The organism is Bacillus cereus group sp. BfR-BA-01311, assembly GCF_022664295.1.
GTDB lineage: Bacteria > Bacillota > Bacilli > Bacillales > Bacillaceae_G > Bacillus_A > Bacillus_A cereus.
The window spans coordinates 173,015-229,796 of the sequence record NZ_JAKUHC010000004.1 but is presented as its reverse complement, the minus strand read 5'-3'; the positions used below and the strand labels follow the sequence as shown (position 1 = coordinate 229,796).

Sequence of the window (56,782 nt, the reverse complement as noted above, 5' to 3'; positions counted from 1 at the left end):
TATTAATCAGTTTTATAACATATTAAAAAAAGATACTGTTGGCAAATGGTTGGCTAAATCAAGAGGAATGTCGAAGGAAGAAACAAATGATTATATTGGGCAACTTATCTTACATTGGGAACAGTATGACTTCGGGGTATGGTTGTTATTTAATAGTGAAACAGGAAAGCTTTTAGGACATTGTGGTTTAAGAAAGGTAGATGAAACAGGTGCAATAGAAATTATGTATCTCCTTGACCCAGAACATTGGAGGAATGGGTATGCATTAGAAGCAGCAGAGGCTTCCATTAAATATGCAATAGAGACTTTGAATGTAACAAGAATAATTGCTAGAGTTAAAGTAGCAAATGAGAGCTCGAAAAAACTTTTACGAAAGCTCGGGTTTATATATACTCATGAAGTTAATCATAGCGGGCGTTTATTATCATATTTTGAACTTCATACATCATCCGAAGAATTCTAGACATTTCATATGTTTTTTTATTGTTAAAAAATAAAATTATTACTAAAATTCCAGTGTGAAATTTATGTAGAATCTTGTATAATTAACATGTTTCTATGGAAACATTTTCTTGCGCTATTTATATAGGGCTTAATAGAACAAGGAAGGAAATACATACATGTATATAATAGATAAATAGAATGGAACATGTATAGAGACAAAGGAGAGAAAAGATGACGTGTCAAAAACAAGGGTTACAATTTAATAACGATAGGAAGAGGGACAGAAGATGAAAATGAAGCATGCTTTTGGTCCTATAATTTTAGCATGTGTGCTTTTTTTCATTATCATTCTAATCCCATCGAAAAGTTTAGTATCGCTTATTAGTGATAAGAAGGTAGAAGATGCGGCAACTTCTTTACAAAAAGAGAAATTACAAAGTGTTTTCTTACAGCAAAAAATGTTAGAGAATTCACAGTATTTACCGATGTACGGTTCATCAGAATTTTTACGAATGGATGCATATCATCCGTCTAATTATTTCAAAGTAAATCCAGCTGGTTTTACACCGTTTTTAATTGGAACTGGCGGTACACAAAGTTTAGCTCATATTTTAAATATGACATCTACTATGGATGAATTAGAAGGTAAAAAAGTAGTCTTTGTTCTTTCACCACAATGGTTTACAAAGACTGGTGTCTCACAAGGGGATTTCACTAATAATTTCTCCAAACAACAAGCATATCATTTTATTTTTAATGATAAGATAAATCCAGAAATGAAAAAGCAAATCGCGAAACGGCTATTAGATTATAAAGTTGTTCAAGAAGATGATATATTAAAAAATTCATTAGAAGGTATTGTATATAATGATACGAAACATAACATAAAAGCAGGTTTAGTTAAACCACTTGCTTATATGCATCGAAATATTTTAGATCATAGAGATATATTTAACTCTTTATTTAAAATCGAACCGATGAAGGAGAAAACAAATATCGGACTTCGTTCAATTTCTTGGGAAGACGCACGTAAACACGCAGAACAAGAAGGGAAAGCTGAGTCTACTACAAATACATTCGGAATTGAAAATCCGTATTATCATAAGAATAATCTGAAGAAAAAACTAAAAGGTTTAAAAAACTTTAGAGCAAATGAAACATATGATGAATCACCAGAATACGATGATTTACAAATTATTTTAGAGTTATTTAAAGAGAAAAATGTCAAACCACTCTTTATTTCTGTACCTGTAAATGGGCCTTGGTATGATTATACTGGCTTCCCGAAAGAACGCCGTGAAGTGTATTATAAAAAAGTTCGAGAACAGGTTGAGAAAGCAGGATATCCAGTAATTGATTTCTCTGGTCATGAATATGATAAGTATTTCTTAAAAGATACGATTCATTTGGGCTGGAAAGGTTGGATTTATTTTGATGAAGCAGTGCAGAAATTTTATTCTGAGAAATAAAGTATAGAAATCGGAATGGCTATGAGCCGTTCCGATTTTTTTAGTATAGAGGATTTTGGTGAGGACAATTTGGGAATGCATGTATATCTTGAATCTGTCTATAATCATAATGTATCATTGCAAACTGAGCTTGATAAAGGTATTCATACACATATAATTGACCATCATGCGCTGAACATAATACACCAGAAGTTCCTTGCCCATTTATGAAGGAAATGCCGATAGGGCGTCCGATTAAGTACGGTATTTTTTGCTGCCAATGCATAGGGGAATCACTCCTTTTTGAGATAATATACGAAAGAAATGATCAAATGGTTGCTTATCCATGTAAATGTAGATGGAAAGGTATTATATAATTCCTGAAGATTAATTCATATATAAATAAAAAACCGCTATAATTCCGAATGAATTTATAGCGGTTTTTATTATATTCTTAATCGAGATTTTTACGCTTTTTTGTCCATTTTTTTATAACGAAGTATAAAAGTATAAGTACGACGCCACCAATTGCGAATGATTTCACATACGGACCAGCAATATCATTTATATTCTCCCAATTTTCACCTAGTTTTTCACCTAAATAAATGAAAATAATAGACCAAGGGATAATCGCAAGTGCTGTTAATGTAGTGAAACGTAGTAATGGCATTTTTGTAATACCAGCAGGAATTGAAATCGCATGACGCACTACTGGAATGAAGCGTGCTGTAAAAATGACGCCAGTTCCGTAACGATTAAACCAATCTTCTGCAGCATCTATTTGTTTTTTATGTATGAAAATATATTTTCCGTAACGTTCTAATATAGGGCGTCCGCCGTATCGTCCAAGCCAATAAATAAAGATTTGAGCAATAACACCGCCAATTGTACCGAATACAACAGCGCCTATAAATGAGATACTTCCATTGAATACTAAGTATCCTGCATAAGCAAGGACAATTTCACTTGGGATAATTTCAATCATAAGTCCAAGCATAATGCCCCAATAACCTAATCCTTCAAAAAACGTTAATACTGAATGAATAAAACTACTTAACATTGTTGCACCTTCTAGTTTATGAATTTTTGAGTATAAGAACCTTTTATTTAATGATGTAAAAGGTTCACTATATGTAGATTATACCTTATTTACATAGGGGATTGCTATTTCAATTCTTTTATGTCTCTCATAATTATTATAGTAAAAGATATAAGCCACCTTTTCATGAAGGGTTAATGAAAAGATTATTAAAAATTTCTCATAAAAAATAGAAGCATTTCTGCTCCTATTTTTTAAGGCTTCACATCTAAGTTCTGTAAAAATAAAGTTGCTGTTACGTAACGTTTTGCTAACATTTGTACATATGCGGTATGTACAGAAAGGGTCGCAATAATAATAGCGTTACGAATTGCTTCGCGTTGTTCGTTATTAATTTGATCGAACTTGCTTGCGATTTTATCAGCTTTTTCTTTTACGATGTTTTCAATTGTATGAACGGTATCTGTTGCATTTAATTGTAAGCAATTCCCTTGATTGAGTTCTTCAAATAGAGAAGAGTATGCTACATATAAATGAACAGGATTGATTAAATCATCACTTCGATCGGCTGGGTCATTTACAATAAGGCGTAATAGCTTACGAATGGATTCAAAATCAAGTGCTGTTTTTAAATCTTCGACAATAAATAGTAAGGCTGCTTGTTCAATTGAATATTTTTTCCCCTTTTGAGGAGAGCCAATCATTTCTTTTATATCTCGTTTCACCCAGTTTTGCATAGCAGTTACAGAGAAACTTGTGTTTTCAATCTGATTGCCAAGCGCAACTATTTCATTTAAAGAAAAACCGACATCAGTATCGTCAATTTTAATCAGCTTTTCAAAAATAGGTGAAAGTGCGGTAGTAATAAAAGCTGTAACGCTTTGTCCGCTTTCAATATCTTTTTTATGTGACTTTGCCCAAGCTTCTTGTAAAATACCGAGAGGCTTTTTCGTATTCCATCCTCTTAGTGATAGAAGAAGGGTAGCCATTTCGTTTCGTGTGAGATGAAATGTTTCCATCTTTTCACCTCCAAAATAATAAAAAGTTCTTATGAACTTATAATATGTTTTGTTTCATTTAAAGTCAATTCTGTTTTGCTTAATTTTTCCTTTGTCACCAAACTGTCGGAAGTAAATAATACTTGCATATTTCGACAAAAGTTCATATAATAAGTTCATAAGAACCTTTAAAATGTTCTTAAAAACAAATCTATCATTCTGAATTTACTAGAAAGATAGATTTCACATATATCTATATAAAAGGAGAATGGATATAATATGTTGAAAAAACTTGTAGCAGTAATGACAGCATTCATGGTTATCTTTGGGGCTAGCAGCTTTATGTTCGTAGATCATGCGGCAGCGAAAAGTTACAAATCTGGTAAAAAATCATTTACACCAAGTTCAGGTCAAAAGTCAAAAGTTGATTTAAACAAAAAAGACTCAAATGTAAATTCTCAAAAAACGACTCCAGATTCAAAAACGAAAGCAACAAATACAGCACCAAAAAGTAATAAAGGAAGCTTTATGAAAGGTTTATTACTAGGTGGTCTTGGTGGTTTACTAATGGGTAGCTTATTTGCAAATATGGGAGCTCTTGGTTCTGTATTAGCGTTTATGGTAAATATGTTAGTAATGGCTGGTATCGTAATGTTAGCAGTTCGTGCATTTAAATACTTCAAAGACCAACGTAAGAAGAAGGCAGATGAAGTAGCATGGAAACAATAAAGATTTCTGAACAAGAGCTTATAAATGCGCTTTGTATATATATCGCTGAAAAAAGACAAGTGGGTCCAGAAGAAGTATTAGTTGAACTTATGTATGATGATGACTACGGTTTCTCTGCGGAAGTAGAGGTAAATGGTCGCCAGCAAATTTTAATTCAAGCAAACTTAATCGAAGCTTTACGCTTATTGCTTGACAGAGAATATAATGTCAATCCATTCGCAGCGAGATTGCAACTTGAATTAGATGATGAAGAAGGAATTTACGCATTAGCGAAATTTAATAACTCAGATGAGTAGAGAAAAGAGCTGTTGAGAATAATCTCAGCAGCTCTTTTTAGTATGTGCATATGTAGAAGAATAATCACGCCAAATTTCATTCATTTTTCGTCTACCGATATCTACCATCGGATTAAACTGAATTGCAGCTTTCTGACGAACAAAGTGAACGTTTTGCATGGCGTGAGATAATTGTTGGTCGACTATATCACGTTTTTTACTTGCATATTTTGCGATAGATAGACCTGCAACTGTTCCTTGCGCCATCGCAATTTTTCCGCTTTCAATGCCTGTAATATTGCCAGCTACAAATAAACCAGGAAGAGGAGTTTCCATTGTTTCGGAATGGAGAGGAACGTGTCCGCCTAATTCTGAAATGTAATGGAAGGGACAACCGGCTACAGCTGCAAGTTCGGCAAGTGGGTATAATCCCCCAGCAATACAAACAAAATCTGCTTCATATATTTTCTCTGTTCCATTAATAACATTTCCTTTAGAGTCAATATTAGCAACACGTACACCTTCAACTTGATCTGTTCCGATAATTTCAAGAGCTGCTTTCCGAAGGTGAAGTGGCGTTCCGTTTATTTTCATTCCGCTGTTTGGATAGAATGTTAATCCAGCTTTTCGAATCCAATCAAATTTCATAAAGTGGCTACCTATACGCAAAATAGCAGAAGGAGCGAGATGTGCTGCATTTAAAAGAGAGTTTAAAACTTCTTCAGGTTCACCAGCTTTTTGACTTAACTCGCTTTTTTCAGGGAGTATAATATGATCTACTTTAATTCCCGCTAATTGCAATTCACTTAAAATGGCGAAAGACAAAATGTTAGCACCAATAATAATTCCTTTTTTTCCAACTTGCACGCGATGAACATTTGTCATAACTTGAGCTGCTCCAATTGACATCACTCCTGGAAGTGTCCAGCCAGGAAGGGGAATAGAATATTCCGCAGCTCCAGTAGCAAGTAGTACGAAAGGTGCTTCTAACGTACCGATATTAGTATGTACAAACCAATTGTTTTCATCTCTATCTAAATTATAGACCGAAACACCGCACCTGATATGTACTGAAAGTGATTCTGCTTCTTCATGAAGTCGCTTCGATTCTTCTATTCCGTTCCACCATTCTCCAGTAGGCTCTTGATGCAACTGTCCTAACAATCTCCCGCCCGGCTTCATAAATTCATCAATAACGAGCACTTTTAGTCCGAAACGAGCACAAGAGATAGAAGCAGATAATCCCGCTGGCCCTGCACCTATAATAATTACATCACTCATCGCTTTTTCACCATCTCTCTCACGATATTCGGATGCTGTTTCCCGCTTTCAACAACCATGTTTTCTTCTACAACAGTTAAGCATGCGCGTACATTTGTTTGATTATTTACTGTCACGCGGCATTCGGAACAGTGCCCGATATTACAATAAATACCTCGCGGTGTTCCGCTATCTTCATGAACTCTTAATGTCCGTATTCCATTTGCTAACAGGGCAGCAGCTATCGTTTCATGTTCATATGCTTCGTATTGATGACCGTTAAATTGAAAGGTAATACGCTCACTACTTTGTAAAGTACCTAAAATAGGGTGATGTGTAATTCTACTCATTTACTTTCACCTACTGATCCAAAAGTAACTGCACGTATTGGTGGTTGATATTTTAACGGTAGTTCATTAAGAGTTACGTCAGGATTCGCATTTTCAATCATTCGATCTATCATTATTCTGCATGTGCGCCCACCGCAAAATCCCATGCCAGCACGTGTTCTTAGTTTTAATTCTCTTGCCGAGCAGTTATATTCAGCAATTGTCGATTGAAGTTGCCCATATGTAACCTCTTCACAACGACAAACGATTAAGTTGTTTTTATTTGTCATGTGTATTCCTCCTCTAGTTCGATTTTCACAAATTATATATGCAAAAATCATGCCAATATAGAGAGGAGATGGCTACCTGTAAACGCCTGATTGGTGCATAATGATTCTTTATTGAAGTCCAAGTTTCTTTAAACGGTTATATAAAGTAGCCCTTGTTACGCCAAGTTGTTTTGCGCATTCTAATTTATTCCCATTTAAAATTCGTAAAGCCCTTTCAATAACTTTTTTCTCATGCTCATCCATCTCTTCTTGTAAAGAAAGGATTGTATTATTGTTGCTGAGTAATAGGGAATGAGCTGTATGGTTGTCTAAAGTTTCAGTCGTATGAAATGGTAAATATTCTTGTTTTATAATTCCGTCTGTTGCGAATACCACAAGCCGTTCAACAACGTTTCGAAGTTCGCGAATATTACCTGGCCAATTGTAATGAAGCAGTTCATGCATAATGCTTGAAGGTAGGTCACGAATTGGTCGGTTATAGTTGATTGAAAAATCATTTAAGAAAGAATAAGTTAATTCAATAATATCCTCGCGTCTTTCGCGCAGCGGTGGAATATGCAAGCTAACTACATTTAAGCGGTAATATAAATCTTCTCGGAAAGTTCCTTTTCTCATTTCTTCTTGTAAATCACGATTTGTAGCAGCGATAATGCGGAAATCAATATTAATTTCTTTTTCACCACCAACTCGGTAATACTTTCGCTCTTGCAGTACACGTAACAGTTTTACTTGCATATCAAGTGGCATTTCACCTATTTCATCAAGAAATAAAGTACCGCCTTGCGCGAGTTCAATTTTCCCTTTTTTTCCTTTACTATTTGCTCCAGAAAACGCCCCACGCTCGTAACCAAATAATTCACTTTCAAATAACGCTTCTGGAATTGCCCCGCAGTTAATCGAAATGAAAGGCGCCTTCGCTGCCTCACTTGCTTCATGAATTGCTTTCGCAAATACTTCTTTTCCAACTCCGCTTTCCCCAAGTATTAAAACAGTTGATTTTACCGAACAAACTTTTCTAGCTAATTGTATCGTTCTTTGTATAACAGGACTTTTCCCATTCATCGCAAGGAATGGATCGGATTCATCTTTATACTTTGCCACTTCTTGTTCTAAACGGTGCATTTCATGTGACATATTAAATAGTTTTTCATTTAAAGCGACTTGATTTGTAACATCTGTTTCTGAAACGACTGCTCCTATAATTTCATCATTACAATAAACTGGATTTGAATTAATTAATACGAATAAATCGGGACGAGGCTGATGGAACTGAGCGACTATGCTTTTTCCATCATGTAAAGATTGTAAAATTTCCAAGTCTTTATAATCAAAAAAACGAGTAATCGGTTGCCCAATAATCTCATTATGATTGACTGAAAATATTTTTTCAGCGCCATCTGTCCAAGTTCGAACGTATTCTTTACTATCAATGACTGTAACAGAAGAGTCAGTTGTTTGTATTACAGTGTCATAAAATGACTGTAGTTCATTGTAGGACTTATAAAGAAATGGAATCATTTGCTGAGAAGTTATACAGCATAGCGGCTCATTGTTTTCGTTAAGGATGATAACAGCTAATTCATAAGAAAAAGCGTCAATTAATGCAGTGAATGAGTCATCTACATAAATAATTGCGCAATTATATTCTTCTGTAGTAGAAGGGAGATAATAAAACCTTTCGTTTATTTTCTTAATGCGATCAAGGCTACATGTATGATTGATTAAAGTGCTTTCCAAAAATTCTTGTATAGTCGGAAATGAAAATGCCATAATGTCCTCCTGTTATGTATAAAAATTTTGACAGTGATAAAAAAATAATACACCTATTTACTATAAATTTAAAATATTTTTACAAATAAAAATATTATTTATAAAAAATTGTATATGTACAGAATTGGCACGTCAATTGCATAAAAGAAAGTGAGAGGTTTAGGGAAAGGAGGAGTATAGTGTGAGGCATTGCGACGTTTTAATTATAGGTGGTGGAATAATAGGGTGTTCTATCGCTTATTACACTTCAAAATACGGAAGAGACGTAACAATCATTGAAAAAGGAGAATTTGTCAGCGGGACGTCTTCACGGTGTGATGGGAATATTTTGGCCATTGATAAAGACCCAGGGTTTGATAGTCAAATGTCTTTAGTAAGTCAAAAATTAGTAACTGATTTAAGTGAAGAATTAGAGCATTCATTTGAATATAGGGCACCAGGAAGTATTCTCGTATGTGAGTCAGACGAAGAGATGGAAGCTGCGCAGCAATGGGTAAATCGGCAAAAAGAAGCTGGATTACCGTTTCGAATGCTTGATAGGCAAGATATAAGAGAAGAGTCGCCTTTTTTTGCTGATGATTTATTAGGCGGTTTAGAATGTGCGACGGATTCAACTGTGAATCCATATCTCCTTGCATTCTCGCTTCTGTCAAAGGCACAAAAGTTTGGCACAAAAGCCTTTAAACAGACCGAAGTAAAGAGTATAAACATAGATACGAATGGTTCATTTGTTGTAGAAACTACGAATGGAACTTTTACAGCACAACAAGTTGTAAATGCAGCGGGTGTGTGGGCTCCTAAGATTGGTCAGATGTTAAATGTAAATATACCAATTGAACCGAGAAAAGGGCATATTATTGTAGCATCAAGACAACAACACGTAGGGTGCCGTAAAGTAATGGAATTCGGTTATTTAATTTCTAAATTTGGCGGAAAACGAAAAGTAGATGCTTTAACTGAAAAATACGGGGTTGCGCTCGTATTTGAGCCTACTGAAAGTCAAAATTTCTTAATTGGAAGTAGCCGTGAATTTGTAGGGTTTCATACGAGAATAAACAATGAAGTCATTAAATGTATTGCAAATAGAGCGATTCGCTTTTATCCGAAAATGGCAGATATGATGGTAATTCGTTCTTACGCTGGTTTACGTCCGTGGACAGAAGATCATTTACCGATTATTTCACGAGTGGAACATATTCCAAATTATTTCATTGCCGCTGGGCATGAAGGGGATGGGATTAGTCTTGCAGCAGTTACTGGGAAAGTAATTGAAGAGTTATTAAATGAAAAAGAGACAATTATTCCTATTGAACCACTTCGTTTGAGTCGTTTTACAGAAAGGGTGTTAAACGGATGAAGTCACAAAGAGTCTTTACGACAATTGATACACATACGGGTGGGAATCCAACGAGGACATTAATTAGTGGACTTCCAAAGTTGATTGGAGAGACGATGGCAGAGAAGATGTTACATATGAAAAAGGAGTATGATTGGATTCGAAAATTGTTAATGAATGAACCGCGTGGTCATGACGTAATGTCAGGGGCATTATTAACAGACCCGTGTCATCCTGAGGCTGATATAGGTGTTATATACATAGAGACAGGTGGATATTTACCGATGTGTGGTCACGATACAATCGGTGTATGTACAGCGTTAGTTGAATCAGGTTTAATTCCGGTAGTTGAACCAATTACTTCTTTAAAACTAGATACACCGGCTGGCTTAGTTGAAGTAGATATTGCTGTTCAAGATGGAAAAGCAAAAGAAGTATCTTTCTGTAACATACCAGCTTTTTTATTAAAAAATATTACTGTACAAGTGAAAGACATTGGAACTATAGAAGCTGATATTGCGTATGGAGGGAATTTTTATGCCATTATTGATGCGAAATCAGTAGATCTAGAATTAGTACCAGAAAATGCATCTACAATCATCGATAAGGCGATTCATATAAGAAACACAATTAATGAGAAGTTTGAAATCACTCATCCAGAGTATTCGTTTATAAGAGGATTAACACATGTTGAATTTTATACAGATCCTACTCATGAATGTGCGCATGTGAAAAATACAGTTGTTGTACCACCAGGCGGAATAGATCGATCTCCATGCGGTACAGGAACATCTGCGAAGCTAGCTGTATTATACGCTCAGAAAGAAATCGAAATTGGTGAAGAGTTCATTCATGAGAGTATCGTTGGTTCTTTATTTAAAGGATATGTCATGAATACGACACATGTTGAAAATATTGAAGCTGTCATAACGAAAATTACGGGATCAGCTTGGCTTATGGGTATGCATAAATTTTTTTACAATGAAATGGATCCACTTAAAGAAGGATTTTTGCTAATTCCGCCGATGGAACATGAAACGGAGGATATAAAATGAACATTCAAAAAATGTATACAGCAGTAGACGTACATGTAAATGGCGAGGCATTTCGTGTAATGAAAGACGTACCATGCAAATACTACTACAGTTTGGAGCAATTAAATGAACAATTTTCGGGTGAATTAGCAGAAGAGATGAAGCTTTTATTAAATGAACCACGTGGTTTTATCGGTTTGAACGGGTGTATTGTCGTTCCATCTATCCATAATGAAGTGGATGCAGCTGTATTATTTTTTAATCATGACGGTTCGATTCCGCTTCATTATGGAGGCATTGTTGCAGTAATAACGATGTTACTCGAAAGTGGGTATTTAAAAAAGAGAGAGTCCAATCAATACAAAATTGAAACGTTATCTGGAATATTTTTAGTTCATGCGTATGTAGAGAATGATGAAGTTATATCGGTTTCGTTTGAAAGCAAACTATGCTATTTGATTGAGGAAAATTTACAGGTTGGTAATGTAAGTTATTCTCTCATACAAGCAGATAAAGTATATGCAGTTGTAGAAAAAGGTGCGTATTCGCCAGAAATTCGTGTTGAAAACATTTCAGAATTGAAAAGATGGGGAGAAGCTACACTGCAGGCTATACAAAAACAGTCGCTAATAAAAAGGCTTATTTTAGTAGATCCTTCGCAAAAAGAAAAGAACCATATAAAGTCGATTACATTTCATGAAGATAACTTTATCGTACGTTCGCCAGGTTTTGTTTCTACTATCGTTTCCTATGTTCATGCGTTATTTAAAAATGATTATATGGCGGATAAACCTTTTAAAAATGAAAGTATATTTAATAGTTTTATAACTGTGGAAAAAGTGAAGAAGGAGGAACTAGGATACATTTTCCGTTTTGAAAGTAGAGGATTTATTACAGGAATGCAGACGTTTCTATTAGACCCTACGGATCCATTTCCGGCAGGTTTCTTATTAAAATAAAATGTGATAAGGAGAGATAAATATGCAAAAAATTAAAGGGGCATTTCCAGTATTAATAACACCGATGGATGAATTTCAGGAAATTAATTGGGATGGGGTAAAACAAAATGTAAATTACTTTATCGAACAAAAGGTTGCAGGTGTCATCATTAATGGAAGTACAGGAGAGTTTGTAAGTTTATCAAAAGAAGAACGATTTAAAATGGTAGAAACCGTGTTGAAAGAAATTGATGGCCGTATTCCAGTCATTGTTGGAACTGCAGCAGAGACGACGAAAGAAACAATTGAATATACGAAACATGCAGAAGCGCACGGAGCGGATTGTGCATTAATTATAAACTCTTACTATTGTAAACCGAAGGAAGAGGAGATTTATTTTCATTTTAAAGAAATCTCAAATTCTGTAAATATACCAATTATGCTATACAATAACCCATTTACTTCTGGTGTTGATATGAGTACAAAGCTAATGCTCCGTATTGGAAAAGAGTGTGAAAATGTTACACATATTAAAGAATCTAGCGGAGATATTCGAAAAGCGAGAGATTTAGTAAGACAAAGTGAAGGGGCTTTCCAAGTCTTCTGTGGTTCTGAAGATTTAGTTATGGAATCATATTTAGTTGGTGCTTCGGGATGGGTTTCAGTAGCAGGAAATATCGTTCCCGGTCTCGTTACAAAAATGTATGAGCATTTTCAAAATGGTGAATTAGAAAAGGCGTGGGAAATAAACGATGCTATTTTACCACTTTGCGAGTTTCTTGAAGGATCAGGGAAATATGTTCAAATCGTTAAACGTTCCATGGAATTACATGGGCAAGCGGGAGGACCTTCTCGCTATCCAATACTAGGATTAACTGTTGACGAAGATCAAAAGCTTCAAACGATTTTATCAAATATTGCAGCTCATGTAGCTGTTTAAATAAGGAGGAGAACATAATGTTAAAGACAAATATTGAGCTGAAACCAAAAGTGGAAGCGTTTTTAAATGAAGAAATTAAAATGTTTATTAATGGCGAATTTGTTGCTGCTATTGGGGGAAAGACGTTTGAAACGTATAATCCAGCTACAGAAGATGTTCTAGCTGTCGTATGTGAAGCGCAAGAAGAGGATATTGATGCTGCAGTAAAAGCGGCAAGATCTGCATTTGAATCCGGTCCGTGGGCAGAAATGACTACTGCTGAAAGAGCGCATCTTATTTATAAATTAGCAGATTTAATTGAAGAACATAGAGAAGAATTGGCGCAACTAGAAGCTTTAGATAATGGAAAGCCATATCAAGTAGCACTTGATGATGATATTTCAGCAACTGTAGAAAATTATCGTTATTACGCAGGATGGGCTACAAAAATTATTGGGCAAACAATCCCAATTTCAAAAGATTACTTAAATTACACGAGACATGAACCTGTAGGTGTTGTAGGTCAGATTATTCCGTGGAATTTTCCGCTCGTTATGTCTTCTTGGAAAATGGGAGCTGCACTGGCGACAGGTTGTACGATCGTATTAAAGCCAGCAGAGCAAACGCCTTTATCTTTACTATATACAGCAAAACTTTTTAAAGAGGCTGGATTTCCAAACGGTGTTGTAAACTTTGTACCAGGCTTTGGTCCTGAAGCAGGAGCAGCAATTGTAAATCATCATGACATTGATAAAGTTGCTTTTACAGGATCTACTGTTACAGGAAAGTATATTATGCGTCAGTCTGCAGAAATGATTAAGCATGTAACGTTAGAGCTTGGCGGCAAATCACCAAATATCATTTTAGAAGATGCGGACTTGGAAGAAGCAATTAATGGTGCATTCCAAGGTATTATGTATAATCACGGTCAAAATTGTAGCGCAGGATCACGTGTATTTGTTCATCGTAAACATTATGAAACTGTAGTAGATGCACTTGTGAAAATGGCGAACAACGTAAAACTTGGAGCAGGTATGGAGAAAGGAACGGAAATGGGTCCACTTGTATCTAAGAAACAACAAGAGCGTGTGTTACATTACATTGAGCAAGGGAAGAAAGAAGGCGCTACAGTTGCGGCTGGTGGTGAACGTGCACTTGAAAAGGGTTATTTCGTTAAGCCAACTGTATTCACAGATGTTACAGACGATATGACAATCGTTAAGGAAGAAATATTTGGACCAGTTGTTGTTGTTCTGCCATTTGATTCGACAGAAGAAGTAATTGAAAGAGCGAACAACTCATCCTATGGCCTTGCTGCGGGTGTATGGACGCAAAATATCAAAACGGGTCATCAAGTGGCAAATAAATTAAAAGCAGGAACAGTGTGGATCAATGATTATAACTTAGAAAATGCAGCTGCACCATTTGGTGGATACAAACAATCTGGTATTGGCCGCGAATTAGGTTCATATGCGCTTGATAATTATACAGAAGTGAAAAGTGTTTGGGTAAATATAAAGTAATAGGGTGTTTTACTGACAAAAATTGAGGGATGAAATAATGAAAGATGCGGACAACTAGAAAGTTTGATAATAGTTGTCCGTTTTCTTATATATAAAATTGCTTTTCCAAAGAATGATAAGGGGGATTTGGATGGAGAATTTAGTAGAATGGTTAGTAGGGCAAGTGTGGAGTATCGGTTTAGTTGTTTTTGCATTAGGGGCAGGCGTATATTTCACGATTGCAACACGTTTTTTGCAAATTCGTTATTTTAAAGAGATGATTAAACTATTATTTGAAGGAAAGAGTTCCGAGACGGGAATATCATCTTTTCAGGCATTTTGTTTAGCCTTATCAGGAAGAGTTGGAATTGGTAATATTGCAGGGGTAGCGACAGCGATCGCTTTCGGCGGGCCTGGAGCTGTATTTTGGATGTGGGTAATGGCTTTGTTAGGGGCAGCGAGTGCGTTTGTTGAATCAACATTATCTCAAGTATACAAAAGTAAAGTAGGGAATGAATATCGCGGCGGTACTCCATATTTCATTGAGAAAGGTTTAAAAATGAAATGGTTTGCAGTCATTGTAGCGGTAGTTGTAACACTTTCATATGGCATGTTGTTACCAGGTATTCAATCTAGTAGTATCGCAGTTGGATTCGAAAACTCTAATGGTATTAACAAATATATAACTGGTATATTTTTAGTCGTGTTACTAGCGGCAATTATTTTTGGTGGTGTAAAGAGAATTGCTGGCGTTTCTCAAATGCTTGTGCCATTTATGGCAATTGGTTATGTAATTGTTACATGTATCATATTAATTGCGAATGTAACGGAGATTCCAAGTATGTTTGCTTTAATTCTCTCTAGCGCATTTGGTGTAAATGAAATGTTTGGTGGAATTGTTGGTGCAGCTATTGCATGGGGCGTAAAACGCGCTGTATTTTCAAACGTTGCTGGTGTCGGAGAAGCGACGTATAGTTCGGCTGCTGCTGAAGTATCGCATCCTGCAAAACAAGGGTTAGTTCAAGCGTTTTCCGTATATATCGATACAATTGTCGTATGTACAGCGACAGCTCTTATGATATTAATTACAGGTATGTATAATGTTATACCTGAAGGGAAAAGCGCTATTGTAAAAAACATAGGAAATGTGGAAGCAGGTCCAATTTATACGCAACAAGCAGTTGAAACTGTGATGACAGGGTTTGGTCCAATATTTATTTCAATTGCAATTTTCTTTTTTGCATTTACAACGTTACTCGCTTATTACTATATCGCTGAAACGACACTTACTTATTTAGATCGTCAATTGAAGTATGGCTGGTTAAAACCAGTTTTAAAATTTGGATTTTTAATTATGGTTTACATTGGTAGTGTTGAATCAGCGTCGCTTTTATGGAATCTTGGAGATTTAGGAATTGGTAGTATGGCATGGTTAAACTTAATCGCAATCTTACTTTTAAGTAAAACCGCATTAAAAGTGTTAAAAGACTATGAAAGGCAGAAAAAAGAAGGGAAAGATCCAGTATTTAATCCTAAAAATGTGGGGATTGAAGGATTAACATTTTGGGAAGAAAGAAGTAAAGAGGTTGAAAGAAAAAGTTCTAGAGAAAAAGTTATTGTAGATGATAATTTAAAATTATAACATAAATTAACTGAAAATTCTTAATTTAAAAGAAGGTATATTGCCTCCATTTCATCACATACTACAATAGGTATGGATAATATGACTGGAGGGAATAAGATGGAACATGAGCAACATAGTTCGATAAATGATATTCTACATCATTATAAAGAAGGTATAGGTAGTTTTACAAATCAAATTCCTGAAATCGCTGAGACATATAATGCGTTCACGCAAGCTTGTTTTCAAGAGGGTGCTTTAACAAAAAGAGAAAAGCAACTTATTGCATTAGGAATTAGTTTAGCAACGCAAGATGAGTATTGTACAATTTATCATACAAAAGGTTGTCTTGATCAAGGATGTTCAGATAAAGAGATTCTGGAAGCATGTGGTGTTTCAGCAGCATTTGCTGGCGGAGCTGCGATGAGTCAAGCGGTAACTTTAGTGCAAGAGTGTTTAACAGAACTGAAAAATCAAAAGCATTGAATAAAAAACGTTTTAAACTTTATGTTTAAAACGTTTTTTATTTGAAATTAAATTTGTATTCAATTTAATATTCTATATCTTCATAAATAGATTTTTCTACATCAGGAAGAACTGTGTATATACTCTTACCGATTAAAGCTTCTAATTCTTTCTTAATCGCATAAAACCCTTTCCAATGTAAAGATGTATGAGATGTTGTACCATGACGCAAACCAACAGAAATTAATCTTCTTTCCAGCGTAGTAAAGCCACCCGCATCAGCAAGAGCGTCACAAAGAGTAATTACTTTATTGTATAAGTCGTAGTTACAATGTTCATTTAATATTTCAACTAACCGGCTTCTCATATGGTCAGGAACGAGACTCCATTCCGCTGCGATATCTATATGTTCATTTTTGCATGGGAATGAGTGTGTCACACAAATAACAGCGTTTCCTGTATACCCTAAATCATTCATATATATATAACCATCATAGGAATGAATGACCGATTTGGTAAAACCTTTGTATCTTCCGATATCATGCAAAAGGGCAGCGTTATATGCTATGTCAGCATCTAGGTTATACCCATTTTTAATAAGTTCTATAATTATGTTTTCAGTTGCATGAGCAACATGTAGTGAATGTTCAAACCAAGGACCCGGGTTTTTTTCATATGCCCATTCGAGTAATTCTTTTGCGTACGTTCTATCTAATATATATTTCATATCGTTATCCTTTCACAAAAAGTCATATCTTTCTATAAATTCATCTTATTATTTCATTATTCCTTCTTTAAAAATTGTTACAATGAAACAAAAGGGGGAAAATTAATGCGAAATTTAGTAATTGAAGAAATAAAGCAACTAGAAAATGATATGGAAGAACTTTCGAAACTTTTGAAAATGGTTGTAAATGATGGGGCATCAATTGGTTTTTTGCCTCCACTGGAACAAAAAGACGCAACAAAGTATTGGCAAACAGTATTAGCGCCAGAAGTGATATTGTATGTGGCTAAAATAAACAACGAAGTAGCAGGGAGTATTCAATTACAATTAGTTACTAAGCCTAACGGAATTCATAGAGCCGAGATTTGCAAATTAATGACTCATCCAAACTTTAGACGTAACGGTATTGGACGATCGCTTATGCAAAAAGCAGAGGAACGAGCAAAGCAAGAAAACAGGTCTCTTTTAGTATTAGATACTAGAGAAGGAGATCCTTCCAATAAACTGTACAAATCACTAGACTACCAAGAAGTTGGAACAATACCAGGGTATGCAATTTCTCCGAATGGTAAGTTAGATGCTACGATTATTTATTATAAAAACATTTAAGGTATAATCAAACGGGGAGAGTGCTTAATTATTAGTAAGTGAATAATAAACGACTATTTTTAACACCATCTATATTTTTCTGGCGGTGTTAAAATAGTTAATTATAATCTAATTAACGCACTAAATGAATTTGAGAAAGTTTTTAGAGGGTTCTTTTAGTAATGATTCTCGTCTTATAATAAATGTAGAGAAGATGACTAGCCAACTATAGTTATTTTCGCTTTATTATCGGAAGGGGATGAAAGTATGAAAAAGAATAGTTTACAAAAGATGAAGAAAGTTATTTTAAGTGGTGGAGTATTACTTACGGGATTATTAACATTTGGATTTTCAGAAAAGGCTTCAGCTCATGGATATGTAGAATCACCAGCGAGCCGATCTTATTTATGTAAGCAAGGGGTAAATGTAAATTGTGGACCGATTCAATATGAACCACAAAGCGTAGAAGGGATAGGTGGATTTCCGCAACTAGGACCTTCTGATGGACAAATTGCAGGGGCTGGTCATTTTCCCGCTTTAGATGTTCAAACTGTAGATAGGTGGAAGAAAGTTACGTTAAATGGCGGGACGAATACATTCAAGTGGAAACTAACGGCTCCTCATAGTACAAAAGAGTGGAAATATTATATTACGAAAAAAGGTTGGAATCCAAATAAACCTTTAACGCGATCAGATTTAGATTTAGTGCCATTCTATGTGAAAAATGACGGTGGAGCTAGACCAGGGACAACAGTAACGCACGAAGCAAATGTACCAACTGACCGTAGTGGATACCATCTTATTTTAGCTGTTTGGGAAATTGCAGACACTGGAAATGCGTTTTATCAAGTTATAGATGTAAACCTTTTGAATAATGGCTTATCCTCAAATTTCGCTTTTAACAATGTAGTGCAAGCTCCTACACTATTTTAATTGAAACATACATTTCGATCATCTAATTCATTTTAGATGATTTTTTTTATGAAAATGATGAAAAATATAGAAGAAAGTGCAATTATTTATAAAAAAATATGCTTTAAATATTGTCATATTTGCTTCTTTAAGATATCCTTTTCATGAAGAGGTGGAAAACATGGAAAAAGTACTAGTTTTCGGGCATAAAAACCCAGATACAGATGCAATTTGTTCTGCAATTGCTTATGCAGAATTGAAAAAAGAATTAGGAATGAATGCTGAGCCTGTACGTTTAGGCGAAATCAGCGGTGAAACTCAATTTGCGTTAGACTATTTTAAAGTAGAAGGACCGCGTTTTGTTGAGACAGTAGCAAGCGAAGTGGACAACGTTATTTTAGTTGACCATAACGAGCGTCAACAAAGTGCTAACGATATCGAATCAGTTCGTGTGTTAGAAGTTATTGACCATCACCGTATTGCTAACTTTGAAACAAGCGATCCTATATACTATCGTTGTGAGCCAGTTGGCTGTACAGCTACAATCTTAAACAAAATGTACAAAGAAAATGGCGTAACAATTCGTAAAGAAGTTGCAGGTTTAATGTTATCTGCAATCATTTCAGATTCTTTACTATTCAAATCTCCAACTTGCACAGAACAAGACGTAGCAGCTGCTCGTGAATTAGCGCAAATCGCTGGTGTAGATGCAGATAACTACGGCTTAGAAATGTTAAAAGCTGGTGCTGACTTAAGCGGAAAAACAATGGAGCAATTAATCTCTCTTGACGCTAAAGAATTCCAAATGGGTAATGCGAAAGTTGAAATCGCACAAGTAAACGCTGTTGATACAAACGACGTTCTTGTACACCAAGCGGAACTTGAAAAAGTAATCTCTGCAGTAGTAGAAGAAAAAGGTTTAGACCTATTCTTATTCGTTGTAACTGATATCTTAACTAATGATTCTGTCGGTCTTGCGATCGGTAAAGCAGCAAACGTTGTTGAGAAAGCATACAACGTATCACTAGAAAACAACACAGCTACTTTAAAAGGTGTTGTATCTCGTAAAAAACAAATCGTACCAGTATTAACAGAAGCATTCCAAGCTTAATCGTATTGCGTACAGATGAACAGTAAGGACAAGTAGTCAGATTGGCTACTTGTCTTTTTTTATCTCTAAAAAACAGAAAATTAAAAACGGGAGGATTGTGTATGTTTAATGATTTGGAGAGTAAATTACAGTCACTTTTAGAACGAAATATTACGTCGGTTTCAGAATTAGAGAGCTGGCTCTCGGAGGAGCTACGTTTAAACGCTGAAATACAGAAGTTGCGTTTGACTTTTTAGAAGAAAGGATATAAAGTACTGTAAGGGTCATTCTAAATTTGATTAACGAATTAAAATAAGGATAGCGTTAGCTATCCTTATAATCGTTTATTCGTAAGATTTTTTCTTGTTTATATAAAATGTGATTATCGTAGTAATGAAGAAAATAGGTATCGCATACACTTGCCCAACAAATAACTTCCAGCCGACATAATTATAGCCTTCAGATGCTGGGATGATAACGGAAATAACGCAAACGATAAAATAGACTAATAGTGCAGGGATAATATTTTTCATTTTTATGAACCTCCTTTACTGTTTTATTTATACATACTTTTATTATAATTTAGTTTCGTTATTTTGAAGAAAAAATGAAAAATTTTTTATGGTATTATAATATTTGCAATGAGAGTAATCTATAGTACGCATATGGTAAAATGTGTAATTTTAACTTTCAGAATTATTATATAGTATTTTGAGAGAAAAATGTACAAAATAACGAATTTTATTTACCAAAGTAAAGGGAGTAGAAATATATATGAAAAGGATATGTATAATTCCATGTGGAAAAAAGAAAATTTGGGATAAACATTCAGACTACGGACCGATGGAAGCAAAAGATGTGTATATTAGTCCGTTCGGAAAAGCATGTCAGGCGTACGCAACTATGTTTTTCGAAAACTGGGTTATATTATCAGCGAAACATGGATTTTTAAGACCAAGTGATATTGTATTAGAAAACTATGATCTTGCATTTGATTCAAAAAGCGATGAGGTAATAAGTATAGAGCAATTACAAAAACAGATGGTAGATAAAAGTTTACTACAGTTTGACGAAATCGTCTTACTAGCAGGGAAGAAGCATAAAAAAGTAGTGACAAAGTTATATCCAGAAGAAATGATTACATATCCGCTAGAGGGGTGTAAAGGAATTGGATATATGTTGCAAAGGTTGAAAGAAGCTGTGAAGGAAGGGGAGGAAATATAGGTGTAGTTTCAGTGATTTTAAACTCTATTTATTTAGGGAGCTGAAAAGTAAAATAGAGTTTTTATGCATCGCCGAAAGGGTGATGCTTTTTTGTTCGTGTCGTCATTCATGTAAAAGTAATTTAGAGAATAAATCATTCGATTTATGAAGCGATAGCTTTTTTATATCGAAAACAAATTGCGTCACTTTTAGAAAATATAGGACGTATGGGCACAGTTAAGATTGTAAGTGGGAATAGCAATAAGACAAGTTTTGAATAGGATATTAAGAAAGGAGATGTTGATAAATAATGGCTAGATATAGTTTGCACGGAGGACACAATAGTATTGTTCAAGGTGCTAATTTCGGGAATCGGAAAGAACACGTTCTAGATAGGCAAGTTAAAGATGCCGTGGCGGCTAAGTTAAGAGCCCTAGGACACACGGTTTATGACGATACGGACGAGGTAGGGGCAACTCAATCACAAAATTTAAATAATATCATTCGGAATAGCAATTCCCATGCTGTGGATTTAGTTATTTCTTTTCATCTTAATGCAAGTGATGGAAATGGACAGGGTGTTGAGGTTTTATATTATGATCAGAAAGATTTGGCGGCTAAAATCTCAGCTCAACTAGCAAAAGATATTGGATGGCGTGATCGAGGTGCGAAACAGCGTACAGATTTAGCGGTATTAAATGGGACGAAAGCACCTGCTATTCTTATAGAATTAGGATTTATTGACAATGAATCTGATATGGCAAAATGGAATGTTGATAAAATCGCTAATTCTATTGTATTTGCTCTTACAGGACAAACTGGAGGAGGTGCAGCGAATTTGCTCAAAGTAAAAACTGGTGGTGTAGCATTTAGTAATTTACAAGCTTTGGCTCAGGCTATGGTTGATGCGGGTATTGATGGACAAATTGTCGTTCAAAAAGATGGCATTGGTTATGCTATAACGAATGGTTATCCGTCCGGGAATATTGATAAATTTACAGCTTGGTTAGATGCACGTAAATGGTACTATGAGTACGTGAGATAAAACGAAAATTGGTTTGATTAAAAACTAAAAATTGTCTTATTTTTAGTTAACAAGTATATTAAGTAACCAATAATTATGTAACTATAAAAATATGAACAATGTATATGTAAATTAGTAAACAAAACCACCTGTCAGAAAGGTGGTTTTGTTTATCTAGCTATTTTTAGGCAGTAAAATTCTTATCTCAAAATTCGGATGAAGCTAAGAAATTAAGTGGGAATTTCACTGCTCGTAGCCTCCTACTAATTATAGTTTCACTTTATATAGTTTAGAGTTTTGTAAACCTTTACTTATTCAACCCGTAATAATATTTTGTTTTCTCAATACATAAGCCGAATTTTAAATTATTACCCAATAATATAATACCTCTCATACTATTTATTAGTTGATAATAGCAAAAAAACAAGCTTTGAATATAATAATGAAAAAGGAGATGTTAAATAATGGGTTATATTGTAGATATTTCGAAATGGAATGGCGACATTAACTGGGATATCGCAGCACCACAATTAGATTTTGTAATTGCACGTGTGCAAGATGGTTCAAATTATGTAGATCCTTTATATAAAAATTATGTACAAGCAATGAAAGCAAGAAATATTCCGTTTGGTAATTATGCGTTCTGTCGTTTCGTTTCAGTAGAGGATGCACGGATAGAAGCAAGAGACTTTTGGAACCGTGGTGATAAAAATGCAACAGTTTGGGTAGCTGACGTAGAAGTAAGAACAATGAACGATATGAGAGCGGGTACACAAGCTTTTATTGATGAATTACGCAGATTAGGAGCTAAGAAGGCTGGTTTATATATTGCTCATCATATGTATGCTCCATTTGGAATGGCAAATGTCAATTCTGATTTTGTATGGATTCCTCGTTATGGTGGTAACAAACCGGCGTATTCATGTGATATTTGGCAATACACAGAAACAGGGAATGTGGCTGGTATCGGCAAGTGTGATTTAAATAAGCTGATTGGAAATAAGCCGTTAGCTTGGTTTACAAATCCAATTGTTGAGCCGATAAAAAAACAAGAAGGGGTTGGAATTATAGTGAATAAATATAACAAAGTAGTTACTTATGAATTTGGTGTAAATTTAGTTCCTGACATGATTCAAATGATGGATAAGCTTGGATATACTTCTAAAATAATATCTCGTGGAGATAACCAAGGGCTTGTGTATTTCGAAACAGATTATCGTCAAGGGAACGAACTGGACAAAGCAACTGCTTGGTTAGATACGAAAGGAATTAAATATTTTTATGTAATCTTTTAACTCTACTTATAATATGGAGAAAATAGACTAATAAACAAGCCTTTGTATACTTTTAAACATAGAATATGATGAATTCTATTAAGGAGGAAGCAGATTCATGGGGAATACTTGTCATTGTGGGCATTCCCGAAATTGTAATACATTTTGGGATAATTTAATGTTTGGGAGATGTAGATGTAAACGCAATGATTTTCACGAATGTTGTTGCAAAGAGAAACCGAAATGTGAGTGTGAAAAATGTCATTGTAAAACAAAACCGAAATGCCATTGTATTCATGAAGAGGAAGGGTATTAATAATAAAAAAGAGTACGATACGTACTCTTTTTTTGGGTGATTATATTCCATCTTGAACAGATTTCTTTACAATTACCCATGTGTCTTTCTTTTTAACCGTTATAGCTACATTAGTTCCATTAGATTCCTTATAAAAGATATATCCATTGTTTGAGTTTACATATGTTACTGGTTCGCCTATGCAATCTCGCGAGCAGGATTTGTTGACCAGTTCAATTAGGGATAGTTCACTTGGATCGGTTTTGCTTGCTTCTATAACAGCATCAAGGCTTGTTTTTCGATAACCTTGCAAGTTTATATGAAAAAGCTGCTCTATTTCTCCTGTAATGCTAGTGTTCATTACTTCTACTGAATTCTTTTTTTCTTGAAGAAAGCCGTTTTCATAAAGTAATTTTGTATAGCCAATCCATGCTATTAACACTAGCATGAAAAACATACCCGTCATTTTAAGTATTCGAAGTCGTTTGCTTATAATTGTTTCTGAGTATTTCATTCACTCTAATCCTCCAATGTTTTTAATTTAAAATATGCTTGGATACATACTTTTAGAAGAGGATGAAAGTTAATGAGTTTTCAATAAAAAAGAAAACATCCAGAGTTAGATGCTTTCTTTTTTTGTATTTTTGGCTATCTGTTCGTTACTTGTTTCATAAGTGGTCTTATTTCTTTAACTGGTGGTTTCTTATCATAGGCATCAACGTAAGAAAAGTAGTAGTTTAAGTTTCTTAGAAGACCTTTTCCTATTTTTGCACTTAAGAAAGGAAATACTTGTCCGGTATAATCATCGAGAGATTTACAGTAATATTTTTCATCTAAATATATACTGTATTTACATGTTAGTTCTACTAAAGGATTCCCTTCATCATCAAATACTTCTTTAGAATCAATAATATCTATTAGTGCAAATTTTTCATTTAAGTAAACTTTCTTTTTTTTCTCGTGTTTATTTGTAAGTATAAAAACGAGACCAATCGCGTTAATCAAACTATTTCCTCCTATAAAAAACGGATATTAATAAAATATATCGATATAAGCTAAATGTAAAGAGGAGAGGTGAAATATCATGGAGAGAAAACTAAATAAGCCGATTTATGTTTGGAAACCGACTTATTTTTATCAAGTATTACTTAGTAGTAATACCTACTCTGATTAAAGTTTCACTTTATTGAAATACTTGCGGGAATTGTTTTACGATTGCGTTTGTTATCATGTCGGCCATTTCTAATGCTTCTTTTTCAATTTTATCGTAAAGTTTTACTCCTGCTTCATAATCTTTATTTAGGAAGGCAAGTGCTTCTGCTTTCGTTAGTGCTAAATGTTCATAAAACATTTTTCTAAATTCTTCTTTATCTATATATGGGTTGATACTGTTAAGAAATTCAATAATTTCATCACCATTAGCGTACCATTTTTTCTCTATAGCGGCCGCTGCATTTTGATTACCAGCTTTTGCGGCTTTAACAAGATCCGCTGCAATTACTAAGTGATCTTTAATTAATGCACTATATTTTTTCACTGCATCCTCACCGTAAAATGGTTCAAGTGATAGTCCCATATGTGTTGCGTTTTGTAGAAGTCGTCCAACAGTAACGTTAACATCTGGTAAATTAAAGACTATACTTATAATAGCCAATCTCGTCCAAGCGACGTGTTGTTCCCATAAAGAACGCATATACCCTTTTAAAAAATTCTCATTTTTACTAATTCGGTAGTTCCGTACGGATAAATCATAGTTTACATAAGGGTTATGGTAGGGGGAGTAATACGATTGCCAATAAGAATACATAAATAGTAACACTCCTTTGAACATGTATAACTCAAAGTATGATGAAGATTTATTTTTAGTTACGTGTCCTAGATTATTTTTAGGGAATTTGAAATGGAGAAATTCAATGAATGACGTTGTGGTATATATGAATAAATTGAATATAAAGTAAAAGAGGGTCTGCAAGGGAAGTTGCAGACCCTCAAAAGGGTATTGCCGAGATGTCGGACTCGACTACGTAATGTTATCATAAAATTCTTTTGAAAAACCCTGGTAAATGTGTCCAAATGAAATTAGGACCTTCATACAGTCAAAGGGACCTGCTTCCCGCGGCAGGCCCCAATAACTAGATAATGTCGATGAGCAAAAAACTCATCTGGAGTACTTTTATAGTAACAAGTAAAATGTCTTTTGTGTATTGAGAAAGAAGAATTGCATAATTATATGTGAACAATTTAACTCCCAACAATTCATGATTATCATGAATTGTTGGGAGTTAAATATGGTTATAAAATGGAGAAAAGACTTGGAAGTGAGATCGAGGTACACAGAAGTATGTAATCATGAAAAAGACCTGCTAATATAAGCAGGTCAACTTAAGGGGTTTATCCAACAGATTATTATATATGGTAACAACTGAATTGTAGTAAGTCTATACATTTAATATTGAGAAAAATTCTGTGAATGATATATTTTTTGCGCATATATTAACGTCTAAAAAGTTGAGAAAGAAAATTAAAAAGCTTTTTATAAGAGAATAATGGCTGATACTTATAGTATGATTCATATTTCCACGCATCATTATTAGAGAATTGGAGTTTTTGTGTTTTCGTTTTCGCTGTGATGGAACTCATATTACAATGCTTCATATAGTAACCTCCTGAATTTATATGTATACGATTAGTAGTATTCAAGAAAGGGAAATAAAATGAACATTTAAATTGAAACTCTTTCTTCTTGTGTACTGGATTTACGTTATAAATGTTGTAAAACATATATAACACGGATGCTAATTCATATTAAATATAGAATAATGAAAAAACAATAAGCGTTTATCCATCCCTTTCAAGTCGCATAAGTGATTGATATAATAGAAGTAGATGAAAGATAAAGAAAAGCAGGTGACTCTTTTTTGTTTACTAAAGCACAAGAACTTTTAGCGTCCTACTTTGGTTATTCTTCGTTTCGAAGAGGACAAGATGAAACAATTAAAAATGTACTAGATGGGAAAGATACAGTTTGTATTATGCCAACGGGTGGCGGTAAGTCAATTTGTTATCAAATTCCGGCATTAGTATTTGAAGGCACGACGTTGGTTATATCTCCTTTAATATCACTTATGAAGGATCAAGTAGATACATTGGTACAGAATGGCATTTCAGCTACATATATTAATAGTTCTATTTCTATTGCTGAAGCAAATCAGCGAATTCAATTAGCGAAACAAGGACATTACAAATTACTTTATGTCGCGCCTGAGCGTCTTGATTCGATGGAGTTTGTTGACCAACTTATCGATATGAAAATCCCTATGATTGCGATTGATGAAGCACACTGTATTTCACAGTGGGGACATGATTTCCGTCCAAGTTATTTACATATACATCGCATATTAGATTATCTTCCAGAAAAGCCGCTCGTATTAGCATTAACAGCAACAGCAACACCGCAAGTACGTGATGATATTTGTAATACACTTGAAATTAATAAAGAAAATACAATTATGACAACGTTTGAGCGTGAGAACTTATCGTTTTCTGTTATTAAAGGGCAAGATCGAAATGAATATTTGGCGGATTATATTCGTCAAAATCAAAAGGAATCTGGGATTATATATGCAGCTACTAGAAAAGTAGTCGATCAGTTATATGAAGATTTAATGAAGGCAGGAGTTTCTGTATCAAAATATCACGCTGGTATGAGTGATATTGATCGCAATGAGCAACAAGAACTCTTTTTACGAGATGAAGTAAGTGTAATGGTAGCAACATCTGCATTCGGGATGGGTATTGATAAATCGAATATTCGTTACGTAATTCATTATCAGCTTCCAAAAAATATGGAAAGTTACTATCAAGAAGCAGGACGTGCTGGTCGTGACGGATTAGATAGTACATGTATATTGTTATATTCTTCTCAAGATGTACAAGTACAGCGTTTTTTAATTGATCAATCAACTGGAGAATCACGTTTTTCAAATGAACTTGAAAAATTGCAAAATATGACCGATTACTGTCATACAGAACAATGTTTACAATCATTCATTTTGCAATACTTTGGAGAAGAACCGAAAGAAGATTGTGGACGCTGTGGTAATTGTACAGACAATCGCGAGAGCATCGATGTGACAAGGGAATCACAAATGGTTTTATCATGCATGATTAGAACGAACCAACGCTTTGGAAAGCAAATGATAGCGCAAGTATTAACTGGGTCGAAGAATAAGAAAGTTATTGAATTTAATTTTCATACTTTACCAACGTATGGGCTTTTATCGAACCGTAGTGTAAAAGAGGTCAGTGAGTTTATTGAGTTTTTAATTTCAGACGAGTTAATTGCAGTTGAGCATGGCACTTATCCGACGTTAAAAGTAACTGAAAAAGGGAAAGAAGTATTACTTGGTAAAGAGAATGTTTTACGAAAAGAACGAGTAGAGACAAGACAAATTGTTCAAGACCATCCTTTATTTGAAGTGCTTCGTGAAGTACGTAAAGAAATTGCACAAGGAGAAGGTGTACCTCCGTTCGTTATTTTCTCTGACCAAACATTAAAAGATATGTGTGTAAAAATGCCGCAAAGTGATTCCGAATTGTTGACGGTAAAAGGTATCGGAGAACACAAACTTGTGAAATATGGCTCGCACTTCTTACAAGCAGTTCAGCATTTTATTGAGGAAAATCCAAATTATGCTGAAACGATTAAGACAGAAGTAGTTTCAGAGCGTAAAAAGTCAGGAAAAGCGTCCGCAAATTCTCATTTAGAAACGTATGAAATGTATAAACAAGGTATTGATTTGAATGAGATTGCAAAAGAACGTAACTTATCAAGACAAACAATCGAGAACCATTTAATTCGCTGCTATGAGGATGGAATGGAAGTAGATTGGAAAAGCTTTGTTCCAGCAGAGTATGAATCTCTTATTGAAACTGCCGTTCAAAATGCAGATGGTGGTCTGAAATCTATTAAAGAACAGCTTCCGAATGAAGTGAGTTACTTTATGATTCGTGCTTATTTACAAATAAGAAAGTAGAGGCATATAAAGGGGATAAGAATTTATGTATCATGTTTTCGTTTATGGCACGTTAAGAAGAGGACAAACGAATGCTCATTATATGCTAGGTGCAACATGCATCGCAGACAGAGCTTGGACATATGGCAAATTATTTGATACGAACGAAGGATATCCGGCCATGACTTATTCGATTGAAGAACAGGTGTATGGAGAAGTTTATGTAGTAAATGATGAGATATTGTGTAAGTTAGATGAACTAGAAGAATATACAGGTAATGCGGAGACTGATTTATATGATCGAATCACGCAAACAGTATATGTTGCTGATAGGGAAATTGAGGCATATGTGTATATCGCTCAAGATAAAAAGATGTTAAAGAAAGTGATAGACTCTGGTGACTGGCTTATGTATCAAAAAATATAATAAGGTAGTTTTAAAAATTGGAAAGCAGATAATGACGAATTCATTATCTGCTTTTTATTGTGTGAATAATTGTCGTTCTCTTTTTATTCTTATAGTTCTTAGTACGATTCCAATTCCGAGAAATAAAACAGTAGCAGCGACCCCGCTAATAGGATTTAACCAAAAATCACTACTGTTTGTAAGGGTAATAATCCCTGTTATGGTAACTAAAACAGTAGGAACAGCATCCTCAATCGCATGCATGATAACGCATGGCCAGACGGATTTTGTAAGTCTATATATTTCAACATACATAATGGACCAACAAACCATAAGGATACAGCCAGATAAAAGCATATTTAATCTTGAGATAGATTCAAAATATTCATTTGGCAAAAAGACTATATAATATGCAGCATGCCAAAGTGCCCAAATGAAACCAGAAATAATATAAATGTACCAATCGTTTAGATTTAGTTCAATCAACTTTGGAGTTAAATAACCGCGCCAAGAAAACTCTTCAAAAATGTTTTTAATAAAGTTACCAATAGAAGACATGACTATGAGTGACAATAACGTGGATATATCAAAACTAGAAATATGAGCTACTCTAAAAATGAGCGATATGCTTATCGTTATTACTGTAACGAATGGATAAATAAGTAGTGCAGTGAAATACCATATAAAGTTTCCTTTCAAATTTGGTTTGATGCCAAAATCATTCCAATCTTGGCTAATAACTCTAAGTAAAATGCTTACGAGGAAAGGTAATATTAGCCATAATCCCATACCTAAAGTGTTTCCTTCAGGTTGATTTGTTAGAAGAGAATCTAGAAATACCCCAATCCATCCACTGGCCAAAACAGTGAATACAAAAATAAGTAAATATAACTTTAGTGATTTCTTTTTCGCGACATTCATTTGAAGAACCTCCTTTACTTTTGTTTATCCTACTATTTATGGGCAGTAAAACGCCCATTGATTAAAGTCTTTAATTTTTACAATGTTTTTTAATAGATAAATTAAATAGGAGACAAATAGAAAGTAATATCTTTTGCATGCATCATTATACTATATGTGTATTTGTGTGATTTAGATGTTGCATATTCTTTTTAAATTAGAAAGATGAAAAGTAAGTTTTTTCGGAAAATTTAAATGGAAACTATTGACTTTATGATTGGATTTTTAATACAATGATACTTCGACTGAAAAATTAGAACGGACAGGAGGGAATCGTCGAAATGAGCAACATATTTGAAGATGAGTTACAAAAAATGAAGGATACTTTACATACGATGGATGAGCAATTGGATAAGCTTGAAAAAATCCCAGTTTATTATGGAGAAGATTTTAAAGAGCAAATTCTTGAAAGTATGAGGGAGTCTAATAGACAAAACTTACGTATTGGTGTGCAAGAGCCGTACTTTGGAAGGTTAGATTTTCAGGAAGATGGAAAAGAAGAAGTTATGCCGATTTATATCGGAAAAGTAGGGGTTTCGGATATGGACACGATGAAGCCAATCATTATCGATTGGCGGGCACCTGTCGCAAGTATGTTTTATTCATTTACCGGTGGAGACGAATTAGCATTTTATCAATCACCAGATGGGTTAGTAGAAGGTGATGTGTATTTAAAACGAAACATTTCCATTCGAAAAAGAGAACTTGAACGTGTTGTTGATACATATGTAAAAGGAAATGAAGATGTATCGCATGCCGATGATTTTCTTCTATATCGATTAGGTGAGAATAAAGATAATAAGCTAAAGGATATTGTTTCAACGATTCAATCGGAACAAAATGATATTATTCGAGCGGAAAGAAATTTACCATTACTTATTCAAGGGGTTGCAGGGAGTGGAAAGACAACAATTGCTTTACATCGCCTTGCTTTTTTAATTTATGAATATCGTGAACAACTAGAAGCAGAAAGAATGATCGTATTTGCGCCGAATAGTCTGTTTTTAGACTATATTTCGAGTGTACTTCCTGAATTAGGTGTAGGGAATATTAATCAAACAACGTTTCCGGATTGGGCATTACGTACGTTAGATGATTCAGTGAAACTAAAGCAGACAGAAGAAAAATTGAAAGAAGCATTTTCAATTAGTCGTGATGAAAAGAAGGTAATGCTAGGTAAATTAAAGGGTACGTTGGAATTTAAGACGTTTATTGAAGAGAGAATGATCCAATTTGAAAATGAGTTAGTTCCGACAAAAGATTTTGAGGCGTGGGATAGAGCAATTATTCCAGTAGAAGATATTAAAAAATGGATGCAAGTTGAATATAAACATTATCCTTTACAGAAAAGAAGAGAACGATTAGTAGGACGAATGAAGCGCTGGATTGAAATTGAACTTAAAAAATTCGGGGAAACAAACGAGAAAAAATTACTTAAAAAAGAAGCGACTAAGAGACTGAACGCATATATGAAGTTTTGGCCGAAAATGAGTGCTCTTTCACTGTATAGTTCAATAGTAAAAAGTAAAGAAATACTTGAGGTATTACCTGAAGAACTTGTTAAAGAAACAGAAAAGAGTTGTCGTAAAAAAGAAGTGTATGTAGAAGATTTACCAGCTTTAATATACATACATCATCGTATAACAGGGATTGAAATCGGGCAGAAGTTTCATCACGTTGTTATTGATGAAGCGCAAGATTTTTCGCCTTTCCAAGTTTATGTATTAAAAGAAATTACATTAGGTAATTCTTTCACTATATTAGGTGATTTATCGCAAGCGATTTATGATTACCAAGGAATTGAAGATTGGAATGCTTTTAAGGAAGTATTCCAAGAAACCGGTTATTATGAATTGACAAGAAGTTATCGTTCTACAAAAGAAATTATTGAATTTGCAAATGAAATAATTAAAAATGCAGAAATCCCAGTAGGACTCGCAACACCAGTCTTCCGCAGTGGAGAAGATGTGAAAGTAATTCATGCAGAAAATCAATTTACTGAAATTGTGAAGACGGTAAAACATTTGCAAAATGCAGATGTGAAAACAATTGCGGTAATCGGAAGAACAGAAGATGAATGCCGTGATATATATGTGAAATTAACAAATGCAGGATTAACGGTCAACGTAATTGAAGCAAACCAAAGTAAATATGAAGGTGGTATATCAGTAGTACCTGTCTATTTAGCGAAAGGTTTAGAATTTGATGCGGTGCTTTTAATTGATGTGGATGAAGAACATTACAAAAACACAAAACATGATGCAAAATTACTATATGTCGGATGTACGAGATCACTTCATGACTTATGGATTTTCCATAGTGGGGAAGCGTCACCTTTAATTAAAGGATTAAAATAAAGTGGAACTATAATCAGTGGGGAGTTTTACTGCAAGCTAATGTGGGATAAATATAAAAAGAGGATTTCTATTACTGTCTACTTAACAGGGAGATGACTATGAAGATCCTCTTTTTATATTGAAATTAATGTTCAATTTTAAACGAATAAAGCCATTAATATTAAATTTTGATAGCTATCATCCAATTTTACACCCTTTGCTTTTCTACCCTCTTCAAAGAAGCCTAGATTCTTATATAACTGGATTGCACCTAGATTATCTTCCATTACCTCAAGACAAACTTTTTCAATCTTACTGTTATTTTTAGCCCAATTGATTAACGTTTCTAGAAGAGCTCTTCCAATACCATAATTTCGATATTCAGGTAGTATGGTCATCGCAAAAGCCCCTTGATGACTAATTTTTTCTTTGTTTCCGTTCTTAAAATCTATTGCACCGACTAACTTACCATCAACTTCAGCAATAAACTGTACATAATTTGGATTTTCATGATAAGCTTTTAACGTTTTTTGAATAGCATCGATACGTACCTTTTTTACATCCTCAACCGTACTTAGCATGTATGGAGCGTTTATTAAAGCTTTTGAAGCAGAATCTAGTATTCTTTCTGCATCCTGTTCTTTAGCTTCTCTAATTATTACTGTTTTTCCATCCTTAGATTTATAAGTAAAAACATTAGTTGATAAGATACTACACACACCCTTTCGGAATATAATTAATTAAAATTTTCAACTGTTTCGCGATTCTTAAGTAAGAAAAAGTCGTATCACCTTTTTCTGCAATCGTTCTGCTTCAACTTAATAATGATTATTTCAAATATTTATAATTTTTACAAGGATTCATTCCATTATATAGTCCGATTGTTGAATAACATGACTGGCGTTTTTCAAACAATTTTATTATGTTTTAAACAGCTTTATTATCTCTGTACAAGATGAATTAACGACTTGAGCTGTTGTGTAAATAATATACAATGACCATTTCTAATTCCTTAGTTTGTTCTTTTTCCCATATACGAACAGCATCTACTGGAGTTTGTGTATGTTTTAACCAATCTAGAATAAGGTGTAGTTGTTCTTGTATTTGACCAATGTTTTGCTCCTTTATGTTCTTATTCTGAATTCTATTAATTAATTAATTGAAGCATATAGGGAAGTTTTTCTATACATTCGCTTAAATCTCCGCAATAACCTGAAGGGAATTCATGTGTACCAAATTCTAAAGTATGGATGTAATTAGAAACTAGGTATATCATAGCTTCTTGTTCGGTATCACCACCTAATTCAATCGCTTTTCGAAGGAATTTTTCTAAATCGTCATCTTTATTGCTAGAGTCCATATAAATTCCTATCCATCTAAAAGGTCTTGAATCAAATGGGTTGTTTTCTGTCCATCTATATAGAATGTCTATTAGAAAACTATTTAGTGAAAAAGTTAAGACCTCATCTTTTTTGTTTAATGCATCTAAAATAGTAAACAGTGAAATGGCAAACTCTTCTTGCTCTTTTGATTCCCATTTCTTTGCATTTGAAATAAATGTCTCTAAAGGTTTATAAGCTAATTTTCGAAGTCCCGCTTCGCGATGCTGACAATAACAAATAAAATCATGCCAATGTTCATTTGTATTCATATGTATAATAATAGTTTGTAATGCAGTGAGAGGTTTATCCATTATAAGTCCCCATTCTATTAAGCACGTGTTGAAAATTTAGTGTTATTATATCATTACATAAATTAAAGTAGGAAGAATTTAAGATGGATTTTATTGGTCACGGAATCCAATCAATTGGTAATGTAGCGGTTCTAACAGGACTCATTATTGACTTTGAAGATGAAACGTAAAAAAGTTATTATGTTTATCTGAATATTGAGGGAATACAAGAATTTTATTTATTTAATTTTTAGAAAAAATAGACTATAACTTTAATGAATGGTATAATTTCCTTGTTATTGGAATTAAAATGAAAATATTAGAAGAAAAAGGATAGGGTTGGTTTTAATGGGGGATTCTGATCACAAAGAAACAAAGGCAATATTAAAGTTATGGTTTATTTATATACCACTTGCATTTGGAGAGTTTGTCTTTTCGAATATCATAGATTATTTAAAAAAATAAAGATTTTGCATTTGAAAAACAATTAACCTAATTTAATTGTTTTTTTATTTTTCTCTAATAAACCAAACAAAAATAAAGATTTTGAACAAGATGAAGTTTATGAAGGAAATAACGTTGATTAGGTGCTGAAAACGGGAATCATTCAAGCATGGTAATTCGCCATTTTTATAGCTTCCTATAGTGAAATGTTATGTTCACATCATATGTATACGATATTTGTAACTTAATATAGCATTACTGGAACTTCAAAATTAGTAGTTAGTGCTATAGATATATAACTTAGCTAAAAAAGCAAAAATCATATAATTTGCGCTTTTTATTATCCGTTTTTTGGTAAATGATTATAGTTTTTGTCACATTAATACTGTACGATACATAGTATAAAACACATACTGTATGACATATAGTAATGGAAATGAGGTGAGTGAATGGATACTTTATTAAACTCGTTAATTACTGAGTTAAGAAGAGGGACATTAACGTTAGCTGTTTTAAGTCAATTAAGAACGCCGCAGTACGGATATTCACTTGTCCAGTTATTGGAGCAATCAGGGATTACAATTGATCAAAGTACTTTATATCCACTACTTCGCCGATTAGAAAAGCAGGGGTTAGTGACGAGTAGTTGGGATAAAACAGAGAGTAGACCTCGTAAGTATTATGTTTTAAGTGAATATGGATTAGAGATATTTTTACAATTGAAAAAGCAGTGGGTAAAGGATTCGAAAGAACTTTATAACTTATTAAAGGAGGAGGACGAAAATGAGTTTGATTGATATGTATGTCCATGAAGTTGCGAAGAGATTGCCTGAACAAAATCGTGAAGATATTACACTTGAACTACGGTCAACAATAGAGGATATGTTACCAGACGATTATAATGAGGAAGATGTGAAGAGCGTACTCGAAAAATTGGGAAGTCCAGTTTCATTGGCTAATGGGTACTTGGATAGACCAATGCATTTAATTGGACCACGTTATTTTGATGTATATACGACGCTATTAAAAATGATTATACCAATTGCAGCTGTTATTGCGCTCATTTCAATGGTTGCAGAAAATTTTATAGGCTATAATGGTGATCAAGCGGTATTAAATGTTATTTTACAATTGATAGGTAAAGGTATAGGGGAAATTTTTGAAGTGGGTCTCCATGTATTTTTCTGGTTGACACTTGTGTTTGTTATTTTAGAAAGAACAGATAAAGACAAAGGTATCGAGCCGTTGACGACAAGTTTAAAAAAATGGACACCAGATGATTTGAAAAACATCTCGTATATCCCAAAGAAAAAAGCAATCTCGAAGTTTGAAGTTTTTGGAGGTTTAATGTGGACAGCAATATGGGCTACACTTTACTTTTATACGAATCATCTTGTAGGCGTATATCATGGTACAGAAAACGGATTGAAGTTTGTCGCGCCAACGTTTAATCAAGATGTTTTGCTTCAATACTGGTCCCTAATTTTGGTTATGATCGTTTTCGAAGTAGCTATATCACTTTATAAGTTAGTACAGGGACAATGGACGAAAAGGTTGGCAATTGGAAATGCTATTCTTCAAGTAGTCGGAACAATCATATTCATTGTAATTGTAGTAAATCCACATTTATTAAACGCAGGATTTATTACGTATTTGGCAAATGCATTTACTATTTCCCCAGAGGAGTTTAAAACGTGGCTCATTGGGGGAGGAATTTTCTTCTACATGTTATCTGCTGCAATAAATATACTTGATGGTTTCCGAAAAGCTAGTATTCGTATGTAGGTAAAAATCGGAAATTTCGATAAAATAAAACTATTGAAAAGATAGTGAAATAAGATGAACATGATGAAAGGAAGAAAACAATGATAAGGGAAGCAACGAAAAGAGATTTAGCATACATTTTAGATATTTATAACGATGCGATACTTTATACAACAGCTGTATATGCGTATAAACCTGTAACCCTTGAAAATAGAATAGATTGGTATGAACAAAAAAAGGCTGAAGGGTATCCAATTTTCGTATATGAATTAGATAATAAAGTAGTAGGATTTGCGACATTCGGCCCATTTAGAGCGTGGCCTGCTTATAAATATTCAGTTGAACATTCTGTGTATGTAGATAAGGCATATAGAAAAAATAGCATTGGGTCTTCATTAATGAAAGAATTAATCAAAATTGCAAAGGAAAGAGAGTATATGACCTTAATTGCTGGAATTGATGCAGAGAATGAGAAAAGTATTGCCTTGCATCAAAACTATGGATTTATTCATGCAGGAACAATAAAAAAAGCTGGTTATAAGTTTAATAAATGGCTAGATTTAGCTTTTTATCAGCTGGAACTTAACGGTCCTGAAAATCCTATAGAAGAATAAATATTTTTCGGTAGCAAGAAAAAATTCATGCTACCTTTTTCTTATTTTAATAGCTAATGAAAAGTTTTTTTACATTCAATGTTGAAATATTAGAAGTTAATATAACGATATAAAAAGAGGGATGGAAATGGAAACTGTTATAAATAAAATAAAAGAGGTACAATCTAATTATGTGGGAATGGCAATTTATTCTACAAAAGATAATCGGATAGTTGCTTCATATAATAATGAATTAAATATTCCGTTAGCATCAGCAGCAAAATTAGTCATTGGATTTGTAGTAACGCAAATGGTGAAGGAAAATAAACATAATTGGAATGATATACTTCATCACATTAAATTTAATCCGCATGAAGATAGTGCGCAGTTATATCCGCATTTACAAGGAAGAACTTCTTTAACACTTAGTCAAGCGGTAGAGGTAATGATTGCTTGTCATGATAGTTGCGTTGCACAGTCAGTTGTAATGCACTGTGGTGGATGGGATGCTGTGAAAATGTACGCACAAACGTACTTTTCAAAAATTTATATACAAGAGAATGCTAGAGATGAGAAAAATGTTGGAGAATTAAGTGAAGTTCTTGCCCTTTTCATACAAACCTTTCAAGGTTATAAATCAGAACCAGAATTATGGGAACCAATTATTAGCGGCATGGTAAGACAGCAAGGAGAGTATGAAGAAATCCCATATTATCATTTAGCTCATATGACAGGTGGATTACTCACAGCTACAATAAATATTGGTATTATAGGAATGTTTAACGAATTTCCGCTTCTTTATGTGATGGGGGGAAAAGATTTACCGAATCGACGTGAAAATAAAGAGGTAGATGAAGCTTTTGCAGCAGTTTTAAAGTACATATACAAAGAATATAGTGAAAGCATGCTAGGAGTGAGCGATTGAAAAGAAACTTAAAAACTTCAACAATCATTATTTTAATTTTAACGATTATTGCTCTTGAAGTTGGAATCGCACTATATGATCACAATTTGTCATTAGATACAATTTACTTTGCAGCGATCCTTATTTGTATTGTATTGCTTTTTGGCACACGTGTTTCTGAAGTGAAAGAAAGTACATCGAAACGAGGATGAAGAAAAATAGCTGTTATATTTTGGCCATCTATTTTATTGTCTATCGCTTGTTTTGCAGTTATAAGTTACATAAGGGTAGGCTATGTCTCTGTATCAGGGATAATTGGCTTTTCATGCTTTATTACATATGGTGGATTCTTTTTGATTAGTATTTTAAAGGGGAAAAATAAAGTGTAGCTTACTAAGTTGAAAGGAAGCAATGTATATGAAACATATAGAGAACGGTACACGTATTGAAGGAGAATACATTAAAAATAAAGTTATTCAATATAATATGTCCATCTTAACAGATGAAGTAAAACAGCCGATGGAAGAAGTAAGCCTCGTAGTAAAAAATGAAGAAGGAAAAATATTTGGTGGTGTAACAGGTACGATGTATTTTTATCATCTTCATATCGACTTTTTATGGGTTGATAAATCAGTTCGTCATGACGGTTATGGTAGCCAACTTTTACATAAAATTGAAGAAATTGCGAAGGAAAAAGGGTGCAGATTAATATTGCTAGATTCATTTAGTTTTCAAGCACCAGAATTTTATAAAAAGCACGGTTACAGGGAGTATGGTGTCGTTGAAGATCATCCGAAAGGTCATAGTCAGCACTTTTTTGAAAAGAGATTATAATAATATTATGTATACTGATTGATGGGAGGAAGCATATGTACACGTATAAATTGCAACAAGAACAACCAATCTGTGCAGAAAAAATAAAGAAGCTTTATGATTCTGTCGGTTGGTGGCCAGAAAGAAAAGAAGTCGATATTGAAAAAATGTTAAAGAATAGTATAGCCATTGGAGTATGGGAAGAAAATGAATTAGTTGGATTTGCTAGAGTCGTTTCTGATGGTGTTTTTCGAGCATACATTGAAGATGTTGTCGTACATGAGAGTGTAAGAAATAAAGGTATTGGAGAGAAGATGCTTACAATATTACTTCGAGAAATATCTCATATTGATATTGTTAGTCTATTTTGCGGAGAGAAGCTAATAAAGTTTTACGGTGAGCAGCAATTTCAAGCAACGAAGCAAATTGTGATGCATCGTAATCAAACAGGGAAAGAATAAGAGGTGCCAATTAAAATGAATGCAACAAGAGCGTACTGTTTATCGAAAAGAAAAGCGACAGAAGATTCTCCAGATGGCTGGAGTGCAACGTGTATGAGGCTTAATAATAAAATATTTGCGATAGTAAATCATGAAGAAGGCGAAAAAGCTGCGATTACATTGAAGTGTGATCCAGAAGTCGCATTAAGAATAAGAGAAGATTATCCAGAAACAATTATTCCAGGGTATCATATGAATAAAAAACATTGGAATACCGTTTATATTCATAAGGGTATAGAGCAGGAGCAAATTAATAAAATGATTGATTGGTCGTATGATTTAGTACTACAATCATTTTCAAAGAAAAAGCAGCAGGAGTTAATGGATTAATATGTATTAGGAGTGTGTGTAATGAAAGATTCGATTAAAGATACGTATGATAAATTAGCGAGTACATATAAAGAAAATCTAGATTTCGCAAATCCATATAACAGTTATTATGAAAGACCGGCGATGATGGAGCTTATTCCAAAGGAACTAGAAGGAAAAAAGATACTAGATGCTGGATGTGCAGCTGGATGGTATACTTCTCAATTCATAAAAAGAGGAGCAAATGTTACAGCAATTGATGTAAGTCCTGAAATGGTAAAAGCAGCAAAAGAAAATATAGGAGAAGAAGCAACGTTCCTTTGTCATGATCTGCAAGAAACATTGCCATTTGAAGATAATACGTATGATGTGATTGTAAGTTCGTTAACTCTTCATTACTTAGAAAATTGGAATCAAGTATTTCAAGAATTTCGTCGTGTATTGAAGCCAGGTGGGGAACTTATTTATTCTATTCATCATCCTTTTATGGATTTCACAAAGTTTCCATGTGAAAATTATTTTGAAAAACAGTTATTAATAGATACTTGGGTTAAACCGAATATTACTATTGAAGTCAAGTTTTTTAGAAAATCATTACAAGACATACTAAATGAAACTACAAATTATTTTGTATTAGAAGAGATAGTAGAACCGAAGGCAATTGAAAAAATGAAAGAAGTAGACGAAAAATCATATTATTATCTAAATACGAATCCACATTTTCTTATCATTAAAGCAACTAATAAATAGCTAGTAAAATAACTTTGTTTTACTAGCTATTTACAGTTTTACATTACATATTAGGGGACTTTAAAATGAATACGAAACGAAATAGAGTAGTATATGCACTATTTACTATAGTTATTATTATTTTAGGTCTTAGCTCAAGAAAGTTTGCTTTTGCACTACCACATCTATTAAATGATTACTTAGGCGATGCTTTATGGGCATTAATGATTTTCACTGGCTTTGGATTTTTGTTTCCTAAAACAGAGACGAAGAAGTTGGCTTTTATTAGTTTAATGTTTTGCTACGGGATTGAAGTGAGCCAATTGTATCATGCGGAATGGATAGATAGCATGCGTGCAACGACTTTGGGCGGACTCGTGTTGGGATACGTTTTTTTGTGGAGTGATTTAGTGGCCTATACAATTGGGGTTGGAGTGGGAGTACTGTGTGAGGTTATTTTTCGGAAGACATAAGAATTGTAAAAGGGGTATTTGTAAATGGAACAAGCACTGGAAATTGCAAAGTTTTGGTTTCAAAATGAACATGTCACAGCTACTGTAATTCAACAAAAAGTAGCGAAGGTTATATGCAAGAATAAAGAGTATATTTTAAAGAAAACAGGATCAATAAAGCAACTTCTAGTTGAATTCGATGTTTTGAAGCAACTGTATGAAAAGGGAATTAAAGTACAGAGAGTAGTAAAGACAGAAAATGATGAACAATATGTATTATATAAAGAAAAATATTATTGCTTATATGAGTATGTTGCCGGAAGTGTTTTAGAAATAAAAGATACGAATAAGCTGGAAAGGCTAGCAAGTACAATTGGAGAAGAAATAGCTAATCTGCACAAAGCATTACATTCGGTGAATAGTGACCATGAGTTAATAAAAAGAGATTTATATAGGATGGTATTTGAATGGGCTATACCGATTTTAGAAAAGAATGAGTATGTTCATCGAGAGGTAATTCAAAAGATGGAGCGAATGCACGCAGCTTTCAAGGAAACGGTCCATCCATTACCGAGACAAATTATTCATCGTGATATGCATCTATCAAATGTAATCTTTAAAGATGATAAACTAGAAGGGTTTATAGATTTTGAGATTTTAGAAAATAATGTAAAAATATTTGATTTATGTTATTGCTGTACAAGTATATTAAGCGAGCTATTTAGTGATGAAAGATTAAGAGGGAAATGGTTACATATCGTTAGCAAAGTCTTTGAAGGTTATTATAAACAAAATGATTTAACGAAAGAAGAACTAAAAGCCATTTGGTATGTTATGCTTTCAATTCAAATTATCTTTATTGCTTATTTTGTCCAGTTACCAGATTCATTAAAGTTAAATGAAGAAATGTTCTTCTGGATTTTCGCTAATAAGGAAACTATTGAAGAAGTTATAGAAGGTATCGTAAAGGTATGAAAAAAATAATATTAATTGGTTCTGGTGGTTCAGGAAAATCTACATTAGCAAGGCAGTTAGGAAATAAATTAAATATTAAGGTGCATCATCTTGATGCATTATTTTGGAAACCGAATTGGGAAGGTGTTCCGAGAGAAGAACAAATAGCAGTTCAAAATAACTTAATTAAAGATGAGAAGTGGATTATTGATGGGAATTATGGCGGGACGATGGGTATAAGACTGAATGCAGCTGATACAATTATCTTCCTTGATATTCATAGAACAATTTGTATTTATCGTGCTTTTAAAAGAATTGTAAAATACCAGAATAAAACAAGACCAGATATGGGCGCGGGATGTGAAGAAAGATTTGATTTGCAATTTTTTAAATGGATATGGGAATATCCTAATGCTAAACGACCTACAATTTTAAAAGGGTTAGAGCAATTGCCGGGAGAGAAAAAGGTTATTGTTTTAAAATCTCCAAATGAGGTTCGGAAATTTTTAGAGCACATATAATTATAGAATGTAACACAAAAATTCTTTGTGAATCTTACCGATTAGTTTAATAAAACTAATCGTTTTTTATTATGAAAAATTTAACGCTTTTTGAAAATTGTATTTTGTAATGAGTATATGACTTTAAGTTCATATAAAATGAACGTTTGGAGGAATAGAAAATGACTAACGATTTAATTCAACTAATCGATTCATTAATGGTCAATATTCCAGCTGGAGAGGTAGTATTAAGAGATGATCGAATAAAAAAAGAATGGCTAGTACAAATTCAACCATTTCTTCTTGCAAAGTATGCTGTAACAATGGAACTATATGATGCTATTACAAATAGTACATTAAATAATTTTGATGAAAATCATAAACCAGTTGTCAATATTTCATGGAACGATGCCATTTCGTTTTGTAATGTACTTTCAAAAAAAGCGGGATTAAAAGAATATTATTCTATTAGTGATGGTGGTCAAATTGTGAAATGTAATTTAGGTTCAAATGGCTACCGATTACCATCTGAGGCGGAGTGGCAATATGCATGTAAAGCAAGTACAACCGGATATACATACGGGAAACTTCATGATATAGCGTGGTATAATGAAAATTCAAATGGAGAGATTCATGACGTTGGCCAAAAAGAACCGAATGCATGGGGACTTTATGATATGCTAGGGAACGTTTGGGAATGGTGTTATGATTTGTATGATGAAACAGTGTACGGATCATACCGCATTTTTCGTGGTGGTAGTTGGGCTGAAACAGCGAGAGGGTGCGGCGCTACTTGTCGTCGTCGAAGCCATCCTACATTTCATATAGATGATCTCGGTTTTAGACTTGCTAGGTCAATTTAGTAGGAACATGATACGAACAGCTAGGAAAAGAGTATGGAGAGAATCCGTACTCTTGCCAACATAGAAATGATTTAACGTAAGGAGTGTTTATTATGGCGCGTGTTTTATTTATTAATGCTGGATCAGAAGGACATATAAATCCAACTTTACAAGTTGTAGATGAATTGATTTCTCGTGGTGAAGAGGTCGTTTATTTTTCAATAGAAGCTTTCAGGGAGCGGATTGAGAAGACAGGTGCTACTGTACGAACGATTGATGATCAAAAATTTATAAAAGCGTTTCTATCTGGAGGCAGAAATTATTTACAGGAAAGAATAAATGGCCTTCTACATACAGCAGATATTGTAATACCTAGCGTTTTAGAACAAATTGAAGGTGAACATTTTGATTACATAATTCATGATTCTATGTTTGGCTGTGGCCATTTAATTGCTCAAATCCTTAAACTTCCAGCCATAAATTCATGCACATCTTTTGCGCAGGATGAAAAATCCTTTGAGCAAATGTTAGGTCATCTATCAAAAAATATCCCAGTAGAAATTTATGATAAAATACAGAATGATTTTCAAAACTTAACGAAGGGAATTGCTGAAAAATATGGTGTTGAAATAAAATCATCGTATGAAGTTTTCTGTAATCCTGCACCCCTTACTATTGTATATACAATTAAGGAGTTCCAGCCTTTTGGTGATACGTTTGATGAAATATATAAATTTGTAGGACCATCTATCTCTGCACAAATGAAAAACAGAGACGTTGATTTTACTTCAATTGAAGAAAAAAGTCCGATTTATATTTCATTAGGTACTGTTTTTAATGAAGCGATTGACTTTTATAAACTGTGTATGAAGGCCTTTGAGAATAGTGAGCATACAATTGTTATGTCTATTGGTAGTAAAACAAAAATAAGTGATCTAGGCGAAATTCCTAAAAACTTCATTGTGAAAAACTATGTACCCCAAACTGAGCTGCTTACATATACGAAACTATTTATTACACACGGCGGGATGAACAGTGCGCATGAAGGACTGTATAACGGGGTTCCGCTCGTTGTAATACCGCAAAGTGCAGATCAGCCAGTAGTCGCAAAGCAAGTGGAGAGTCTTGGAGCAGGAATAACATTACAAATGCAAGGATTAACTGCGGATCAACTAAGTGAAAGTGTAGAAATGGTATTAAATAATCCGTCATTTAAAGAAGTTGCTTTGAATTTGAAGAAATCTTTCCAAAAATCAGGTGGATATAAGGAAGCTGTTGATGAAATTTTTATATTTGTAGGTCAGTGAAAAAATGAAATTATACATTAGAAAAGCATCTAAATAGGATGCTTTTTATTTAACTTTATAATTCTTATTTTTAATATCTAGTATGGTTAAAACTAAGGCACTGAGAGATATAAGTATAAGAATAAAAGTTAACCAGTTAAATGTATTGTCAATTATGAAGTAAAGATGATAGATAAATATATTCGAATTTTATTTTAAAATGTTAGGACTTAGTTTTACATGTTAGTAATAATTTCACTGTTTCTGCACAACTTCTGCACATACTCAGGTAATTTCTATGTCATGATATATTCATAAAGTGAAATATTTCACAAGAAAAATATAATTTCACTGCGGTGTATGCATAATTAACACATACATCGGTACAAGTTTGTCTCTTGTTATTCTTTTACATCAAAGCCCACATTCCACTACAAAGTATAACAAGAAGGAGACGTGAACATGAATAATCGATTTTTAAAACAACTACAAAATATGAAAATGAACAAAAAAAGTTTAGGAGCTGTAGCATTAACAGCTGGAATTATTAGTACGACACTTATTCCTCAAAATGCTTATGCGCACGGTTTTGTTGAAAAGCCTGGTAGCCGATCTGCTTTATGTAGTCCAACTTATGGTGCGCTAAATGTAAACTGTGGAAGTGTTATGTATGAACCACAAAGTTTAGAAGCTCCAAAAGGGTTCCCACAAGGTGGTCCAGTAGATGGACAAATTGCTTCAGCAGGCGGAAAATTTGGTAGTATTTTAGATCAACAAACAGCAAATCGTTGGTTTAAAAATACAATCACTGGTGGGGAAAATACATTTACTTGGAAGTATACTGCGCCTCACTTAACGAGTAAGTGGCATTACTATATTACTAAAAAAGGATGGAATCCAAATAAAGCGCTAACAAGAGCAGATTTTGAACCAATTGGAACAGTACAACATGATGGTTCTGCAGCTTCAAATAATTTAACTCATAAAATCAATGTACCTACTGATCGTAGTGGATATCATGTGATTTTAGCAGTATGGGATGTAGCTGATACAGCAAATGCATTCTATAATGTAATTGATGTTAATCTTATTAATGATGTGAAACCAGACATAGAAGCGCCAAGTATTCCAAATGGACTTCAGACGCAAAAAGTAACAGCGAATAGTGTAGAACTAACATGGAACGCTTCTACGGATAATGTAGGGGTAAAAGGATATCAAATCTTCCGTAACGGAGAGATGATTGATACAGTACTAGGCACTCATTTTATTGATAAGAAATTACAACCAAGCACAGAATACTCTTATACTGTAAAAGCAATTGACGCAGCTGGAAATGTATCGAAAGAAAGTGCAGCGCTTACAGTAAAAACAACAGTTGAGATTCCTGATACAGAAGCACCAACACAACCAAAAGGATTACATAGTATGGGAACGACAGCGTCAAGTGTGGATTTAATGTGGAGTCCATCTGACGATAATATTGGTGTAGACCATTACGATATTTATAGAGAAACAGAAGGATCAATGAAAAAGATTGCAACATCCAATACAACTTCTTATATGGATAAAAATCTGCTCGCTAATACTACTTATAAATATGTAGTAAAAGCTGTTGATGTAGCTGGAAATGAATCCGTACAGAGTGATATATTCACAATTACTACAAAAACCGAAAGCGCTTCATATGAAGCGTGGGATGCAAAAAAAGCATATAAAAAGGGAGATAGAGTTCTACACGAAGGAAAAGTATATGAAGCAGTCCAGAGTTATCAAGGAAATGGTGATCCGAACTGGATTTATGCATTATCATTATGGAAAACAGTGTAAGCTTTACCTAGATATGAACTAAGAGATGATGGGCTTTGATTTCAAAAGAGAATCTGGAGAATTCACTTTTCTATTTATAAAAAAGGGTAGTGTATGAATACATAAGATTCATATACTACCCTTTTTATTATGATAACATTTTCGTCATAAGTATATGCGGAATGCCATCTTCCATAAATATATCAGAAGAAGTTTCATAACCTAATTTTTTATAAAATCCTTCAGCTTGTGTTTGCCCGTGTAGTTTCACTTTTGTAGCTTGTTCGTTACGAGCAATTTCTTCTAACGTTTGAATGATGACTTTACCTAATCCGTATGTACGATAATCTTTTAAAATGCAAATACGTTCTAATTTTCCGACGCCATCAACAAATCGTATACGCCCTGTACCTACAGGAAGCTCATGATAATAAACTAAAATATGTTTACAGTGCTCTCCGATTTCATCGAATGTATCGAATTCATCTGTAAGAGGAACACCTTGTTCTTTTACAAATACTTCTTTTCGAATATGAAAGGCAGTTTCTAAATCAGTAAGTTCTGTTATAAGTTTGGATTGCAAAATGTTCAGTCCTTTCTAGTGTAATCAGTTTGCGTTTTCCTAGTATATCATAATAAAGCACTATTAAGAGAAGAAGAACATACTAAAAAGCCAACTTTAAAAAGTTAGCTTTTATTACAATTTCTTTATCCCATTTTTAGTACCAATAATTGCTGTACTCGTCATACTTATAAACAACCCTGTTTCAACTACACCAGTAATCATTTTTAATTGGGTGTGTAAATGGACAGGATTAGAAATATGATTAGGGAATATACAATCGATAATCATATTATTGTTATCGGTTATATAGGTTTCATTATTTTTCAAACGTAATGTTGTTTGACATCCTAAAGACTGAATTTTATTTTCGGTTTGTTTCCATGAAAAAGGGATGATTTCAATAGGTAATGGAAAAGTACCTAAATGTGTTACAAGTTTCGATTCATCAGCAATGATAATTAGTTCTTTAGAGGAAGAGGCAACGATTTTTTCACGAAGTAATGCACCGCCACCGCCTTTTATAAGTTGTAAATTTGAATCAATTTCATCCGCTCCATCAATTGTAAGATCAAGACTTTGTACGTCGTTTAACGAAATTAGGGGGATATTTAGTTGCTGTGCTAATGCTTCAGTTTCCTTTGATGTTGGTACAACTTGAAATGATAATCCTTCTTTTACACGCTCACCTAATTTTTGTATTGTCCAATATACAGTAGAACCTGTACCAAGCCCAATTTTCATGCCATCGTTTACAAAGTTAGCAGCATATTCGCCAGCGAGCTGTTTTAAATTCATCGCTTTACTCCGCTGGACGTGGCCCAGCATCAAGACCTGAATTTTCAACTGTAAGTACCGGACGAACGACTATATCTTTATGTACACGCATTTGACAAGATAATCGTAAATGATCTTCAATTCCTTTTTCCGTCATTGCATGTTTCTCATTCGCACTCGCTTCACAGAAATCACCTGCTAGTATTTCTACTCTACAAGTTGTGCAACGTGCATTCCCGCCGCAACGATGAAGAATGTTGACACCGCTATCTTCAATTGCTAATACTAACTTTGTTCCTTCTTTCACATCAAAAGTTCCTGCACCTTCAATTGTTAATTTTGGCAAATTTGTTCCTCCTCACGTAAAATTGTACATAACATATTTATGACCGCGAATTATTGAACATAAACATTATTTTTTTATATCCCCGTAACTTTTTTTAATGTTGAATCGTTTATTAAGTAAGCGCTGAAAAGGAGTGGTTATTTTGTGCACAAAAGTAACTCATGTTTTAAAGAACCATATCGATATGAATCATTCAAATATAAACTTTTTAATTGAACAATATGGAGAGTTAAAAAGATACTGTACTTTTTTAACGAAAAACAAATGGGATGGGGAAGATCTCGCCCAAGAAACAGTGTGTAAAGTGCTTCAAAAATATAGAAATAAAGATATTTGTATGACACTCGTCTATAAAATAGCAAGAAATCGTTGGTTAGATCAGATAAAGTCTAAGTCTGTTCATGAAAAAATAAGAGAACAAATCACTTTTGAAGAACCACATGAGAACATTGCAGATTTGCATGAAATGGTAGGGAAAGTATTGTTTTCATTAAATGTACAGCAATCCGCAATTTTATTATTAAAAGATGTTTTTCAATATAGTATCGCTGATATTGCTAAAGTGTGTTCTGTATCAGAAGGGGCAGTAAAAGCTTCTTTGTTTCGTAGTAGAAATAGGCTGAAAACTGTAAGTGAAGAAGGGATTGAGATAGTTGAATTCACAGATGATATGGAAGTTGTAGTAACGTCTATTCGAGAGGAGAGACCGGAATTATTAACGAAACTGCTTCCGACAATAGATTTTACTAAGTTACCATCTAAACAGCCAGTCTTATTATTTAATGCGAAAAAACCTTCTTCCTACAGTTGTATGCTTTTAGCAGCATAACAATTATTGGAGGGATATAAAATGAATGCAATTCCATATGTAGTGGAACAAACGAAATTAGGAGAACGTTCCTATGATATATATTCAAGGTTATTAAAAGATCGTATTATTATTATCGGTTCAGAAATAAATGATCAAGTAGCGAGTAGTGTCGTAGCTCAATTATTATTTTTAGAAGCAGAAGATGCAGAGAAAGATATATTTTTATACATTAATAGCCCCGGCGGATCAACGACAGCGGGATTTGCTATATTAGATACAATGAATTTAATTAAACCAGATGTGCAAACGCTGTGCATGGGCTTTGCGGCATCATTTGGTGCATTGCTATTATTATCTGGAGCAAAAGGAAAACGGTTTGCGCTCCCTAACAGTGAAATTATGATTCATCAGCCGCTTGGTGGTGCACAAGGGCAAGCAACAGAAATTGAAATAACTGCGAAAAGAATATTAAAGTTAAAGCATGATATTAATAAAATGATTGCAGAAAAAACAGGCCAATCGATTGAAAGAGTAGCACATGATACAGAAAGAGATTATTTTATGACTGCAGAAGAAGCGAAGGAATATGGGATTGTAGATGATGTTGTTACGAAAAAATAAGATGAAAAAGGCTAGAGGATATATTAATTCTCTAGCCTTTTTATTAATCCTTTACCCATTCATCAACTAATGCTTGATTTTTTTTAATCCATTTTCGCGCAGCTTCTTCAGGATCTTTTGTTTTATTTAACATGACCATTAACGTACCGAGCTGTTCATCGTTCATTTTCCATTTATCAAAGTATTTTATGATATCCGGGTGATCTTTTTCGAAACCTTTACGAACGGAGTAATAAATGTCATCTTTTTCACCATATACTTTCTTAGGGTCTTTTAAATATTTTAAGTCAAATTCTGAAAAACCCCAATGCGGATTCCAAAGCGTAACAGCGATTGGTTTCTTTTTTGTATATGCTTTCTTTAGTTCACTCATCATCGCAGCTTCAGAAGATTGGACAAGTTTTAGTTTTATATCATATTCTTTCATTGCTTTATTCGTTAAATTCATAAGACTACTACCGGGTTCGATACCGACAATTTTATTATCTAGTTCATCTTTATGAGCATTTAAATCTTCGATACTGTTTATGTTTTTCATATAAGAAGGGACGACTAAACCTAGTCCAGTACCTTCGTACCATTTTGATTTTAAGACAATATCATCTTTATAACGATCGTTTAGCGGTTTATCTGTAACTGGTAGCCATACTTCTAAATTCGCATCAACATCGCCACGAGCGACACCAGTCCAAATTGCGGCTTTTTCTAAATACATGAGCTCAACTTTGTAGCCTTTTTCTTCTAATAAAACTTTCCACATGTTTGCAGTTGCAATATTTTCTTTCCAACTTGTTACACCAAGTTTAATTTTTCCTTTCGAATTTGCATTTGTTGCATTACATGAAGTGAAAATCATAGTAATAAATAATGCAAGGCATATAAACCAAATTTTCTTTCGCATCGAAAACCTCCTAAGTAACGTTTGCCTTATAAAATAAATGTATAAGTAAGCATTCTTATTATGAACGGAAACGAGAATTTTAAAGAAATCTTATGAATGTCATTTTTATGTAATATTTCTTTGTAAAATCGCAACACTATGTGAATAGATGGGTAGAAAAGGAGTAGTGACATGGATAATACAAAGGTGCGTGTTGAAAACGTAACAAAAGTATTCGGGAAACATCCGCAAAGAGCCCTTTCCTTATTAAAAGAAGGAAAAAGTAAATCGGAAATTTTAAAAGAGACAGGAATGAACGTTGGGGTGAAAAAAGCAACGTTTGAAGTTTACTCTGGAGAGATTTTCGTTATTATGGGTTTGTCTGGCAGCGGGAAATCTACGCTAGTTCGTATGTTAAATCAATTGATTAAACCAACTGCAGGTCATATATACATAGATGGTGAAGACATCGCAACGATGGGAAAAGAAGAGTTACGGAGAGTAAGAAGAACGAAAATGAGTATGGTATTTCAGAAATTTGCTCTATTTCCGCATCGTACAGTTATACAAAATGTTGCATATGGTTTAGAAATACAAGGAGTTCCGGTTGAAGAGCGAGAGAAAAAAGCGTTAGAATCGCTACAGTTAGTAGGACTCGATCATCATAAAGATAATTATCCAAGTCAACTTAGTGGTGGTATGCAGCAGCGCGTTGGAATCGCAAGGGCACTAACGAATAATCCAGATGTATTACTAATGGACGAGTCATTTAGTGCATTAGATCCACTTATTCGAAAAGAAATGCAAGATGAATTGTTAGAGTTACAAGATAAAATGGAAAAAACGATTATATTTATTACGCATGATTTAGATGAAGCGCTTCGAATTGGAGATCGTATTGCATTAATGAAAGATGGAGAAATCGTCCAAATTGGAACGCCAGAAGAAATTATGATGAGCCCCGCAAATGAATTTGTAGAAAAGTTTGTTGCGGACGTGAATTTAGGAAAAGTAATTACGGCTGAGTCTATTTTAAAACGACCAGAAACTTTATTAATTGATCGTGGACCTCGTGTGGCTCTTCAAATTATGAGGAATGCAGGCGTCTCAACTGTATATGTTGTAAACAAAAAGTATGAGTTTTTAGGTATATTAACTGCGGATGATGCGAGTAAAGCAGTACAAAAACAGTGGCCGATTGCTGATTTATTACTTAATGATATTCCGCATGTGTATTTGGATACTTTACTGGAAGAGACATATGCAAAAATGGCAGAGATGAAATATCCCTTACCAGTAATCGATGAGAAGAAAAGGCTAAGAGGAATTATTAAACGTGAAAGTGTCATTCAAGCTCTTGCAGGAAACATTGAGGAAGAGGTGAAAGACGATGAATAGTATACCACGTATTCCATTAGGGGAATGGGTCGACTCATTTGTTGCAAGTTTATATGAGCACTTTGAAGGCTTATTCCGAGGGTTCTCTTATATTATCGGCGGATTCGTTGATTTACTCACTAATTTTTTAACAATAATACCAGCCATATTGATGATTATCATCCTTTGTTTCTTTATTTGGTACACAACGAGAAAAGTATCTTTAGTCATTTTTACACTGATCGGGTTATTATTTATTTTAAATATTAACTACTGGGCACAAACGATGCAAACATTATCACTCGTACTTACTTCCGTTATTATTTCAATTATTGTCGGAATTCCAATTGGGATATTAGCATCTCAAAATGAGCGTTTCTCAAAATTTTTAAAACCAACGTTAGATTTTATGCAAACAATGCCGGCTTTCGTATATCTTATTCCCGCGATTACATTTTTCGGAGTAGGTGTAGTACCCGGGATTATTGCATCAGTAATCTTTGCAATGCCACCGACAATTCGTTTTACTGATTTAGGAATTAGACAAGTTCCAGAAGATTTAATTGAAGCAGCGAATGCATTTGGCTCAACCGCATCACAAAAATTATTTAAAGTACAATTACCACTCGCAACTGGAACAATCATGGCTGGTGTGAATCAAAGCATTATGCTTTCTTTATCTATGGTAGTAACAGCATCTCTTGTAGGAGCACCAGGTCTTGGGGTTGATGTATACCGCTCTGTAACACAAGTTAATATCGGAATGGGATTTGAAGCCGGACTAGCTATTGTTGTCATTGCGATTATATTAGACCGCATTACACAAGGATTTCATCAAAAAAGAAGATAACAAAAAAACACACTTTATTATACAAAGTGTGTTTTTTTGTTTAAATAAGATTACATACGAACAATAACAGAACCGCCAGCTGGCGCACAAACTTGTTTTTTTATTTCATTGATTTAACTCTTCGATGAATAACGATATGTTTGTTTAATAGCGACTTGAAAATCTCTTCTTAAGAAGAGGATTAGGTGCTGGAAAAGTATAAGTAATAAAGTACATTTTTTGGAAATTATTAAGTGGAATAGCGAATATATTAGGAGACAGTGAAGTCATGTAAATAGATATTATTTTAGAAGAAATTATGAGAGGAGATGCTATTTTGTCTAAAAAGAAAAAAAGCAATGATGCCTTGGCAATAGGCGTCGGTATAGGGGTTGTAATCGGTGTAGTCCAAGGTTATTTTACAAATAATTTAGTAATCGGAATTGTGATTGGGATTGTAATTGGAGTTGTGGTTTTGAAGAAATAATGAGGTTTAAATTCATTTCAAAAATTGCTGTATCAAAAGAGTGAATCTTCGGAATATAAATCCTGTTTTTCCTTTTTTTATGATATTATATATGAAAAGGATGGTGATGAATATGTCAACAAACGATCAAGTAAAACTAAACTGTTTTATTTGTGAAAAGCATAAAGGAAATATTATAGTTCCAGGTGGAGCTATTTACGAAGATGAACTGGTTTACGTTGGACATGTCCACTGGGATAGTGAAGAAACATACTTGGGTTATGTAATGATAGATATAAAAAGGCATGTACCTGGCCTCGCTGAACTAACAGATGAAGAAGCGAAAGCGTTCGGACTTATAACAAGTAGAGTAAGTAAAGCGCTAAAAGCAAGTGAAGGTGCGGAACATATTTACACTTTTGTTTCAGGAAATGGTGTACCACATATGCATATGCACATCATACCGCGTTATGAAAATACACCAAAAGAGTTTTGGTCACCGACTGAAGTAGCGAAATGGAACGGTGCGCCTTATGGTGACGCAGGAAAAATCAAAAAACTATGCGAAAGATTACGAAAGTATATGGTGAGTGAATATGCATACAACAAATAATAGACAACATTCATGGGTTGGAAGTAGTGAAATGTGTTTAGACGAAGTTTCAGTAAAACAATATGGTGACATCGTGCTCGGTACATATGGTGGGAATATAAGTGCTGGAGCAAAAAAGAACGAAGATGGTGCGTTAGTTTGGTCAAATGGTGATTGGGAATTTGCAGCTATATTAGATGGACATAATAGTGCAGAAAGTGTTGATTTAGTAGTAAATACAATTCAAAAAGAATATGAAAATATAAAAGAAATGATGAATGAATCAATTGATATAGTATTTCGATCTATTGAAAATCATATTCTTACTATCTTTCAATCTTCTTCATTTAAGGAAAAGTGTCAAAGAATTAAAGGTGAAACAGCTTGCTTACTATGTGTAAGAAAAGAAAATTATATATGGTGGCTATCTATTGGAGACTGTTTAGTTTATGTATTTCATGAAGAGTTACATAAGTTAGGACAATATGCATTAAATCAACGTCATTTTTACGAATGGATTGGAAATGTAAACACATTTGATTTACCTGTTCCTTGTTATTCAACAGGCATTCGTGAATTACGTAATGGAAAGAATCGAATTGTAATGGTGACAGATGGAGTATTAGAATGCGGGGAACGTCGGTATGAAACTCCTGTAAATCTGTATAGTGATATGAATAGAAATAATAACGTACTTAAAGTAAATATCCATAATGTTTTAGAACACGTTCACCTGCAATTAGGAAGAGATAGTGCGACGATTATTAGTTGGGACATTGATAATAAAGGAAAAGCTACTTATCCGAGTGATCAGCCAGATAAAAAGTAAAGGAGGAGACATCACTGTTTTTAGTTAAAGGAATTTTATTAATAGTATGGATCATATTCTTAGTTGTTTTGGAAAAAGTAGTGAGAAAAAAATTAAATATACCGAAACAAACAGACTGAAATAGTAAATATGTAAACAACGCTCATAAATGGGGCACTAGGGCTCTTATCGTTTCTTATATAATTGTTACGCTGATATGTGCTACTTTAAATCCTATTTATATTAGTAATTTACCCATTTTATTTTTAATAACCTTATACTGCTTTCAATCATATATGGAATGGAAATTTGATAAAGAATCGAGGGAATATGTCATTTCTTTAGGAACGGTTCCGTTATTAATAATAACAGGAATTATGCTTAATCTTTTCTTTTATAGATATTGGATTTAATTATATATGGAATGAATGGGGAGACAAAATGAAAATGCCTAAATTACGTGCTGAAGCAATGATTGTAAATAAAGATCATACTAAAGTACTAGTACAATGTGATTTAAGTGAAACATTTTATCGTTTTCCAGGAGGCTCTATTGAATTTGGGGAACCAGCAAAAGAAGCGATAATACGAGAATTAATGGAAGAATACGATTTGAAAATTGATGTCCAAGAGCTAGCTGTTGTAAATGAGCATATTTTCGAGTGGAACAACGAAAAAGGACATCATTGTACATTGATACATTGGGGAACTGTTCAAGAGATGGTTACAAATGAAATAAGGCATAAAGAACATGAGAATATTATATTAATATGGATGAGCATAGAGGAATTAAAGGAGAAGCCAACATATCCTGAAGGAATTGTAAGTTATTTAGAAGAGAATAACCATAATATAGTCCACTTTGTTTCTAAAAATATATAAAGTAATTGGAGGGATAACAATGGATACCTCTACAATTTTAATTATTATTATTGGACTGGGTATAGGTGGTTACTTTTTAGAACAGTTTTTAAGAAGAAAATTAAATATGGAGAAAAGAGGCTTCTTTGGATATAAGCATGTGAATAGTTTACATGTAAAATTAGAAATAGGTCTTATTATTATTTATGTAATAAGTAGTTGTTATTATATGTTTAAATTTGAAAACGCTAAAATGGCTCATGTCATGTTCACTTATTTAGGGATATCATGGACTTTAAGAGCATGGATGGAATGGAAATATGATAGAAAATCAAAAGAATATATACTTTCGATAACGGGAATGGTTTCTTTTATATTGATGCTCTCGATACTATTTTATTTCGTTCCACCTGCTGTATAATTAAAAATTTGATTATAAATAATGAGATAACTAATAAATAAGAAACCATTTACTGCTAAATGGTTTCTTATTTAATTTAAACATTTAATTTCGCTAATACGGATTTAATGAAATTTGTTTTATCCTCTGCATATTGATGTTTATCATTAGGATTAGCTTTTGAAAGTTGAATCTTCAACTGTTCATACTGTATACGAGCAGTCTTATTGTCTATTAAGTAATCTCGAAATTGTAATTGTTCTATTAAATATTTATTCCTTTGTTCATACATATGAATTTGATGAGTTCTTGGTTCACCTTTATTAAAATAATATCTTTCGGGTAATACATCCTTTCTATATTTATAATTTAATAGTTCTAACTTTTGAATACATTTTAAACCGTCTTTATAATCTTCTAGTTCGATTGCAATATCAATAATTGGCTTTGCACTTAAATGCGGAATAGCAGTACTGCCAATATGGTGTATGGCTAAAATATGTTCGCCAATTTGTTTCTCAATGAATTGTTTCTCTTTCATAAACTCAAATTCCCATTCCTCAGTCCACGGAACTAAAAATACTTTCCCGTACGGTAAACCTAGCATTTGTTTAGCACCTCTTTCAAAATGGTTTTCAATAAAGGTAATTATATTTTCTTAAAGCTTCTCAAAACAAGATATTCCCACAATCTCCAAGGAAGAATTTTTCTTGCTAAGATCATAAATTTTACACCTTTTCCAATTGGGTATCGTAATGTTGTGCGCTTAGCTTCAGCAATATCAACGACTTTTTTAGCAACATCTATTGGATTACCAAATGTATCACTGCCGCTATTAATATGTTTTTGTATTTTGTCCATATATTCTTTGTAAGGAGAAGTAGTATCAGATTGGTTTGTAGCTAGTTGTTTACCAACCTCCCATATATTTGTGTTGTAAGAACCAGGTTCAATTAAAGCGACATCTATTCCGAAAGCTTTTAATTCTAAGCGAAGGGATTCACTCCAGCCTTCTAATGCATATTTTGAAGATACATAAGGAGATAAACCAGGGAATCCAACTTGGCCGCTAATGCTGCTTATATTAATGATTTTTCCACTTCTTTGTTTTCTCATATACGGTAAAACAAGCTGGGTAATTGATATAGCTCCAAAAAGGTTCGTTTCAAATTGTTTACGGTATTCCTCTACTTGGATTTCTTCTACAAAGCCCCCATTTGCATATCCTGCATTATTTATAAGGAGATCTATTCTATTAATTTCTTTTAAAAATAATTGGAAATTATGTATAGAATTTTGATCTGTTACATCTAATTGTTGAACTTTTATATTTTGCTGTAAGTTAAGTTGAGTAACTTGGGATAGTAAGGTTCCTTGTTTTTCAAGGTTTCGCATTGTAGCGATAACTAAATAATCTTTTTTTGCGAGTTCGAGTGTAGTTAATAGTCCAAATCCACTTGAGGCTCCAGTAATTATTGCGATTTTTTTATTCATTTTTCGCCAGCTTTCTTTTTCTTTTATCATAACGAGTTATGATAAGAAAATCTATTATTCTTACATTTAGTATGAAATCAATTTGTATGTAAAAAAAGGGGATTATAGGGAATCAGCGTATATAGAGTAGTGTATATTAATATGATAGTGAAATGAGGGA

The 56,782-nt window shown here is 33.7% G+C and carries 65 protein-coding genes and 4 pseudogenes (1 of these 69 only partly in view); 48 read left to right on the top strand and 21 right to left on the bottom strand.

What is annotated here, in order from left to right; all coding sequences use genetic code 11:
- Both MR136_RS11785 and dltD read left to right on the top strand, forming a co-directional pair.
- On the top strand, positions 1-463 hold the 3' portion of the coding sequence (locus MR136_RS11785; RefSeq protein ID WP_000061617.1) for a GNAT family N-acetyltransferase. 71 nt of this gene lie to the left of the window's left edge; 463 of the gene's 534 nt are visible here — the last part of the coding sequence; its start codon lies beyond the left edge, outside the window; the stop codon is at positions 461-463.
- A gap of 268 nt (positions 464-731) precedes the next feature.
- On the top strand, positions 732-1,913 hold the full coding sequence (dltD, locus tag MR136_RS11780; RefSeq protein ID WP_000782309.1) for a D-alanyl-lipoteichoic acid biosynthesis protein DltD: 1,182 nt from the start codon (positions 732-734) through the stop codon (positions 1,911-1,913).
- A 40-nt stretch (positions 1,914-1,953) separates the two neighbouring features.
- Here the strand turns inward: dltD and MR136_RS11775 are convergent, their stop codons facing one another.
- The 3 genes from MR136_RS11775 to MR136_RS11765 form a co-directional block, all read right to left on the bottom strand.
- Entirely contained in the window at positions 1,954-2,178 is a 225-nt protein-coding gene (locus MR136_RS11775; RefSeq protein ID WP_103622429.1) for a hypothetical protein, read from the bottom strand.
- A gap of 168 nt (positions 2,179-2,346) precedes the next feature.
- Positions 2,347-2,952: an undecaprenyl phosphate transporter UptA gene (gene uptA, locus MR136_RS11770; RefSeq protein ID WP_242259422.1), complete on the bottom strand. Its 606-nt coding sequence runs from the start codon at positions 2,950-2,952 to the stop codon at positions 2,347-2,349.
- Between the two features lie 233 nt (positions 2,953-3,185).
- Positions 3,186-3,950: a DUF1836 domain-containing protein gene (locus MR136_RS11765; RefSeq protein ID WP_000447231.1), complete on the bottom strand. Its 765-nt coding sequence runs from the start codon at positions 3,948-3,950 to the stop codon at positions 3,186-3,188.
- 258 nt (positions 3,951-4,208) lie between these two features.
- On the opposite strand from MR136_RS11765, the gene MR136_RS11760 reads away from it, so the two are divergent.
- Together MR136_RS11760 and MR136_RS11755 are read left to right on the top strand one after the other, a co-directional pair.
- Entirely contained in the window at positions 4,209-4,658 is a 450-nt protein-coding gene (locus MR136_RS11760; protein ID WP_000914478.1) for a hypothetical protein, read from the top strand.
- The gene (locus MR136_RS11755) at positions 4,646-4,954 is read left to right on the top strand and encodes a YxcD family protein (RefSeq protein ID WP_000447747.1); all 309 of its coding nucleotides are present in this window, start codon (positions 4,646-4,648) and stop codon (positions 4,952-4,954) included. The genes MR136_RS11760 and MR136_RS11755 overlap by 13 nt, the downstream gene beginning before the upstream one ends.
- A 24-nt stretch (positions 4,955-4,978) precedes the next feature.
- On the opposite strand, the gene MR136_RS11750 is transcribed toward MR136_RS11755, so the two are convergent.
- From MR136_RS11750 to MR136_RS11735, 4 genes are all read right to left on the bottom strand, one after another.
- Positions 4,979-6,214 (bottom strand): NAD(P)/FAD-dependent oxidoreductase, encoded by a 1,236-nt coding sequence (locus tag MR136_RS11750; RefSeq protein WP_103622428.1) that lies wholly within the window; start codon positions 6,212-6,214, stop codon positions 4,979-4,981.
- Positions 6,211-6,543: a (2Fe-2S)-binding protein gene (locus MR136_RS11745; RefSeq protein WP_000087065.1), complete on the bottom strand. Its 333-nt coding sequence runs from the start codon at positions 6,541-6,543 to the stop codon at positions 6,211-6,213. Before MR136_RS11745 ends, MR136_RS11750 begins: the two co-directional genes overlap by 4 nt.
- A complete protein-coding gene (locus MR136_RS11740) occupies positions 6,540-6,812 on the bottom strand; it encodes a (2Fe-2S)-binding protein (protein WP_000182619.1) in 273 nt (90 codons plus the stop codon). The genes MR136_RS11745 and MR136_RS11740 overlap by 4 nt, the downstream gene beginning before the upstream one ends.
- A 108-nt stretch (positions 6,813-6,920) precedes the next feature.
- Entirely contained in the window at positions 6,921-8,582 is a 1,662-nt protein-coding gene (locus tag MR136_RS11735) for a sigma-54 interaction domain-containing protein (protein ID WP_000885739.1), read from the bottom strand.
- A 181-nt stretch (positions 8,583-8,763) separates the two neighbouring features.
- On the opposite strand from MR136_RS11735, the gene MR136_RS11730 reads away from it, so the two are divergent.
- The 7 genes from MR136_RS11730 to MR136_RS11700 all read left to right on the top strand — a co-directional run bounded on the left by MR136_RS11730 (position 8,764) and on the right by MR136_RS11700 (position 16,418).
- Entirely contained in the window at positions 8,764-9,939 is a 1,176-nt protein-coding gene (locus tag MR136_RS11730) for an NAD(P)/FAD-dependent oxidoreductase (protein ID WP_001215262.1), read from the top strand.
- Positions 9,936-10,973: a proline racemase family protein gene (locus MR136_RS11725; RefSeq protein WP_000842047.1), complete on the top strand. Its 1,038-nt coding sequence runs from the start codon at positions 9,936-9,938 to the stop codon at positions 10,971-10,973. The genes MR136_RS11730 and MR136_RS11725 overlap by 4 nt, the downstream gene beginning before the upstream one ends.
- Positions 10,970-11,911: a proline racemase family protein gene (locus tag MR136_RS11720; protein ID WP_242259421.1), complete on the top strand. Its 942-nt coding sequence runs from the start codon at positions 10,970-10,972 to the stop codon at positions 11,909-11,911. The genes MR136_RS11725 and MR136_RS11720 overlap by 4 nt, the downstream gene beginning before the upstream one ends.
- Positions 11,912-11,933: 22 nt before the next feature.
- Positions 11,934-12,830 (top strand): 4-hydroxy-tetrahydrodipicolinate synthase, encoded by an 897-nt coding sequence (gene dapA, locus MR136_RS11715; protein WP_242259420.1) that lies wholly within the window; start codon positions 11,934-11,936, stop codon positions 12,828-12,830.
- A gap of 17 nt (positions 12,831-12,847) precedes the next feature.
- Entirely contained in the window at positions 12,848-14,332 is a 1,485-nt protein-coding gene (locus MR136_RS11710) for an aldehyde dehydrogenase family protein (protein ID WP_000920973.1), read from the top strand.
- Between the two features lie 130 nt (positions 14,333-14,462).
- Complete coding sequence (locus MR136_RS11705) at positions 14,463-15,953, top strand: alanine/glycine:cation symporter family protein (RefSeq protein WP_078421236.1); 1,491 nt, start codon at positions 14,463-14,465, stop codon at positions 15,951-15,953.
- Between the two features lie 72 nt (positions 15,954-16,025).
- Entirely contained in the window at positions 16,026-16,418 is a 393-nt protein-coding gene (locus tag MR136_RS11700; RefSeq protein WP_001999958.1) for a carboxymuconolactone decarboxylase family protein, read from the top strand.
- A gap of 64 nt (positions 16,419-16,482) precedes the next feature.
- On the opposite strand, the gene MR136_RS11695 is transcribed toward MR136_RS11700, so the two are convergent.
- On the bottom strand, positions 16,483-17,124 hold the full coding sequence (locus tag MR136_RS11695; protein WP_088338697.1) for an HD domain-containing protein: 642 nt from the start codon (positions 17,122-17,124) through the stop codon (positions 16,483-16,485).
- Between the two features lie 105 nt (positions 17,125-17,229).
- Between MR136_RS11695 and MR136_RS11690 the strand changes: the two genes are divergently transcribed.
- The 4 genes from MR136_RS11690 to MR136_RS28430 all read left to right on the top strand — a co-directional run bounded on the left by MR136_RS11690 (position 17,230) and on the right by MR136_RS28430 (position 19,971).
- On the top strand, positions 17,230-17,733 hold the full coding sequence (locus MR136_RS11690; protein ID WP_078385980.1) for a GNAT family N-acetyltransferase: 504 nt from the start codon (positions 17,230-17,232) through the stop codon (positions 17,731-17,733).
- 246 nt (positions 17,734-17,979) lie between these two features.
- A complete protein-coding gene (locus tag MR136_RS11685) occupies positions 17,980-18,645 on the top strand; it encodes a lytic polysaccharide monooxygenase (RefSeq protein WP_000742279.1) in 666 nt (221 codons plus the stop codon).
- 160 nt (positions 18,646-18,805) lie between these two features.
- Positions 18,806-19,735: a manganese-dependent inorganic pyrophosphatase gene (gene ppaC, locus MR136_RS11680; RefSeq protein ID WP_000416873.1), complete on the top strand. Its 930-nt coding sequence runs from the start codon at positions 18,806-18,808 to the stop codon at positions 19,733-19,735.
- Positions 19,736-19,836: 101 nt separating this feature from the next.
- On the top strand, positions 19,837-19,971 hold the full coding sequence (locus MR136_RS28430) for a hypothetical protein (RefSeq protein WP_000481362.1): 135 nt from the start codon (positions 19,837-19,839) through the stop codon (positions 19,969-19,971).
- A gap of 87 nt (positions 19,972-20,058) precedes the next feature.
- On the opposite strand, the gene MR136_RS11675 is transcribed toward MR136_RS28430, so the two are convergent.
- Positions 20,059-20,247: a DUF4017 family protein gene (locus tag MR136_RS11675; RefSeq protein ID WP_000789486.1), complete on the bottom strand. Its 189-nt coding sequence runs from the start codon at positions 20,245-20,247 to the stop codon at positions 20,059-20,061.
- A gap of 241 nt (positions 20,248-20,488) precedes the next feature.
- Here MR136_RS11675 and MR136_RS11670 point away from each other — a divergent pair, with 241 nt between their 5' ends.
- The 4 genes from MR136_RS11670 to MR136_RS11655 all read left to right on the top strand — a co-directional run bounded on the left by MR136_RS11670 (position 20,489) and on the right by MR136_RS11655 (position 23,571).
- Positions 20,489-20,938 carry a DUF6884 domain-containing protein gene (locus MR136_RS11670; protein WP_103622424.1) on the top strand — a complete coding sequence of 150 codons (450 nt, stop codon included), beginning with the start codon at positions 20,489-20,491 and terminating at the stop codon, positions 20,936-20,938.
- A gap of 289 nt (positions 20,939-21,227) precedes the next feature.
- Positions 21,228-21,962 (top strand): N-acetylmuramoyl-L-alanine amidase, encoded by a 735-nt coding sequence (locus MR136_RS11665; protein ID WP_000135279.1) that lies wholly within the window; start codon positions 21,228-21,230, stop codon positions 21,960-21,962.
- A 443-nt stretch (positions 21,963-22,405) separates the two neighbouring features.
- Positions 22,406-23,236: a GH25 family lysozyme gene (locus tag MR136_RS11660; protein ID WP_242259419.1), complete on the top strand. Its 831-nt coding sequence runs from the start codon at positions 22,406-22,408 to the stop codon at positions 23,234-23,236.
- 161 nt (positions 23,237-23,397) lie between these two features.
- Positions 23,398-23,571, top strand: a complete 174-nt coding sequence (locus tag MR136_RS11655; protein ID WP_000503004.1) for a hypothetical protein — start codon at positions 23,398-23,400, stop codon at positions 23,569-23,571.
- On the opposite strand, the gene MR136_RS11650 is transcribed toward MR136_RS11655, so the two are convergent.
- The 3 genes from MR136_RS11650 to MR136_RS11640 all read right to left on the bottom strand — a co-directional run bounded on the left by MR136_RS11650 (position 23,572) and on the right by MR136_RS11640 (position 25,317).
- Complete coding sequence (locus MR136_RS11650; protein ID WP_000877572.1) at positions 23,572-24,024, bottom strand: hypothetical protein; 453 nt, start codon at positions 24,022-24,024, stop codon at positions 23,572-23,574.
- Positions 24,025-24,158: 134 nt separating this feature from the next.
- Entirely contained in the window at positions 24,159-24,515 is a 357-nt protein-coding gene (locus tag MR136_RS11645) for a hypothetical protein (RefSeq protein ID WP_000606231.1), read from the bottom strand.
- Between the two features lie 178 nt (positions 24,516-24,693).
- Complete coding sequence (locus MR136_RS11640; RefSeq protein ID WP_000287728.1) at positions 24,694-25,317, bottom strand: hypothetical protein; 624 nt, start codon at positions 25,315-25,317, stop codon at positions 24,694-24,696.
- Positions 25,318-26,428: 1,111 nt separating this feature from the next.
- Between MR136_RS11640 and recQ the strand changes: the two genes are divergently transcribed.
- On the top strand, positions 26,429-28,546 hold the full coding sequence (gene recQ / locus MR136_RS11635; RefSeq protein WP_103621494.1) for a DNA helicase RecQ: 2,118 nt from the start codon (positions 26,429-26,431) through the stop codon (positions 28,544-28,546).
- A 25-nt stretch (positions 28,547-28,571) separates the two neighbouring features.
- Entirely contained in the window at positions 28,572-28,952 is a 381-nt protein-coding gene (locus MR136_RS11630) for a gamma-glutamylcyclotransferase family protein (protein WP_000274908.1), read from the top strand.
- Between the two features lie 54 nt (positions 28,953-29,006).
- Here the strand turns inward: MR136_RS11630 and MR136_RS11625 are convergent, their stop codons facing one another.
- Positions 29,007-29,852, bottom strand: coding sequence for a CPBP family glutamic-type intramembrane protease (locus tag MR136_RS11625; protein ID WP_103621493.1), 846 nt, complete (start codon positions 29,850-29,852; stop codon positions 29,007-29,009).
- A 320-nt stretch (positions 29,853-30,172) separates the two neighbouring features.
- Here MR136_RS11625 and MR136_RS11620 point away from each other — a divergent pair, with 320 nt between their 5' ends.
- A complete protein-coding gene (locus tag MR136_RS11620; protein WP_103621492.1) occupies positions 30,173-32,248 on the top strand; it encodes a HelD family protein in 2,076 nt (691 codons plus the stop codon).
- 137 nt (positions 32,249-32,385) lie between these two features.
- Here MR136_RS11620 and MR136_RS11615 read toward each other — a convergent pair whose 3' ends face one another.
- On the bottom strand, positions 32,386-32,946 hold the full coding sequence (locus MR136_RS11615) for a GNAT family N-acetyltransferase (RefSeq protein ID WP_000337118.1): 561 nt from the start codon (positions 32,944-32,946) through the stop codon (positions 32,386-32,388).
- 241 nt (positions 32,947-33,187) lie between these two features.
- A pseudogene (locus MR136_RS11610) lies at positions 33,188-33,920 on the bottom strand (hypothetical protein).
- Between the two features lie 92 nt (positions 33,921-34,012).
- Here MR136_RS11610 and MR136_RS28750 point away from each other — a divergent pair.
- The 16 genes and pseudogenes from MR136_RS28750 to MR136_RS11535 all read left to right on the top strand — a co-directional run.
- Positions 34,013-34,087 (top strand): annotated as a pseudogene (locus MR136_RS28750) (DUF6944 family repetitive protein); the annotation flags it as partial.
- 705 nt (positions 34,088-34,792) lie between these two features.
- Positions 34,793-35,140, top strand: a complete 348-nt coding sequence (locus MR136_RS11605; protein ID WP_103621491.1) for a PadR family transcriptional regulator — start codon at positions 34,793-34,795, stop codon at positions 35,138-35,140.
- A complete protein-coding gene (locus MR136_RS11600; RefSeq protein WP_103621490.1) occupies positions 35,127-36,128 on the top strand; it encodes an HAAS signaling domain-containing protein in 1,002 nt (333 codons plus the stop codon). Before MR136_RS11605 ends, MR136_RS11600 begins: the two co-directional genes overlap by 14 nt.
- Positions 36,129-36,208: 80 nt before the next feature.
- Positions 36,209-36,721, top strand: a complete 513-nt coding sequence (locus MR136_RS11595) for a GNAT family N-acetyltransferase (RefSeq protein WP_242259418.1) — start codon at positions 36,209-36,211, stop codon at positions 36,719-36,721.
- A gap of 127 nt (positions 36,722-36,848) precedes the next feature.
- The gene (locus MR136_RS11590; protein WP_060852056.1) at positions 36,849-37,625 is read left to right on the top strand and encodes a serine hydrolase; all 777 of its coding nucleotides are present in this window, start codon (positions 36,849-36,851) and stop codon (positions 37,623-37,625) included.
- Positions 37,622-37,993, top strand: a pseudogene (locus MR136_RS11585) (hypothetical protein). Before MR136_RS11590 ends, MR136_RS11585 begins: the two are co-directional and overlap by 4 nt.
- Before the next feature lie 28 nt (positions 37,994-38,021).
- Positions 38,022-38,438: a GNAT family N-acetyltransferase gene (locus tag MR136_RS11580; RefSeq protein WP_242259417.1), complete on the top strand. Its 417-nt coding sequence runs from the start codon at positions 38,022-38,024 to the stop codon at positions 38,436-38,438.
- 35 nt (positions 38,439-38,473) lie between these two features.
- A complete protein-coding gene (locus tag MR136_RS11575; RefSeq protein WP_017656469.1) occupies positions 38,474-38,878 on the top strand; it encodes a GNAT family N-acetyltransferase in 405 nt (134 codons plus the stop codon).
- Positions 38,879-38,893: 15 nt separating this feature from the next.
- Positions 38,894-39,247 carry an MmcQ/YjbR family DNA-binding protein gene (locus MR136_RS11570; protein ID WP_000994622.1) on the top strand — a complete coding sequence of 118 codons (354 nt, stop codon included), beginning with the start codon at positions 38,894-38,896 and terminating at the stop codon, positions 39,245-39,247.
- A 21-nt stretch (positions 39,248-39,268) separates the two neighbouring features.
- Complete coding sequence (locus MR136_RS11565; RefSeq protein WP_242259416.1) at positions 39,269-39,976, top strand: class I SAM-dependent methyltransferase; 708 nt, start codon at positions 39,269-39,271, stop codon at positions 39,974-39,976.
- 65 nt (positions 39,977-40,041) lie between these two features.
- Complete coding sequence (locus tag MR136_RS11560) at positions 40,042-40,428, top strand: ribosomal maturation YjgA family protein (protein WP_242259415.1); 387 nt, start codon at positions 40,042-40,044, stop codon at positions 40,426-40,428.
- Positions 40,429-40,452: 24 nt separating this feature from the next.
- Entirely contained in the window at positions 40,453-41,382 is a 930-nt protein-coding gene (locus tag MR136_RS11555; protein WP_242259414.1) for a phosphotransferase enzyme family protein, read from the top strand.
- The gene (locus MR136_RS11550) at positions 41,379-41,882 is read left to right on the top strand and encodes a DNA topology modulation protein (protein WP_242259413.1); all 504 of its coding nucleotides are present in this window, start codon (positions 41,379-41,381) and stop codon (positions 41,880-41,882) included. The genes MR136_RS11555 and MR136_RS11550 overlap by 4 nt, the downstream gene beginning before the upstream one ends.
- A 161-nt stretch (positions 41,883-42,043) precedes the next feature.
- Positions 42,044-42,724 carry a formylglycine-generating enzyme family protein gene (locus MR136_RS11545; protein WP_048538310.1) on the top strand — a complete coding sequence of 227 codons (681 nt, stop codon included), beginning with the start codon at positions 42,044-42,046 and terminating at the stop codon, positions 42,722-42,724.
- A gap of 92 nt (positions 42,725-42,816) precedes the next feature.
- Positions 42,817-44,010: a macrolide family glycosyltransferase gene (locus MR136_RS11540; RefSeq protein WP_242259412.1), complete on the top strand. Its 1,194-nt coding sequence runs from the start codon at positions 42,817-42,819 to the stop codon at positions 44,008-44,010.
- Positions 44,011-44,451: 441 nt separating this feature from the next.
- The gene (locus MR136_RS11535) at positions 44,452-45,819 is read left to right on the top strand and encodes a lytic polysaccharide monooxygenase (RefSeq protein WP_242259411.1); all 1,368 of its coding nucleotides are present in this window, start codon (positions 44,452-44,454) and stop codon (positions 45,817-45,819) included.
- 127 nt (positions 45,820-45,946) lie between these two features.
- Here MR136_RS11535 and MR136_RS11530 read toward each other — a convergent pair whose 3' ends face one another.
- The 3 genes from MR136_RS11530 to MR136_RS11520 all read right to left on the bottom strand — a co-directional run bounded on the left by MR136_RS11530 (position 45,947) and on the right by MR136_RS11520 (position 47,483).
- Positions 45,947-46,381, bottom strand: coding sequence for a GNAT family N-acetyltransferase (locus MR136_RS11530; protein WP_242259410.1), 435 nt, complete (start codon positions 46,379-46,381; stop codon positions 45,947-45,949).
- Between the two features lie 114 nt (positions 46,382-46,495).
- Positions 46,496-47,158: a ribose 5-phosphate isomerase A gene (gene rpiA, locus MR136_RS11525; RefSeq protein WP_242259409.1), complete on the bottom strand. Its 663-nt coding sequence runs from the start codon at positions 47,156-47,158 to the stop codon at positions 46,496-46,498.
- 4 nt (positions 47,159-47,162) lie between these two features.
- Positions 47,163-47,483 (bottom strand): 2Fe-2S iron-sulfur cluster-binding protein, encoded by a 321-nt coding sequence (locus MR136_RS11520; RefSeq protein WP_001125388.1) that lies wholly within the window; start codon positions 47,481-47,483, stop codon positions 47,163-47,165.
- Between the two features lie 142 nt (positions 47,484-47,625).
- Here MR136_RS11520 and MR136_RS11515 point away from each other — a divergent pair, with 142 nt between their 5' ends.
- The gene (locus MR136_RS11515) at positions 47,626-48,312 is read left to right on the top strand and encodes an RNA polymerase subunit sigma-70 (protein WP_242259408.1); all 687 of its coding nucleotides are present in this window, start codon (positions 47,626-47,628) and stop codon (positions 48,310-48,312) included.
- A 21-nt stretch (positions 48,313-48,333) separates the two neighbouring features.
- Positions 48,334-48,915, top strand: a complete 582-nt coding sequence (gene clpP, locus MR136_RS11510) for an ATP-dependent Clp endopeptidase proteolytic subunit ClpP (protein WP_063263084.1) — start codon at positions 48,334-48,336, stop codon at positions 48,913-48,915.
- A gap of 43 nt (positions 48,916-48,958) precedes the next feature.
- On the opposite strand, the gene MR136_RS11505 is transcribed toward clpP, so the two are convergent.
- On the bottom strand, positions 48,959-49,816 hold the full coding sequence (locus tag MR136_RS11505) for a glycine betaine ABC transporter substrate-binding protein (protein WP_001227614.1): 858 nt from the start codon (positions 49,814-49,816) through the stop codon (positions 48,959-48,961).
- Positions 49,817-49,987: 171 nt separating this feature from the next.
- On the opposite strand from MR136_RS11505, the gene MR136_RS11500 reads away from it, so the two are divergent.
- The 8 genes and pseudogenes from MR136_RS11500 (at position 49,988) to MR136_RS11465 (ending at position 55,149) form a co-directional block, all read left to right on the top strand.
- Positions 49,988-51,193, top strand: a complete 1,206-nt coding sequence (locus tag MR136_RS11500) for a quaternary amine ABC transporter ATP-binding protein (RefSeq protein ID WP_000370606.1) — start codon at positions 49,988-49,990, stop codon at positions 51,191-51,193.
- A complete protein-coding gene (locus tag MR136_RS11495; RefSeq protein ID WP_242259407.1) occupies positions 51,186-52,022 on the top strand; it encodes an ABC transporter permease in 837 nt (278 codons plus the stop codon). The genes MR136_RS11500 and MR136_RS11495 overlap by 8 nt, the downstream gene beginning before the upstream one ends.
- Positions 52,023-52,320: 298 nt before the next feature.
- Positions 52,321-52,488, top strand: coding sequence for a glycine zipper domain-containing protein (locus tag MR136_RS11490; protein WP_044792184.1), 168 nt, complete (start codon positions 52,321-52,323; stop codon positions 52,486-52,488).
- Between the two features lie 100 nt (positions 52,489-52,588).
- A complete protein-coding gene (locus MR136_RS11485) occupies positions 52,589-53,080 on the top strand; it encodes an HIT family protein (protein WP_139304601.1) in 492 nt (163 codons plus the stop codon).
- Complete coding sequence (locus tag MR136_RS11480; protein WP_000557581.1) at positions 53,064-53,888, top strand: PP2C family serine/threonine-protein phosphatase; 825 nt, start codon at positions 53,064-53,066, stop codon at positions 53,886-53,888. The genes MR136_RS11485 and MR136_RS11480 overlap by 17 nt, the downstream gene beginning before the upstream one ends.
- Before the next feature lie 80 nt (positions 53,889-53,968).
- Positions 53,969-54,280, top strand: a pseudogene (locus MR136_RS11475) (DUF4181 domain-containing protein).
- Positions 54,281-54,308: 28 nt separating this feature from the next.
- The gene (locus MR136_RS11470; protein ID WP_000783751.1) at positions 54,309-54,749 is read left to right on the top strand and encodes an NUDIX domain-containing protein; all 441 of its coding nucleotides are present in this window, start codon (positions 54,309-54,311) and stop codon (positions 54,747-54,749) included.
- 19 nt (positions 54,750-54,768) lie between these two features.
- On the top strand, positions 54,769-55,149 hold the full coding sequence (locus MR136_RS11465; protein WP_000381557.1) for a DUF4181 domain-containing protein: 381 nt from the start codon (positions 54,769-54,771) through the stop codon (positions 55,147-55,149).
- Between the two features lie 76 nt (positions 55,150-55,225).
- On the opposite strand, the gene MR136_RS11460 is transcribed toward MR136_RS11465, so the two are convergent.
- A complete protein-coding gene (locus MR136_RS11460) occupies positions 55,226-55,735 on the bottom strand; it encodes a GrpB family protein (protein WP_103621993.1) in 510 nt (169 codons plus the stop codon).
- 41 nt (positions 55,736-55,776) lie between these two features.
- A complete protein-coding gene (locus tag MR136_RS11455) occupies positions 55,777-56,622 on the bottom strand; it encodes an oxidoreductase (protein ID WP_218012780.1) in 846 nt (281 codons plus the stop codon).
- Between the last annotated feature and the right edge of the window lie 160 nt (positions 56,623-56,782).

Excerpts from the sequence above, each read along its gene's own strand:
- dltD (WP_000782309.1), top strand. The coding sequence starts at position 732 with ATGAAAATGAAGCATGCTTTTGGTCCTATAATTTTAGCATGTGTGCTT.
- MR136_RS11775 (WP_103622429.1), bottom strand. The coding sequence starts at position 2,178 with ATGCATTGGCAGCAAAAAATACCGTACTTAATCGGACGCCCTATCGGC.
- uptA (WP_242259422.1), bottom strand. The coding sequence starts at position 2,952 with ATGTTAAGTAGTTTTATTCATTCAGTATTAACGTTTTTTGAAGGATTA.
- MR136_RS11765 (WP_000447231.1), bottom strand. The coding sequence starts at position 3,950 with ATGGAAACATTTCATCTCACACGAAACGAAATGGCTACCCTTCTTCTA.
- MR136_RS11760 (WP_000914478.1), top strand. The coding sequence starts at position 4,209 with ATGTTGAAAAAACTTGTAGCAGTAATGACAGCATTCATGGTTATCTTT.
- MR136_RS11755 (WP_000447747.1), top strand. The coding sequence starts at position 4,646 with ATGGAAACAATAAAGATTTCTGAACAAGAGCTTATAAATGCGCTTTGT.
- MR136_RS11750 (WP_103622428.1), bottom strand. The coding sequence starts at position 6,214 with ATGAGTGATGTAATTATTATAGGTGCAGGGCCAGCGGGATTATCTGCT.
- MR136_RS11745 (WP_000087065.1), bottom strand. The coding sequence starts at position 6,543 with ATGAGTAGAATTACACATCACCCTATTTTAGGTACTTTACAAAGTAGT.
- MR136_RS11740 (WP_000182619.1), bottom strand. The coding sequence starts at position 6,812 with ATGACAAATAAAAACAACTTAATCGTTTGTCGTTGTGAAGAGGTTACA.
- MR136_RS11735 (WP_000885739.1), bottom strand. The coding sequence starts at position 8,582 with ATGGCATTTTCATTTCCGACTATACAAGAATTTTTGGAAAGCACTTTA.
- MR136_RS11725 (WP_000842047.1), top strand. The coding sequence starts at position 9,936 with ATGAAGTCACAAAGAGTCTTTACGACAATTGATACACATACGGGTGGG.
- MR136_RS11720 (WP_242259421.1), top strand. The coding sequence starts at position 10,970 with ATGAACATTCAAAAAATGTATACAGCAGTAGACGTACATGTAAATGGC.
- dapA (WP_242259420.1), top strand. The coding sequence starts at position 11,934 with ATGCAAAAAATTAAAGGGGCATTTCCAGTATTAATAACACCGATGGAT.
- MR136_RS11710 (WP_000920973.1), top strand. The coding sequence starts at position 12,848 with ATGTTAAAGACAAATATTGAGCTGAAACCAAAAGTGGAAGCGTTTTTA.
- MR136_RS11705 (WP_078421236.1), top strand. The coding sequence starts at position 14,463 with ATGGAGAATTTAGTAGAATGGTTAGTAGGGCAAGTGTGGAGTATCGGT.
- MR136_RS11700 (WP_001999958.1), top strand. The coding sequence starts at position 16,026 with ATGGATAATATGACTGGAGGGAATAAGATGGAACATGAGCAACATAGT.
- MR136_RS11695 (WP_088338697.1), bottom strand. The coding sequence starts at position 17,124 with ATGAAATATATATTAGATAGAACGTACGCAAAAGAATTACTCGAATGG.
- MR136_RS11690 (WP_078385980.1), top strand. The coding sequence starts at position 17,230 with ATGCGAAATTTAGTAATTGAAGAAATAAAGCAACTAGAAAATGATATG.
- MR136_RS11685 (WP_000742279.1), top strand. The coding sequence starts at position 17,980 with ATGAAAAAGAATAGTTTACAAAAGATGAAGAAAGTTATTTTAAGTGGT.
- ppaC (WP_000416873.1), top strand. The coding sequence starts at position 18,806 with ATGGAAAAAGTACTAGTTTTCGGGCATAAAAACCCAGATACAGATGCA.
- MR136_RS28430 (WP_000481362.1), top strand. The coding sequence starts at position 19,837 with ATGTTTAATGATTTGGAGAGTAAATTACAGTCACTTTTAGAACGAAAT.
- MR136_RS11675 (WP_000789486.1), bottom strand. The coding sequence starts at position 20,247 with ATGAAAAATATTATCCCTGCACTATTAGTCTATTTTATCGTTTGCGTT.
- MR136_RS11670 (WP_103622424.1), top strand. The coding sequence starts at position 20,489 with ATGAAAAGGATATGTATAATTCCATGTGGAAAAAAGAAAATTTGGGAT.
- MR136_RS11665 (WP_000135279.1), top strand. The coding sequence starts at position 21,228 with ATGGCTAGATATAGTTTGCACGGAGGACACAATAGTATTGTTCAAGGT.
- MR136_RS11660 (WP_242259419.1), top strand. The coding sequence starts at position 22,406 with ATGGGTTATATTGTAGATATTTCGAAATGGAATGGCGACATTAACTGG.
- MR136_RS11650 (WP_000877572.1), bottom strand. The coding sequence starts at position 24,024 with ATGAAATACTCAGAAACAATTATAAGCAAACGACTTCGAATACTTAAA.
- MR136_RS11640 (WP_000287728.1), bottom strand. The coding sequence starts at position 25,317 with ATGTATTCTTATTGGCAATCGTATTACTCCCCCTACCATAACCCTTAT.
- MR136_RS11630 (WP_000274908.1), top strand. The coding sequence starts at position 28,572 with ATGTATCATGTTTTCGTTTATGGCACGTTAAGAAGAGGACAAACGAAT.
- MR136_RS11625 (WP_103621493.1), bottom strand. The coding sequence starts at position 29,852 with ATGAATGTCGCGAAAAAGAAATCACTAAAGTTATATTTACTTATTTTT.
- MR136_RS11620 (WP_103621492.1), top strand. The coding sequence starts at position 30,173 with ATGAGCAACATATTTGAAGATGAGTTACAAAAAATGAAGGATACTTTA.
- MR136_RS11605 (WP_103621491.1), top strand. The coding sequence starts at position 34,793 with ATGGATACTTTATTAAACTCGTTAATTACTGAGTTAAGAAGAGGGACA.
- MR136_RS11600 (WP_103621490.1), top strand. The coding sequence starts at position 35,127 with ATGAGTTTGATTGATATGTATGTCCATGAAGTTGCGAAGAGATTGCCT.
- MR136_RS11595 (WP_242259418.1), top strand. The coding sequence starts at position 36,209 with ATGATAAGGGAAGCAACGAAAAGAGATTTAGCATACATTTTAGATATT.
- MR136_RS11590 (WP_060852056.1), top strand. The coding sequence starts at position 36,849 with ATGGAAACTGTTATAAATAAAATAAAAGAGGTACAATCTAATTATGTG.
- MR136_RS11580 (WP_242259417.1), top strand. The coding sequence starts at position 38,022 with ATGAAACATATAGAGAACGGTACACGTATTGAAGGAGAATACATTAAA.
- MR136_RS11575 (WP_017656469.1), top strand. The coding sequence starts at position 38,474 with ATGTACACGTATAAATTGCAACAAGAACAACCAATCTGTGCAGAAAAA.
- MR136_RS11570 (WP_000994622.1), top strand. The coding sequence starts at position 38,894 with ATGAATGCAACAAGAGCGTACTGTTTATCGAAAAGAAAAGCGACAGAA.
- MR136_RS11565 (WP_242259416.1), top strand. The coding sequence starts at position 39,269 with ATGAAAGATTCGATTAAAGATACGTATGATAAATTAGCGAGTACATAT.
- MR136_RS11560 (WP_242259415.1), top strand. The coding sequence starts at position 40,042 with ATGAATACGAAACGAAATAGAGTAGTATATGCACTATTTACTATAGTT.
- MR136_RS11555 (WP_242259414.1), top strand. The coding sequence starts at position 40,453 with ATGGAACAAGCACTGGAAATTGCAAAGTTTTGGTTTCAAAATGAACAT.
- MR136_RS11550 (WP_242259413.1), top strand. The coding sequence starts at position 41,379 with ATGAAAAAAATAATATTAATTGGTTCTGGTGGTTCAGGAAAATCTACA.
- MR136_RS11545 (WP_048538310.1), top strand. The coding sequence starts at position 42,044 with ATGACTAACGATTTAATTCAACTAATCGATTCATTAATGGTCAATATT.
- MR136_RS11540 (WP_242259412.1), top strand. The coding sequence starts at position 42,817 with ATGGCGCGTGTTTTATTTATTAATGCTGGATCAGAAGGACATATAAAT.
- MR136_RS11535 (WP_242259411.1), top strand. The coding sequence starts at position 44,452 with ATGAATAATCGATTTTTAAAACAACTACAAAATATGAAAATGAACAAA.
- rpiA (WP_242259409.1), bottom strand. The coding sequence starts at position 47,158 with ATGAATTTAAAACAGCTCGCTGGCGAATATGCTGCTAACTTTGTAAAC.
- clpP (WP_063263084.1), top strand. The coding sequence starts at position 48,334 with ATGAATGCAATTCCATATGTAGTGGAACAAACGAAATTAGGAGAACGT.
- MR136_RS11505 (WP_001227614.1), bottom strand. The coding sequence starts at position 49,816 with ATGCGAAAGAAAATTTGGTTTATATGCCTTGCATTATTTATTACTATG.
- MR136_RS11500 (WP_000370606.1), top strand. The coding sequence starts at position 49,988 with ATGGATAATACAAAGGTGCGTGTTGAAAACGTAACAAAAGTATTCGGG.
- MR136_RS11495 (WP_242259407.1), top strand. The coding sequence starts at position 51,186 with ATGAATAGTATACCACGTATTCCATTAGGGGAATGGGTCGACTCATTT.
- MR136_RS11490 (WP_044792184.1), top strand. The coding sequence starts at position 52,321 with ATGAGAGGAGATGCTATTTTGTCTAAAAAGAAAAAAAGCAATGATGCC.
- MR136_RS11485 (WP_139304601.1), top strand. The coding sequence starts at position 52,589 with ATGGTGATGAATATGTCAACAAACGATCAAGTAAAACTAAACTGTTTT.
- MR136_RS11480 (WP_000557581.1), top strand. The coding sequence starts at position 53,064 with ATGCATACAACAAATAATAGACAACATTCATGGGTTGGAAGTAGTGAA.
- MR136_RS11470 (WP_000783751.1), top strand. The coding sequence starts at position 54,309 with ATGAAAATGCCTAAATTACGTGCTGAAGCAATGATTGTAAATAAAGAT.
- MR136_RS11465 (WP_000381557.1), top strand. The coding sequence starts at position 54,769 with ATGGATACCTCTACAATTTTAATTATTATTATTGGACTGGGTATAGGT.
- MR136_RS11460 (WP_103621993.1), bottom strand. The coding sequence starts at position 55,735 with ATGCTAGGTTTACCGTACGGGAAAGTATTTTTAGTTCCGTGGACTGAG.
- MR136_RS11455 (WP_218012780.1), bottom strand. The coding sequence starts at position 56,622 with ATGAATAAAAAAATCGCAATAATTACTGGAGCCTCAAGTGGATTTGGA.